This is a genomic window from Staphylococcus sp. HMSC059F04 (assembly GCF_001812565.1).
Taxonomy (GTDB): Bacteria; Bacillota; Bacilli; order Staphylococcales; family Staphylococcaceae; genus Staphylococcus; species Staphylococcus lugdunensis.
Window position 1 is genome coordinate 152,046 of the sequence record NZ_KV809464.1, and the last position, 55,861, is coordinate 207,906.

Consider the following 55,861-nt stretch of genomic DNA (forward strand, 5'->3'; position numbering starts at 1 on the left):
AACTACTGTCAATATTTAGTTCATAGCTTAAAACGTAATGATGTCCCAGACTTGTCCAAATCACTTTTTAGTTGCTACTTGTAGGCTTAGTGAATTGTTCAAGTTTAAATTTTTTATATTCATAATTGACTTTGAAACCAAGTTCATTAAAGCGTGATACAAGTTTTGTATTTTTACTTCGTATTTTAAAATGAACTTTTTTAATTTCATAGTGCTTAAAGGCATAATTCAGTCCATAACTTAATAAATCAAAACCAATGCCCATGAAACGATAATCTGAGTGAGAACTAAAGTATTTAATTTCAGCATGGGAACCAGTAGTATCAATTTGTAGATACAGATAACCTTTTAAGATGCCTTCACTAACAAAAAGGAATAAACGATGGTAATCATCTAATGTAGCGATAAGTTCTTCTGCTGTATGTGCGCCGTGTTTAAAAGTATCATGATGCAACTTAGCAAAATGACGGTAAAAAGCTGTATGATATTCAATAATATTAGGATTAATTGTCTCCGCATGTGTTTGCTTATAGGCTTCTAGATAGTAATCCGTGAAATTATAATGCGCATGAATAGCATCCATCAATGGATAATACGTTTGGAGTCCTTCTTCAAAAGAAAAATTAAAAATCGAATGTGCAGATACATTTGAATTTAATGCATTAAATAACGCTTGAAAATCCTCCACAGTTAAGTCATGCTCTCCTTTAGTAAATGGACCAATGACTTTATAACAATCTTTTGCGTAAGAGAAAGCAAACAAAATGGTCTTTATATCATTGTTATTATCTGCACATGCAAATACACCTGGAAAATGTATTGCCTTGGTTAATAAAGTATCTATATCATCATAATTTTGAGGCAATTTATATAAATATGAGGTCTGAATGTAACTCGAAGCTTCTATAAATGACTTAATCGTTGCTAATTCTGTGAGTTTATGAATTTCCATTGATTTACCTCCCGCACCTTATAGTTAAGTTAATTATAAGAATAATCGTCAACAATTAAAAGCTTTGCATGTGAAATCACATGTTACAATAAGACTATTAATGACAAAATAGTGTCGAATATGGTGACACTTGAAATGAAAGGACTTACTATGAAATCTTTAATTTTAGCTGAAAAACCTTCCGTTGCGAGAGATATAGCAGATGCTTTACACATAACGCATAAGAAAAACGGTTATATAGAAAACGAAAAATATATTGTGACCTGGGCACTTGGGCATTTAGTAACCAATGCTCAACCCGAGCATTACGACAAAAGATATCAGACATGGAATTTAAACGATTTGCCCATTATTCCCAAACATATGAAAACGATAGTAATTGGAAAAACAAGCAAGCAATTTAAAACAGTGAAATCATTATTGTTAAATAAGCAGGTAAATAACGTGATTATTGCTACTGATGCGGGTAGAGAAGGCGAACTTGTTGCGCGGCTTATCTTAGACAAAGTAGGCAATAAAAAGCCAATTCAACGTTTGTGGATTAGTTCAGTTACTAAAAAAGCAATTCAACAAGGTTTTAAGAACTTACAAGACGGGAGAAAATATAATCATCTGTATCAAGCAGCATTAGCGCGCAGTGAAGCAGATTGGATTGTAGGGATTAACGCAACACGTGCTTTAACGACTAAATATGATGCTCAATTATCATTAGGGCGTGTGCAAACGCCAACCATTCAATTAGTGTATGAGCGTCAGAAAGAAATCAAGCAATTCAAACCTGAAGATTACTACACATTGCATATTAAAGTTGCTGGCTATGAGTTTGATTTGGAATCACAGCAACGCTTTAAATAAAGAGAAGATTTAGAGCATATCGTTAAAGCCATCGCACAAAATAATATTCAAGTGACGACCGTTGAGACAAAGCGTAAAAAAAGCTATCCGCAAGCATTGTTTAACTTAACTGATTTACAACAAGAGGCGTACCGCCGATTTAAAATGGGACCTAAAGAAACTTTGAACACGTTACAAAATTTATATGAACGACATAAATTAGTGACTTATCCTAGAACCGATTCTAACTTTTTAACTAGTGATATGGTAGAAACGTTCTCTGAACGACTGCAAGCTTTACTTGCAACTGATTACAAAGTTGCAGTTAAAAATCTAATGAAAAAGTCGTTCAATACAAAACTAAATATCATTAATGATAAAAAAGTTTCAGATCATCATGCGATCATTCCAACTGAAATTAGACCAGATTTAAATCAACTTACTGCAAGAGAACAAAACATATATATGCTTGTGGCTGAGCGCTTTATTGCATCATTAATGGAACCATACCAATATGAAATGACAACGGTTAAGTTAGAAGTAGCACAGCACCAGTTTAAAATGAAAGAAAACATACCTTTGCAACTAGGATATAAAGCCTTATTTGACACAACGCAAACTGAAGTAAAGAAACAACCTTTCCGTCAAGGGCAACAATATCCAATTTCACAAACAAATATAAAGAAACATCAAACAACACCACCAGATTATTTTAATGAAGGAACGTTATTAAAAGCGATGGAATCACCACAACAAGTTATTCATATACAAGATAAGAAATATGCACAAATGCTTAAACAAACTGGAGGTATTGGCACCGTAGCGACTCGGGCAGACATTATTGAAAAACTTTTCAATATTAATGCAATTGAATCAACAGACGGAAAGATTAAGGTCACATCTAAAGGACAACAAATATTAGATTTAGCACCAGAAGCCTTAACTTCACCGCTATTAACTGCAGAATGGGAAGAAAAATTAACTCGAATTGAAAAAGGTAAGTATAATCAGCGGAAATTTATACAGGAAATGCAAGATTTTACGACAAAAATAGTGCATGACATTAAAAATAGTGTGCAGACATATAAACATGATAACTTAACTACAACAGAATGTCCTACATGTGGGAAATTTATGATTAAAGTAAAAACAAAGAATGGGCAGATGCTAGTATGCCAAGATCCTTCTTGTAAAACGAAAAAGAATGTGCAACGTAAAACGAATGCAAGATGTCCAAATTGTAAGAAGAAAATGACATTATTTGGTAAAGGGAAAGAAGCGACATATCGTTGTATTTGCGGCTATACGGAAACACAACGACATATGGATGAGCGAATGAAGCATAAAAATAATAATAAGATATCTAAAAAGGAAATGAAGAAATATATGTCATCTGATGAAAAGTTGGAAAATAATCCGTTTAAAGATGCGTTAAAAAATTTAAAACTATAAATAATTCGAACAAAACGAGACTTTATAATAATAAAGTTCGTATTTGCTATTGTTTTTTCTACTAATAGGTATTAAACTATTAAAGTATTTTATTAAAAGGAGCATTTTACGGTGAGAAAATATTTCCAATTTGACGAAAATAACACGAATTATAAGAAGGAAATTATTGGTGGGATAACGACATTTTTATCCATGGCTTATATATTGGCTGTCAATCCACATGTCTTAAGTCTTGCAGGAGTTAAGGGTGTAACTCCAGACATGAAGATGGATCAAGGAGCGATTTTTGTAGCAACTGCTTTAGCAGCTTTTGTTGGTTCTTTATTTATGGGATTGATAGCGAGATACCCTATTGCATTAGCACCAGGTATGGGATTAAATGCCTTCTTTGCATTTACAGTAGTATTAAATTTGGGTATTCCATGGCAAATCGGATTAACAGGTGTGCTTTTCTCAGGAATTGTGTTTGCCTGTTTGACAATTTCTGGTTGGCGCGAAGTCATTATTAATGCCATCCCATATCAAATGAAAATGGCAGTATCGGCTGGTATTGGTTTATTTATCACCTTTGTTGGTTTACAAAGCGCTGGAATCATTGTGAAAAACAAATCCACACTTGTAACGCTTGGAAAGTTAACAGAAGGGCCAGTATTATTAGCGATATTAGGTATTGTTGTAACGGTTATTTTATATGCTAAGAAAGTACCTGGTTCAATTTTTATAGGAATGGTGATTACTGCAATTGTTGGAATGGTAACGGGACTTATTCATGCACCTTCAGGTATAGTAGGACATGTTCCAAGTATTAAACCAACATTTGGGGCAGCTTTCGAAGCATTTAAAGATCCATCACAACTGTTTACGATTCAATTTTTAATTGTAATATTAACGTTTTTATTTATTGATTTCTTTGATACTGCAGGTACATTAGTTGCGGTTGCAACTCAAGCAGGTATTATGAAAGATAATAAACTCCCACGTGCAGGTAGAGCATTATTTTCAGACTCACTAGCAACGATCGTCGGTGCAATATTTGGTACGACAACGACAACATCATATATAGAATCTACTTCTGGTGTTGCTGTAGGAGCAAGAACAGGATTTGCGAGTATCGTGACAGGTTGTTGCTTCTTATTGGCATTATTCTTCAGCCCATTGATGCAAGTTGTAACAAGTGCTGTTACTACACCAGCCCTTGTTGTTGTTGGGGTATTGATGGCGGCAAACTTTGCTGAAATTGATTGGAAAAAGTTCGAAGTAGCTGTTCCAGCGTTTATTACAATTATCATGATGCCTTTATCGTATTCTATTGCTACTGGAATTGCGTGTGGTTTTATTTTCTACCCAATTACAATGCTTATTACTAAAAAACATAAAGAAGTGCATCCAATCATGTATGTATTAATGGTGCTCTTCATTTTATATTTCGTGTTTGTACACGGTTAAAATTAAAAAGATCCTAGGACATATGAATCATGTTTTAGGATCTTAATTACATATGGACAATAGTTGACTTGATTGAAAATGCGTTTATACCAAGTTTTTTCAATCTTAGCCAACCTTTTGTCGGGGCGGGACTACGAATTCAAAATGAATGTTGTCCCGCTCCGTTTTAATTAAATCAGCGATTCTCATGTTTATCATCTTTATACTGTGTATAAACAACACGCGCATTTTTATTAGGTAGATAAGTTGGAGCGCTTAAGACGATAAATAAGAAAAATACCATCAAGAAGAATAAAATCCAATGCGTAATCATCCCAATAATTGGAAGAATTGCAATAAGTGATCCAACAATTCCAATTAAAGGTATAACTAGCATAGGCTTAATGGCATTTTGTTTATCGAAAAGCAAGATTATAACCAATACTAAATATAAAAATGCATTAAATAATAACGGTTGCCAAAAATAACTAAAGATAATCATTCCACCTAAAAAGGGGATTCCATAAAAGAATTCACATACTAATATAAATACACTAATAAGTGAAAGTGTAACTTTAATACTATGTTTCATGTAACGACACCTCCATTTACCTATATTATATGTAAAAAAAGATATATAGAAATTAAAAAGGCTGTAAACTAATATTACCTAAATAATTAATGACTAAAAATGCGAAAAACAGTTGAACTGACTGTAATTATCAAGTACAATACAAAGGTATGTGTTAGACAAGGTTAGAAAAAATACAGAAACCCCTTGAATTAGATGGGTTTTTACTGTATCATATCTAATGTTGGACTTGTAAGAAGCGATGAAGCGAAAGGTTACTGACACACCCGGCCGCTTTGCCATGGCGTTGTGGCAGATAGTTTTCGTGGAGAAGTCTATCACTTAAATGTAGACGAATAAGGAGGGAAAATTATGGCAAAACAAAAAATCAGAATCAGATTAAAAGCTTATGATCACCGTGTGATTGATCAATCAGCAGAAAAAATTGTTGAAACTGCAAAACGTTCTGGTGCAGATGTTTCTGGACCAATTCCGTTACCAACTGAAAAATCAGTTTATACAATTATCCGTGCGGTGCATAAGTATAAAGATTCTCGTGAACAATTCGAACAACGTACACACAAACGTTTAATCGATATTGTGAACCCAACACCAAAAACAGTTGATGCTTTAATGGGCTTAAACTTACCATCTGGTGTAGACATCGAAATTAAATTATAATAGAAAATTTTAGGAGGTGGACTTTCGATGACCAAAGGAATCTTAGGAAGAAAAATTGGGATGACTCAAGTATTTGGAGAAAATGGTGAATTAATCCCAGTTACAGTAGTAGAAGCAAGTCAAAACGTAGTATTGCAAAAGAAAACTGAAGAAGTAGATGGATACAATGCTATTCAAGTAGGTTTTGAAGACAAACAAGCATATAAAAAAGATGCAAAATCAAACAAATATGCAACGAAACCAGCTGAAGGTCATGCTAAAAAAGCAGGCACAGCACCTAAGCGCTTCATTCGTGAATTCAGAAACGTCAATGTTGATGAATACGAAGTAGGTCAAGAAGTCTCAGTTGATACATTTGAAGCTGGCGACATCATTGATGTAACAGGCGTATCTAAAGGTAAAGGTTTCCAAGGTGCTATTAAACGACATGGTCAAGCACGTGGACCAATGGCTCACGGTTCTCATTTCCACAGAGCACCAGGTTCAGTAGGTATGGCTTCTGATGCTTCAAGAGTATTTAAAGGTCAAAAAGCACCTGGACGTATGGGTGGTAACACAGTGACTGTACAAAACTTAGAAGTAGTACAAGTTGATACTGAAAATGGCGTTATCCTTGTAAAAGGTAATGTTCCAGGAGCTAAAAAAGGCTTAGTAGAAATTAAATCTTCAATTAAAAAAGGTAATAAATAATTAAGTAGCGAAAGGAGGAAAATGCATAATGGCTAATTATGATGTATTAAAAGTAGACGGTTCTAAAGCAGGTTCAGTAGAACTTAGCGATGCAGTATTCGGCATTGAACCAAATAACAGCGTGCTTTTTGAAGCAATTACATTACAACGTGCTTCATTACGCCAAGGAACACATGCTGTTAAAAATCGTTCAGCAGTTCGTGGCGGTGGACGTAAACCATGGAGACAAAAAGGTACAGGACGTGCGCGTCAAGGTACGATTCGTGCGCCACAATGGCGTGGTGGTGGTATCGTATTTGGACCAACTCCAAGAAGCTATGCTTATAAAATGCCTAAGAAAATGCGTCGTTTAGCGTTACGTTCAGCATTGTCATTCAAAGTTAAAGAAAATGGATTCACAGTTGTAGATAGCTTTGGTTTCGAAGCACCTAAAACGAAAGAATTCAAAAACGTGTTAACTACATTAGAACAACCTAAAAAAGTTTTAGTAGTGACAGAAAATGAAGACGTAAACGTAGCATTATCTGCACGTAATATTCCTGGAGTACAAGTTACTACAGCGACTGGCTTAAACGTATTAGATATTTCAAGTGCTGACAGTGTAATTATCACTGAAGCAGCTGCTAAAAAAGTTGAGGAGGTGCTCGGATAATGGAAGCTAGAGACATTCTTAAGCGCCCCGTAATCACTGAAAAATCTTCAGAAGCTATGGCAGAAGAAAAATATACATTTGACGTTGATACTCGTGTAAACAAAACACAAGTTAAAGATGCTGTTGAAGAAATCTTTGACGTTAAAGTTGCAAATGTCAACATCATGAACTATAAACCTAAGAAAAAACGTATGGGCCGATACCAAGGTTATACGAATAAACGAAGAAAAGCGATTGTTACATTAAAAGAAGGATCAATCGACTTATTTAACTAAAATAAAATTACCAATAAGGAGGTAAGCGACAATGGCTCTTAAAAAATACAAGCCAATAACAAATGGTCGTCGTAATATGACTTCATTAGATTTCGCGGAGATTACTAAAACAACTCCAGAAAAGTCATTATTACAACCGCTACCGAAAAGAGCGGGACGTAACAACCAAGGTAAATTGACAGTACGCCATCATGGTGGCGGCCACAAACGTCAATACCGTGTTATCGATTTCAAACGTAATAAAGATGGAATCACAGCTAAAGTTGATTCTATTCAATATGATCCAAACAGATCAGCAAATATTGCATTATTAGTATATGCAGATGGTGAAAAACGCTATATTATCGCACCTAAAGGATTAGAAGTAGGACAAGTAGTTGAAAGTGGTGAAGACGCTGACATCAAAGTTGGTAACGCATTACCATTACAAAACATACCTGTTGGTACTATCATCCATAACATTGAATTAAAACCAGGAAAAGGCGGACAACTTGCGCGTTCAGCAGGTGCCAGCTCTCAAGTGCTTGGTAAAGAAGGTAAATACGTATTAATCAGATTGCGTTCTGGTGAAGTTCGTATGGTGTTATCAACATGCCGAGCAACAATTGGACAAGTTGGTAACTTACAACATGAACTTGTTAACGTAGGTAAAGCAGGACGTTCAAGATGGAAAGGTATCCGTCCTACAGTTCGTGGTTCTGTAATGAACCCTAACGATCACCCACACGGTGGTGGTGAAGGTCGTGCTCCAATCGGTAGACCATCTCCAATGTCTCCATGGGGTAAACCAACTCTTGGTAAGAAAACACGTCGTGGTAAAAAAGCATCAGATAAACTTATCGTACGTGGACGTAAGAGAAAATAATAAAATCAACTTATTTGGGTGTGCGGCGTAAAGCTGCACGCACACAATAAGAAGGGAGGCGCCCAAATGGCTCGTAGTATTAAAAAAGGACCTTTCGTCGATGATCATTTAATGAAAAAAGTTGAAGCTCAAGACGGAAGTGAAAGAAAACAAGTAATTAAAACATGGTCTCGTCGTTCTACAATTTTCCCTAATTTCATTGGACATACATTTGCAGTATACGATGGACGTAAGCATGTACCTGTTTATGTTACTGAAGATATGGTTGGTCACAAATTAGGTGAATTTGCTCCAACTCGTACATTCAAAGGACATGCAGCAGACGACAAGAAAACAAGAAGATAACATATATAAGTAGAGGAGGAAATCCTAATGGAAGCAAAAGCGGTTGCTAGAACTATAAGAATCGCACCTCGTAAAGTTAGATTAGTTCTTGACTTAATCAGAGGTAAAAATGCTGCTGAAGCAATTGCAATTTTAAAATTGACAAACAAAGCTTCATCACCAGTAATTGAAAAAGTATTAATGTCCGCTTTAGCAAATGCTGAACACAACTATGATATGAACACTGATGAATTAGTTGTTAAAGAAGCATATGCTAATGAAGGACCAACTTTAAAACGTTTCCGTCCACGTGCACAAGGCCGTGCAAGTGCAATTAACAAACGTACTAGCCACATCACTATCGTCGTAAGTGACGGAAAAGAAGAAGCTAAAGAAGCTTAATAATTATTTAAGGAGGGAACACTGTGGGTCAAAAAATTAATCCTATCGGACTTCGTGTCGGTATCATCCGTGATTGGGAAGCAAAATGGTATGCTGAAAAAGACTTTGCATCATTACTACACGAAGATTTAAAAATCCGTAAATTTATTGATAACGAATTAAAAGAAGCATCAGTTTCACACGTTGACATTGAACGTGCAGCTAACCGAATTAACATTGCGATTCATACTGGTAAACCTGGTATGGTAATCGGTAAAGGCGGTTCAGAAATTGAAAAACTTCGTAACAAATTAAACAATTTAACTGATAAGAAAGTACACATCAACGTTGTTGAAATCAAAAAAATTGATATCGATGCACGTTTAGTTGCTGAAAACATTGCACGTCAATTAGAAAATCGTGCATCATTCCGCCGTGTACAAAAACAAGCGATTTCAAGAGCTATGAAGTTAGGTGCTAAAGGTATCAAAACTCAAGTTTCTGGTCGTTTAGGTGGCGCAGACATCGCTCGTGCCGAACAATATTCTGAAGGAACTGTTCCACTTCATACATTGCGTGCTGACATTGATTACGCACATGCTGAAGCCGACACTACTTATGGTAAATTAGGCGTTAAAGTATGGATTTATCGTGGAGAAGTTCTTCCTACTAAGAACACTAGTGAAGGAGGAAAATAATAATGTTACTACCAAAACGTGTTAAATATCGTCGTCAACATCGTCCAAAAACAACTGGTCGTTCAAAAGGCGGTAATTATGTAACATTTGGTGAGTATGGATTACAAGCAACTACAACGTCTTGGATTACATCTCGTCAAATCGAATCTGCTCGTATTGCTATGACACGTTACATGAAACGTGGCGGGAAAGTTTGGATTAAAATCTTCCCACATACACCATATACTAAAAAACCTTTAGAAGTTCGTATGGGTGCCGGTAAAGGTGCTGTTGAAGGTTGGATCGCAGTTGTGAAACCAGGTCGTATCTTATTCGAGATTGCTGGTGTACAAGAAGAAGTTGCTCGTGAAGCATTGCGTTTAGCTAGTCACAAACTTCCAGTTAAAACTAAGTTTGTAAAACGTGAAGAATTGGGTGGTGAAACAAATGAAAGCTAAGGAAATTAGAGACTTAACCACTTCAGAAATCGAAGAACAAATCAAATCTTCAAAAGAAGAACTTTTTAACCTACGCTTTCAGTTAGCTACAGGTCAATTAGAGGAAACTGCACGTATTCGCACAGTAAGAAAAACGATTGCACGTCTAAAAACTGTCGCTCGTGAAAGAGAAATTGAACAAAGTAAGGCTAATCAATAAAAGAGGAGGTTGTAAAAGTGAGTGAAAGAAATGATCGCAAAGTTTACACTGGCAGAGTAGTTTCTGACAAAATGGACAAAACTATCACTGTATTAGTAGAAACTTACAAAACACACAAATTATACGGTAAACGTGTAAAATACTCTAAAAAATACAAAACTCATGATGAAAACAATTCAGCTAAATTAGGAGACATTGTTAAAATCCAAGAAACTCGTCCTTTATCAGCAACAAAACGTTTTCGTTTAGTAGAAATTGTTGAAGAGTCAGTAATTATTTAATACAAGATTAAAGATAAGGGAGGTTTAACGAATGATCCAACAAGAAACTCGATTAAAAGTGGCAGACAACTCTGGTGCTCGTGAAGTTCTTACAATCAAAGTGTTAGGTGGATCTGGTCGCAAAACTGCGAACATTGGTGATGTAATTGTTTGTACTGTTAAAAATGCAACACCAGGTGGCGTTGTTAAAAAAGGCGATGTAGTAAAAGCTGTTATAGTTAGAACTAAGTCAGGTGTTCGCCGTGATGATGGTTCATATATCAAATTTGATGAAAATGCATGTGTCATTATTCGTGATGACAAAGGCCCACGTGGTACTCGTATCTTTGGTCCTGTTGCTCGTGAATTACGTGAAGGTAACTTCATGAAAATCGTTTCATTAGCACCAGAAGTACTATAAACAAACAATAACCATAATATTTAAGGAGGTGCCCACATGCATATCAAAAAAGGTGACAACGTAAAAGTTATCGCAGGTAAAGACAAAGGTAAAGAAGGAAAAGTTATTGCTACTGAACCTAAAAAAGACCGTGTCGTTGTGGAAGGTGTAAATGTTATTAAAAAACACCAAAAACCAACTCAATTAAATCCTGAAGGTGGAATCTTAGAAACAGAGGCAGCTATCCATGTTTCTAACGTACAATTATTAGACCCTAAAACAAATGAACCTACACGTGTTGGTTATAAATTTGTTGATGGTAAAAAAGTTCGTATTGCTAAAAAGTCAGGCGAAGAAATCAAATCTAATAATTAATAAATAATCGAAAGGAGGATCCACTTTGAACCGTTTAAAAGAAAAATTCAACACAGAAGTTACTGAAAACTTGGTTAAAAAGTTTAACTACAGTTCAGTAATGGAAGTACCAAAAATCGAAAAAATCGTAGTTAACATGGGTGTCGGTGATGCTGTTCAAAACTCAAAAGTTTTAGATAGTGCAGTTGAAGAATTAGAATTAATCACTGGTCAAAAACCATTAGTAACTAAAGCTAAAAAATCAATCGCAACATTCCGTTTACGTGAAGGTATGCCAATCGGTGCAAAAGTAACACTTCGCGGTGAAAGAATGTATGAATTCTTAGATAAATTAATCGCAGTTTCATTACCACGTGTACGTGACTTCCATGGTGTTTCTAAAAAAGCATTTGATGGTCGCGGTAACTACACTTTAGGTATTAAAGAACAATTAATTTTCCCTGAAATCGATTATGATAAAGTAAGCAAAGTAAGAGGAATGGATATTGTTATCGTAACAACTGCTAACACTGACGAGGAAGCTCGTGAATTGTTATCAAACTTCGGTATGCCATTTCGTAAATAATCTCTAAAAAAGGAGGCTAATTAAGTGGCTAAAACTTCAATGGTTGCTAAGCAACAAAAAAAACAAAAATATGCAGTACGCGAATACACACGTTGTGAACGTTGTGGACGTCCACATTCTGTATACCGTAAATTTAAATTATGCCGTATTTGTTTCCGTGAATTAGCTTATAAAGGTCAAATTCCTGGCGTACGCAAAGCTAGTTGGTAATTATTAAGAGTCTGAAAGGAGGCAACAATCAATGACAATGACAGATCCAATTGCAGATATGCTAACTCGCGTGAGAAACGCTAACATGGTGCGTCACGATAAATTAGAGTTACCTGCATCAAACATTAAAAAACAAATTGCTGAAATCTTAAAAAATGAAGGTTTCATTAAAAACGTAGAATTCGTTGAAGATGATAAACAAGGTGTTCTTCGCTTATTCCTAAAATATGGTCAAAATAACGAACGTGTTATCACAGGTTTAAAACGTATTTCTAAACCAGGTTTACGTGTTTATGCTAAAGCTAACGAAGTGCCTAAAGTATTAAATGGTTTAGGTATCGCATTAGTTTCTACATCTGAAGGTGTTATCACTGATAAAGAAGCAAGAAAACGTAATGTTGGTGGAGAAATTATCGCATACGTTTGGTAATAATAAATAAGGAGGTGCCCTAACATGAGTCGTGTTGGTAAGAAAATTATTAATATTCCTACAGACGTAACAGTTACATTTGATGGTCATACTGCAACTGTTAAAGGTCCAAAAGGGGAATTATCAAGAACTTTTGATGAAAAAATGACTTTTAAACAAGAAGAAAACACTATCGAAGTAGTAAGACCATCAGATTCTAAAGATGATCGTACAGTTCATGGTACTACTCGTGCTTTATTAAACAACATGGTGCAAGGTGTATCACAAGGTTATGAAAAAACGCTTGAACTTGTTGGTGTTGGTTACCGTGCTCAAATGCAAGGAACTAATTTAGTATTAAATGTGGGATATTCTCACCCTGTAGAAATTCAAGCAGAAAATGGTATCACATTTGCTGTTGAAAAGAATACTACAATCAAAGTATCTGGCGTATCTAAAGAGCAAGTTGGAGCAATTGCTTCTAACATTCGCGCAGTAAGACCTCCAGAACCTTATAAAGGTAAAGGAATTCGTTACCAAGGTGAATACGTTCGCCGTAAAGAAGGTAAAACTGGTAAATAATAGATAACTCTCGAAAGAAAGGAGTATAACAATGATCAGTAAAATTGATAAAAATAAAGTGCGTTTAAAAAGACATGCACGTGTTCGTACTAGCTTATCTGGTACAGCTGAAAAACCTCGTTTGAATGTTTATCGTTCAAATAAACATATTTACGCACAAATTATTGATGATGTAAAAGGCGAAACAATCGTACAAGCATCATCTAAAGATAAAGATATTGCTAGTGACTCAACTTCTAAAGTAGATTTAGCTACAAAAGTTGGTGAAGCAATTGCTAAGAAAGCCAATGACAAAGGCATTAAAGCTATTGTATTTGACCGCGGAGGTTACCTATACCATGGTCGTGTAAAAGCATTAGCAGATGCTGCAAGAGAAAGCGGATTAGAATTTTAATTTAAAGGAGGGACAATTACATGGCTCGTAGAGAAGAAGAAGCGAAAGAATTTGAAGAACGCGTTGTAACAATCAACCGTGTTGCGAAAGTTGTTAAAGGTGGACGTCGTTTCCGTTTCACTGCATTAGTAGTAGTAGGAGACAAAAAAGGTCGTGTAGGTTTCGGTACTGGTAAAGCACAAGAAGTACCTGAAGCTATCAAAAAAGCTGTAGAAGCAGCTAAAAAAGATTTAGTAGTCGTTCCACGTGTAGAAGGAACAACTCCTCATACTATCACTGGTCGTTATGGCTCTGGTAGCGTATTCATGAAACCTGCTGCACCTGGTACTGGTGTTATCGCTGGTGGTCCAGTTCGTGCGGTATTAGAATTAGCAGGTATTACTGATATCTTAAGTAAATCATTAGGTTCAAACACACCAATCAATATGGTTCGTGCAACAATCAATGGTTTACAAAACCTTAAAAATGCTGAAGATGTTGCGAAATTACGTGGCAAAACAGTAGAAGAATTATACAATTAAGGAGGGAAAATAAATAATGGCTAAATTACAAATTACCCTCACGCGTAGTGTTATTGGTCGTCCTGAAACACAACGTAAAACTGTTGAAGCATTGGGTCTTAAAAAGACAAACAGTTCAGTAGTTGTTGAAGACAACCCTGCAATTCGTGGGCAAATCAACAAAGTAAAACATTTATTATCAGTAGAAGAAAAATAAATAAGGAGGTGCCGAGAGAATGAAATTACATGAGTTAAAAGCAGCTGAAGGATCACGTAAAGAACGCAATCGTGTTGGACGTGGTGCTGCAACTGGTAACGGTAAAACAAGTGGTCGCGGTCAAAAAGGTCAAAAAGCACGTTCAGGTGGTGGCGTAAGACCAGGTTTTGAAGGTGGACAATTGCCTTTATTCCGTCGTTTACCTAAACGTGGTTTTACTAACATTAACCGTAAGGAATATGCTATTGTTAACTTAGACCAACTTAATAAATTTGAAGATGGTACTGAAGTAACTCCAGCTTTATTAGTTGAAACTGGTGTTGTGAAGAATGAAAAATCTGGTATTAAAGTACTAGGTAATGGTTCACTTGAGAAAAAATTAACAGTGAAAGCTCATAAATTTTCAGCTTCAGCAGCAGATGCTATTGATGCAAAAGGTGGAGCACACGAGGTGATCTAATGTTTCAAACGCTTGTGAGCTTTTTTACAACTAAAGAAGTTCGTAACAAGATTTTCTTCACTCTAGCAATGTTAATTATTTTTAAGATTGGGACGTATATCCCAGCTCCAGGAGTAAATCCTGAACCCTTTGCACATCAAGGTTCGGATCAAGGTGTTGCTGCTTTGCTAAATACGTTTGGTGGCGGAGCCTTAAAGAACTTTTCAATTTTTGCAATGGGTATTATGCCATACATCACTGCATCTATCGTAATGCAACTATTACAGATGGATATCGTACCTAAGTTTTCTGAATGGGCGAAACAAGGTGAAGTAGGTAAAAGAAAATTAAGTAACGTCACACGTTACTTTGCAATTATATTGGCTTTTGTTCAGTCAATAGGTATGGCATTCCAATTTAACAATTATCTAGGCGGTAAATTGGTTATTAATCAATCCGTGATGAGTTATTTGTTAATTGCGATTGTCTTAACAACAGGAACAGCATTTTTAATTTGGCTTGGAGACCAAATCACACAGTTTGGTGTAGGTAATGGTATTTCAATCATTATCTTCGCGGGTATCTTATCCACTTTACCATCATCTATCATCCAATTTGCGCAACAAGCATTTGTTGGTAACGATGATACGACTTTAGCATGGTTAAAAGTGATAGGTTTAGTAGTAGGTTTAATCTTGCTAACAATCGGTGCAATTTATGTACTTGAAGCGAAGCGTAAGATACCTATTCAATATGCGAAAAAACAATCAGCTCAACGATTAGGTTCACAAGCAACTTATCTACCTTTGAAAGTTAACTCAGCAGGGGTTATACCAGTAATCTTTGCGATGGCGTTCTTCTTATTGCCAAGAACATTAACGTTGTTCTTCCCTAAAGCAGATTGGGCTCAAACTATATCTCAAACTGCGAACCCATCCAATACTTATGGTATGATTGTTTATGTTGTGTTAATTATTGCGTTTACTTACTTTTACGCATTTGTTCAAGTTAATCCTGAAAAAATGGCCGATAATTTGAAGAAACAAGGTAGTTATGTACCAGGTATTCGTCCTGGCGACCAAACGAAAAAGTATATTACTAAAGTGCTATATCGCTTAACTTTTGTAGGTTCTATTTTCTTAGCAGTTATTGCTATTTTACCGATTTTAGCGACTAAGTTTATGAGCTTACCACAATCCATTCAAATTGGTGGTACAAGCTTGCTTATCGTTATTGGTGTAGCAATTGAAACTATGAAATCTTTAGAAGCTCAAGTAAGCCAAAAAGAATATAAAGGCTTTGGTGGTAGATAACTTGTAGGAGGGCATTTATGAATATCATTTTAATGGGTCTACCTGGCGCAGGTAAAGGAACTCAAGCGAGTGAAATTGTTAAGAAATTCCCAATACCACATATATCTACTGGTGACATGTTCAGAAAAGCGATTAAAGATGAGACTGATTTAGGCAAAGAAGCTAAATCATACATGGATCGTGGGGAATTAGTCCCTGATGAAGTTACTGTAGGTATCGTTAAAGAAAGAATTTCTGAAGACGATGCAAAAAAAGGCTTTTTATTGGATGGCTTTCCTAGAACAATCGATCAAGCTGAGGCATTAAATGAAATTATGTCTGAGCTTGACAGAGATATTGATGCGGTTATCAATATAGAAGTTCCAGAAGAAGAACTAATGAATCGCTTAACAGGTCGACGTATATGTGAAACATGTGGTACGACTTATCATCTTGTTTTTAATCCTCCAAAGGTAGAAGGTATTTGCGATATCGATGGTGGAAAGTTGTATCAGCGAGAAGATGATAATCCAGAAACAGTATCCAACCGTTTGAGCGTTAATGTTAAACAATCAAAACCTATTTTAGAATACTATGATAAAAAAGGTGTCTTGAAAAACATTGATGGTTCAAAAGACATTGACGAAGTAACCAGCGATGTCATTGATATCTTAAATCATTTAAAATAGATCAACTTCATACGGTCTATTAAATGGTGATTTTATTTAGGTTTAATCTATGATTAATAAGTTGAGTGACATAAGACGATATAATTCCCGCACTTTTGTTGAAGTTATTCTAACTAGTCACTGAAATAGATTCGTATCGTTAAAGTTGTCTATTGACGATTACCTTACTATTGCAAAAAGGGGGAAGTAATCAATGGCGAAACAAGATGTAATTGAATTAGAAGGTACAGTACTTGATACTTTACCAAATGCTATGTTTAAAGTAGAATTAGAAAATGGTCATGAGATTTTAGCACATGTAAGTGGTAAAATCAGAATGAATTATATTCGAATTCTTCCTGGCGACAAAGTAACAGTAGAAATGTCTCCGTATGATTTGTCACGCGGTAGAATTACGTATCGTTATAAATAATCGTCACTCCATAATATAGGGAGGTATAAAAATGAAAGTAAGACCATCAGTAAAACCAATTTGCGAAAAATGTAAAGTCATTAAACGTAAAGGTAAAGTTATGGTAATTTGTGATAATCCTAAGCACAAACAAAGACAAGGTTAATTAAAAGAGAGGTGTAAATTTATATGGCACGTATTGCAGGAGTAGATATTCCACGTGAAAAACGCGTTGTAATTTCTTTAACTTATATATACGGTATCGGTACATCAACAGCTCAAAAAATTGTTGAACAAGCAAATGTTTCAGCTGATACACGTGTAAAAGATTTAACAGATGATGAATTAGGTCGTATCCGTGAGGTTGTTGATAGCTTTAAAGTTGAAGGTGACCTACGTCGTGAACAAAATTTAAACATTAAACGTTTAATGGAGATTTCATCATACCGTGGTATCCGTCACCGTCGTGGATTACCAGTTCGCGGTCAAAAAACTAAAAATAACGCTCGTACGCGTAAAGGCCCAGTGAAAACTGTAGCTAACAAGAAAAAATAATAGGTAAAGGAGGCAAAAATAAATGGCACGTAAACAAGTATCTCGTAAACGTAGAGTTAAAAAGAATATTGAAAACGGTGTTGCGCATATCCGTTCAACATTCAACAATACTATTGTAACTATCACAGATGAATTTGGTAATGCATTATCATGGTCATCAGCTGGTGCATTAGGTTTTAAAGGTTCTAAAAAATCTACACCTTTTGCAGCACAAATGGCTTCAGAAACTGCATCAAAATCTGCAATGGAACACGGTTTAAAAACTGTAGAAGTAACAGTTAAAGGTCCTGGCCCAGGCCGTGAATCAGCTATCCGTGCATTACAATCTGCTGGTTTAGAAGTAACAGCAATCAGAGACGTTACTCCAGTACCACATAATGGTTGTCGTCCACCAAAACGTCGTCGCGTCTAATTCTTGATTGTTATTGTTACAGGTCACTGATCACTTAGCAAAACAGTTTGAAATTAAAGTCGACGTATTTAAGGAGGATATTTGTAAATGATAGAAATCGAAAAACCTAGAATTGAGACAATTGAAATTAGTGATGATGCTAAATTCGGTAAGTTCGTTGTTGAACCACTAGAACGTGGCTACGGTACTACACTAGGAAACTCCTTACGTCGTATCCTACTATCTTCATTACCAGGTGCAGCCGTTAAATACATCGAGATTGAAGGCGTATTACACGAGTTTTCAGCAATAGATAATGTAGTGGAAGATGTATCTACAATTATCATGAACATCAAAAAACTAGCATTAAAAATCTATTCTGAAGAGGATAAAACGTTAGAAATTGATGTACGAGATGAAGGCGAAGTAACTGCAAGTGATATCACACATGATAGTGATGTTGAGATTTTAAACCCAGAGCTTAAAATCGCAACCGTGTCTAAAGGTGGACATCTTAAAATTCGTCTTGTTGCTAATAAGGGTAGAGGTTACGCATTAGCAGAACAAAACAACACTAGTGATTTACCAATTGGAGTAATTCCTGTTGATTCACTTTATTCACCTGTAGAACGTGTAAACTATACAGTTGAAAATACACGTGTAGGTCAAAGTAGTGATTTTGATAAATTAACATTGGATGTTTGGACAAATGGTTCAATCACGCCACAAGAATCAGTATCATTAGCTGCTAAAATAATGACTGAGCACTTAAATATCTTTGTAGGTCTTACTGATGAAGCTCAAAATGCTGAAATTATGATCGAAAAAGAAGAAGACCAAAAAGAAAAAGTATTAGAAATGTCTATTGAAGAATTAGACTTATCTGTACGTTCATATAACTGTTTAAAACGCGCAGGAATCAATTCTGTACAAGAGTTAGCTGATAAATCAGAAGCTGATATGATGAAAGTGCGTAATTTAGGTCGTAAATCTCTTGAAGAAGTTAAATACAAATTAGAAGATTTAGGTTTAGGTTTAAGAAAAGAAGATTGATAAAGGAGGTTAACTCATGGGTTACAGAAAATTAGGTCGTACTTCTGACCAACGTAAAGCAATGTTACGTGATTTAGCAACGTCACTTATTGTAAGTGAACGTATCGAAACAACAGAAGCACGTGCAAAAGAAGTTCGTAGTATTGTTGAGAAATTAATCACTTTAGGAAAAAAAGGCGATTTAGCTTCTCGTCGTAATGCAGCTAAAACATTACGTAATGTTGACATCTTAAATGAAGATGAGACAACACAAACTGCACTTCAAAAACTATTTGGTGAAATCGCAGACCGTTATACAGAACGTCAAGGTGGTTACACTCGTATCCTTAAAGTAGGCCCTCGTCGTGGAGACGGTGCTGAATCAGTAATTATTGAATTAGTATAATTGTGAAATGTCACAATATATCACTGAATAAATACACTTAGAACTTATATATAAAGCAAATGAGTGCAACGATAATGTTTGCCACATACAAATATTGTCTAGCTCAGAGTACCCCATCAACTTAATAATCATTTAAAGCGTGAACTCAATAAATATGATGGGGTGCGCGCTTTTTTCATTTAGCTGTAGTTTAATTGACTATGGCTTTTTAGTTTGTGTCCTATTTGAAGTGGATGTTGTGTAGTAACGTGCATAGAAAATAGACAGTATATTTGATAAAATGTGGACAATATACAGATGATATGATTTCATGTAAAATATGATAGAATACATAAATTTTGATAAGGATGACTGACAATGGCTATGGAAGAAAATATAATTAAATTTAAAGATGTGTCATTTCAATATCAAAGCGATACTGCATTTACTTTAGATCATGTTTCTTTTAATATACCAAAAGGTAAATGGACGACAATTGTCGGTCATAATGGTTCAGGGAAATCAACGCTTGCAAAATTGATGGTAGGTATCGAGCAAGCAAATGAAGGACAAATTTTTTATAATAATCACCTTATCAATGCACAAAATTTACAAGATATTCGTAAACATATTGGTATCGTATTGCAAAACCCAGAAAACCAATTTGTTGGGTCAATTGTCAAATACGATGTTGCTTTTGGCTTAGAAAATCATTCAGTACCTCATGATAATATGCATCGCATAGTTAAACAGGTGCTTTCTGATGTTAATATGTTAGATTATGCAGATAGTGAGCCACAATCATTATCTGGTGGTCAAAAACAACGCGTTGCTATCGCTGGTGTACTAGCATTAGGGCCTTCAGTGATTATTTTAGATGAGGCTGATTCTATGTTAGATCCTAAAGCACGAGAAGATTTATTTGAGTTAGTGAAACGTGTCCAACAAGAAAAAAATATTACAATTATTTCTATTACACATGATTTGACTGAAGCAATGGATAGTGACTATGTGATTGTGATGAATAAAGGAACGGTTTACCAGGCTGGAATACCTGAGACCATTTTTTCGTCACAACAAGGTTTATTAGATATTGGTTTAGACTTACCATTTGTAATGAAAATTGCACAACAATTAGAAGTTAGTAATCGTTATATTACTTATGAAGGGTTAGTGGACAAACTATGAGTATTACCTTTAATGATGTCACATATATTTATCAAAAGGGGACACCCTATGAAAAAGAAGCAGTGAGTCACATTCATTTGGCTTTAGAACAAGGTGTCTATTATGCACTCATAGGACAAACGGGTAGCGGTAAGTCAACACTTATTCAACATATAAATGGTCTTATCAAACCTACAACAGGAAGCCTTTCTGTTGGTGATATTACGATTCATCATAAAACCAAAGATAAACATATAAGAACTATTCGTAAAACAGTCGGTATGGTTTTCCAAATTCCAGAAACACAATTATTTGAAGATACAGTGGAACGTGAAATTATCTTTGGTCCGAAAAATTTTGGTATGGATATAGAACAAGTTAAAAGTGATGCATTTGATTTATTAATGCAATTAGGTTTTCCAAGAAACATTATGTCTTTATCCCCCTTCCAAATGTCAGGAGGACAAATGCGTAAGATTGCCATCGTATCTATTTTAGCAATGAATCCCGATGTAATTATTTTAGATGAACCTACTGCAGGATTGGATCCTCAAAGTAGATTTCAAATTATGACACTACTTAAAAAGTTTCAACTTGAAGATAATAAGACTATCATTTTGGTGACGCATGATATGAATGATGTTGCGTGCTATGCAGATCAAACTGTAATTATGAAAGAAGGACAAATCGTTGATGTGTGTACACCGCGTGATTTGTTTGCTAAAGATAAGTATATAACAAATTGGCATATTGCCTTACCCGATATTGTTAAACTACAAAAAGATATTGAGGATAAACATCAAATAAAGTTCCCTCATTTGGCACTTACAAATGAGGAATTCGTTCAAATGTATAAGGAGTGGCGGCAAAAATGAAAAATAAATTGATTATTGGTCGCTATCTACCTACAAAATCATTGATACACGAATTAGATCCACGAGCTAAATTAATCTTTGTCTTTTTATTTATTATTACGATATTCTTTGCTCACTCGTTTACTACGTTTGCATGGTTGTTACTTATTATTTTAGCTATTATGATATGTGCAAAAATAAAACTTTGGTTTTTATTAAAAGGACTGACACCCATATTTATCTTTCTGATTTTTACTTTTGTGATGCATATACTGTTTACAAAAGGTGGCTTTGTACTGATTCAAATAGGTGCGTTTACTATTGAAAGTGCGGGTGTTTTGGAAGGGATTTTTATTTCTCTAAGATTAATTCTTATTGTAATGATAGCAACAATTATGACCTTATCTACAAGTCCGATTGATTTAACAGATGCCTTTGAAAAATTGATGTATCCGCTGAAATGGATTAAGGTACCCGTACATCAACTCAGTATGATAATGTCTATTGCTTTACGTTTTATTCCAACACTAATGGATGAATTAGATAAAATTATATTAGCACAAAAATCAAGAGGATCTGAAATAAGCTCGGGAGGGATATTTGCACGTATAAAAGCCTTTGTCCCTTTGATGATTCCATTATTTGTTTCTGCATTTCAACGTGCAGAAGACTTTGCTATAGCTATGGAAGTGCGAGGATATGATGCAAATGTTCAACGTACTAGCTATCGTACGTTACAATGGCAGATAAAAGATACAATTGTGATTTTAGCAATGATTCCAATCGCAGGTTTAATGTTTGTATTAAAATTGATAGGAGTGTAATGCGTTGCGTATTTTAGTCAATATATGCTATCAAGGAAGCAATTTTTTAGGATTTCAAATTCAAAATCAAGGTCGTACGGTTCAGCAACAATTTGAAAAGATACTAAAACGAATGCATCAACATGATGTTCGTATACATCCATCAAGTCGTACCGATCGAGGTGTCCATGCGCTTGAACAATTTTTCCATTTTGATACCGAATTAAAGATTGCTGATAGTCAATGGCAATATGCAATGAACAGTGCTTTGCCTGATGATATTTATGTCAAAGAAGTTAAACAGGTAGATTCGGATTTTCATTGTAGATATGATTGTGTTGGCAAACGCTATCGATATAAAGTGTATCAAGCTGAACATAAGAATCCATTTGAAAGTGGATTGAAGACTTATGTACCACAACAATTAAATATTGAACGTATGAATGAAGCTGCTCAAAAATTTATTGGGACACATGATTTTACAGGATTTTGTTCGCAAAAAACAGAAGTAGAAAGTAAAGTTAGAACGTTATATCAAAGTGAAATTGAAATGACGACATATGGTTTTGATTATATTGTTACAGGATCAGGGTTTCTATATAATATGGTCCGCGTATTAATGGCTTTTCTCATTGAAGTAGGAAAGGGGAACCGTTCCCCGGAAGAAGTCACAGCATTATTGGAACAAAAAAATCGAGATAATGTTCCATTTACCGCACCAGCAGAAGGCCTTTATCTTGAAAAAATCTACTTAGCACCTGAAGATCTAATTAATGACTTTGGACAAAACATCAAAATTTATCGTAAAAAATCTTTACAAAACGACTAAATTAGATTGACAAAACACCTATAAAATTATAAGATTATTAACGGTATTGTTTTATATCCACCCCATGATAAGCCCCGGAAACTTATTGTGTTACAAGATATATAAGCAAAGCAGAAGAACAGTTAACAAAATAAATGAAACTAACGCTTTTAAATCGTAACAGTATTTAAGTATCGAAAGCAGATTGTGATTTATCTCATAGGTTCGAATGTGAAGACAGGATTACAATCTAGACACAGCATTTATTTTTAGGAGGACAATTATTATGCGTCAAACATTTATGGCAAATGAATCAAACATTGAGCGCAAATGGTATGTAATTGATGCTGAAGGCCAAACATTAGGTCGTTTATCATCAGAAGTTGCATCTATCTTACGCGGTAAAAATAAACCAACTTACACACCACACGTTGATACTGGTGATTTCGTGATCATCATCAACGCTTCAAAAATCGAATTAACTGGTAACAAAGAACAAGATAAAATTTATTACCGTCACTCAAATCATCCAGGCGGACTAAAAGCTGTTACTGCTGGAGAATTGAAACGTAATAATCCAGAACGCTTACTTGAAAATTCTATTAAAGGTATGTTACCAAGTTCACGTTTAGGCGAAAAACAAGGTAAAAAATTATTTGTATATGGTGGCGCTGAACATCCACACGCTGCACAACAACCAGAAAACTACGAGTTACGTGGTTAATTAGAAGGAGGAAATTACATTGGCACAAGTTGAATATAGAGGTACAGGCCGTCGTAAAAACTCAGTAGCACGTGTACGTTTAGTACCAGGCGAAGGTAACATTAAAGTTAACAATCGTGATGTGCGTGACTACTTACCATTCGAATCATTGATTTTAGACTTAAACCAACCATTTGATGTAACAGAAACTAAAGGTAACTACGATGTTTTAGTTAATGTACATGGTGGTGGCTTCACTGGACAAGCTCAAGCAATTCGTCACGGTATTGCACGTGCGTTATTAGAAGCAGATCCTGAATACAGAGGTTCTTTAAAACGTGCTGGATTATTAACACGTGACCCACGTATGAAAGAACGTAAAAAACCAGGTCTTAAAAAAGCACGTCGTTCTCCACAATTCTCAAAACGTTAATCAATACGATTATATCAATATCTATGGCACTCAAGAATATCATCTTGGGTGCTTTTTTTGTTGTGAAAAATAAAAGTTTATCTCATATTCGTATAACTTTCTAGTCTTTTAAAGACAATGTCACAAACAATCATTTCCACTTTGTCTAAACTAATTATCTATTATGGTATTTTGAAAGTAGCTCATAGAACTCTCATTCGTCTTTTGGTATCGTTACATAAATTTCACACAATTAAGAACGTTTTCACGGACAACGCGTGTTAATCATGCTGTCACCATTTACAAAAATTTGGTAAAACATTTTCGCTTATTGCTAGGATCTGCTCAAATCCTAAACATCTTTGTCGGATTTTGCTTTATACAATTGATACTTTTTAACTAGTAGTCTAAACTATTAGTAATTTAAATCATTTGAATACTATATTTATGATTAATGGAATCGAGAAGGAGTTTGAACCATGGAAAAACCAGTAGCACATCTATTTAAATTAGAAGTCAGTAATCATGATATAGAGGTATTTCATCAAGCAGGTGTGAATAACTTATCAACTTCTTATCAAAATGAGGATGGTACACTGGCAATGTACGCTAGTAAAATAACAGAAAATCCTAATCAATTTATTGTTTTTGAGGTATATAAAGATGAATATGCTTATCAACAACATTTAAATTCTTCCCAATATCAAGAGTTTACTAATCAAGTTGGAAAGAAGTTGACGCAACAAAAAGCATTTGAGGTAGAGCCAATCTTTTTAAAAGAGAAATTAGCATCATCGAAATGGATTGGTGCAGAACATTTCTGCTTAAAATTTGCACAAATTTTAGTAAAAGAAAATGAAGAATTAAATTTTAAAGAAAGTGTATTAAAAAATATGAAGGCTTCAATCATTGCAGAAGACGATGTACTTGCCATGTATGCACTTCAGGATCGTAATAATTCTCAACGATTCTATTTTTATGAAGTTTACAACGATGAAAAAGCATATAATATCCACTGTAATACGTCTCATTTTAAAACGTATATCAATGAAACAGAAGGAGCGTTAGTTAATAAAGTTTTGGTAGACTTACAAAATGATGTTATGGTCACAAAGGGAAGTTTAACATATCTTCAATAGATTGAAAGGTAAATCGTCAATACCCTGAAAAAACGTGAATTAGTCAAAATATAGCGTTAAATATAACATAAATGGTGCCCCAATAAAGATATACTACGAACAAGGAAAGTTGCAAATCGGGGCACCAACAAATAGAATTTAAACCGAGACTGGGACATCATTATGTTTTAAGTTATGAACTCTATATTGGCAGTAGTTGACTGGATTAAAAATACGCTTATACCAAGCTTTTTCAATCCTAGTCAACCTTGCCGGGACGGGACTAAGAATTCATTATGAATTCTGTCCCGCTCCCTTTTAGCTGATCTTTAGTACGTCTTCTACTACCTTTGTCATATCATCATGGATGACTAAATCAGCACGATGATCATACGGTGTAGCGTCTCTATTAATAATGACTAAGTTATCTCCTGTAAAATTTGATATAAATCCAGCAGCAGGTTGGACTACTAAAGAAGAACCTAATACGATTACTGTATCTGCTTCTTGGATTTTGTTTAATGCACTAAATACAGCAGATTGATCTAACATTTCACCGTATAGCACGATGTCAGGACGAATGGCTTTACCACAATCTTCACAGTATATTAAATCGTGTTCTATGACATATGATTTAGTATATTTTTTTCCACAATTCAAACAATAAAAACGATTGAGTGTGCCATGTATTTCGTCTATATTTTTACTGCCTGCTTCTTCGTGTAAGCCATCTATATTTTGAGTAATCACACCGAGGGATTTACCTTTATTTTCTAACTCTGCAATCCAATAATGAACTGGGTTGGGTGTTTTATCTGCAAAAAGTAATCGCTGATGAACGAAATTCATAAAACCTTTAGGATCGTCTTCAAAATAATTAATACTTAGCAAATACTCTGGAGCGTATCCATCTTTTGAAACATCGTCATATAATCCCCCTGAAGATCGAAAATCAGGTATGCCACTTGCTACTGATACGCCGGCTCCTGTAAAAAAGACAATACGTTTCGATGTATTAATAATCTCCTTCAATTGTTCTATTTGTTGTTTCAATATAAACACCTCTATAAATCATATTGATCATTTATCTTCAATATTTAATTATACTATAGATATACTAAAGTTTAAAAAGTGTTGTTATTATTAATTCCATACATCTGATATACTTAGATTGCTGGAGAGTTCGTTATTATCTTAAAATATGTATTCAAAATTTATAAAATTCACTAATATCAGGATGTGAAAGGATATCTATGAATAAATATGATCGCTTAGATGAAATTACTAAGATAGTTAATAAAAAAGGAACAGTTAGAACAAATGAAATCGTCGAAGATTTAAATGTATCTGATATGACCGTTCGACGAGATCTTGCTGAACTGGAAGAAAAAGGGGTATTGACTAAGATACATGGTGGTGCTCGCAGCAACTCAGTATTCCAGTTTAAAGAAAAATCACATCAAGAAAAGCATGCACAAAATATAGAACAAAAAAAAGAAGTTGCCCAAAAGGCTGTGTCACTAATTGAAGAAAGTGATACGATATTTTTAGGACCAGGAACAACAATAGAGTTATTGGCCAATATTATGGAAAAAGAATATCTAACTGTAATTACAAACTGTTTGCCAGTATTTAAAATTTTATTTGAAAAACGATCGCTTCACTTTAATGTATATTTATTAGGAGGCGAAATGAGAGAGCTCACAGAATCTTTTGTTGGTGAAATGGCAAATACGCTACTTAAGACAAAACGTTTTAGTAAAATGTTTTTTAGTTGTAATGCGATAAAAGGTTCAAACGTTTTAACATCAACTATTGATGAGGCTTATACACAGCAAATTGCACTAAATCATTCTGTAGAAAAGTACTTGCTTATAGATGATTCCAAGATAGATAAAGAGGATTTCACCCAAATGTGTGATTTAACTGAGCTAACAGCAGTAATTATCAATCAAAGTGATGATGAAAAAATAGAAAAACTAAAAAAATACACAGAAGTAATTCATTAACCAACTAATTAACTGAGACAAGGTTGTTCAATTTGACAATCTTGTCTTTATTTTTTGGATACGAAAAGGATGTTTGAAATACAGTCAAAATCGAAATTGTCAAACATAATTCAAACAATAAATGTTGATTTTATGTTTATTTATGTTTATAATTTAAACATAGAGAGTTTGAAAGCGCTTTTGTAAAAATAGATAATACTCGCGAAATTTATTAAAAAAGGAGAATCATTATGACTGTAATTATTGGTTCAGATGTAGACGGTAAACGTTTGAAAGATGTAGTCAAAGCATTTTTAATTGAACAAAATCACGATGTGGTAGATGTAACAGAAGGTAAAGATTTAGATTTTGTTGATGCAACATTGGCTGTTGTAAACGAAGTTCAAAAAAACGACGACAATCTAGGTATCGCTATAGACAAATTCGGAGCAGGTAGTTTTATGGTAGCTACTAAAGTTAAAGGTATGATTGCTGCGGAAGTATCTGATGAACGTTCTGCGTATATGACTAGAGGCCATAACAATGCGCGTATGATTACTATGGGAGCAGAAATCGTTGGTAATACGTTAGCTAAAAATGTTGCTAAAGAATTTGTTAATGGCCATTATGATGGTGGTCGTCATCAAATCCGTGTAGATATGTTAAATAAAATGTGCTAATAGGAGGAATTAATAATGAAAATTGCAATCGGATGTGACCATATCGTTACTGATGTAAAAATGGAACTTTCTAAACATTTAAAAGAAGAAGGTTATGAAGTATTAGATGTAGGAACTTATGATTTTACACGTACACATTATCCTATCTTTGGTAAAAAAGTAGGCGAAGCAGTTACGAGTGGCGAAGCAGACTTAGGCGTGTGTATTTGTGGTACGGGTGTTGGTATTAGCAATGCTGCGAATAAAGTTCCAGGCGTTAGAACTGCTTTAGTAAGAGATATGACATCTGCATTATATTCAAAAGAAGAATTAAATGCCAATGTAGTTAGCTTTGGTGGCGCAATTATTGGTAAATTATTATTGTTTGATATTGTAGATGCTTTTATCAAAGCGGAATATAAACCAACAGAAGAAAATAAAAAACTTATTGCAAAAATTGAACATTTAGAAGCTCATAATGATAACCAATCGGATCCTCATTTCTTCGATGAATTTTTAGAAAAATGGAAACAAGGTGTATATCACGATTAAGGGTGGTTAACAATGATACTAACATTAACTTTAAACCCTTCAGTAGATATTTCATATCACTTAGACCAGTTTAAATTAGACACAGTAAATCGTGTGAGTCAAATTGGTAAAACTGCTGGAGGAAAAGGACTTAACGTTACACGTGTTTTAAGTGAGCTTGGTGATGAGGTCTTAGCTAGTGGTTTGCTTGGTGGTGAATTAGGTACATTTATCGAAAGTCAACTTGATTCCAATCAAATTCAACGTAACTTTTATCACATTCAAGGTCAAACAAGAAATTGTATCGCCATATTACATGAGGGACAACAGACTGAAATTTTAGAACAAGGACCTACAGTAAGCACAGATGAAGCAGCAGAGTTTAAAACATATTTAGAAACACAGTTGTTAAATCGAGCACAAGTCGTTGCGATGTCAGGTAGTTTACCAAAAGGACTTGAAACGAGTTATTATGCTGACATAGTAGCATTGGCAGCGGCACGAGATATTCCTACAATTGTAGATAGTTCCGGTGCATCATTGAAAAGCGTGTTAAATGCTCAAGTTAAACCAACAGTAATTAAACCTAACATTGATGAACTCAATCAATTAATTAACTTAAATATTTCAGAAGATGTTCATGAATTAAAAGTTGCACTAGAACAACCTATTTTTGAAGGAATAGAGTGGATTATCGTGTCATTAGGTAGTAAAGGTGCTTTTGCAAAACATCATCATAAATATTATAGAGTGAATATTCCAACAATAGAGGTAGTAAATCCAGTAGGTTCTGGAGACTCTACAGTAGCAGGTATTGCTTCAGCTTTACTGCACCATGAATCTGATGAAGATTTGCTAAAAAAAGCGAACACGCTTGGCATGCTCAATGCACAAGAAAAGCAAACAGGACATATCAATATCGCGCATTACGATCAATTATATCAACAAATTAAAGTTGTAGAGGTGTAAAAAATGACTAAATCAACACAAAAAGTAGCTTCAATTGAAAAACTTAGCAATGAACAAGGTATTATTTCAGCGCTTGCTTTTGACCAACGTGGTGCATTAAAACGTATGATGGCAGAACATCAAACTGAAACGCCATCAGTAGAACAAATTGAACGTTTAAAATCACTTGTATCAGAAGAATTAACGCAATATGCATCATCAATACTTTTAGACCCAGAATACGGTCTTCCAGCTTCTGAAGTGCGCAACAAATCTTGTGGTTTATTGTTAGCTTATGAAAAAACAGGATATGACGTCAATGCAAAAGGACGTTTACCAGATTGCTTGGTTGAATGGTCAGCAAAACGCTTAAAAGAACAAGGTGCAGATGCTGTGAAATTCTTGCTTTATTATGATGTGGATGATGATGAAGCAATTAATGTTCAAAAACAAGCATATATCGAACGTATTGGTTCAGAGTGTGTTGCAGAAGATATTCCATTCTTCTTAGAAGTTTTATCTTATGATGATAAGATTGCTGATAATAAAAGTGCTGAATTCGCTAAAGTAAAACCACATAAAGTTAATGAAGCGATGAAATTATTCTCACAAGAACGTTTTAATGTAGATGTGTTGAAAGTTGAAGTTCCAGTCAACATGAACTATGTTGAGGGATTTGCTCAAGGAGAAGTTGTTTATAGCAAAGAAGAAGCAGCACAATACTTTAAAGAACAAGATGCAGCAACAAACTTACCATACATCTATTTAAGTGCAGGTGTTTCTGCAGAATTATTCCAAGAAACATTAAAATTCGCACATGATGCAGGCGCAAACTTTAATGGCGTTCTATGTGGTCGTGCAACTTGGGCTGGTTCAGTTAAAGTTTATATTGAACAAGGTGAAGAAGCGGCTCGTGAATGGTTACGTACAACAGGATTTAAAAATATAGATGATTTAAATAAAGTGTTAGCAACTACTGCAACATCTTGGAAACAGTAATTTGTGAGGTGGAAGATTAATGAATAGAGAAGAAGTTCAATTACTTGGCTTTGAAATCGTAGCTTATGCAGGAGATGCTAGATCAAAATTGTTAGAAGCACTTACTGCAGCACAAAATGGGAAATTTGACCAAGCTGAAAGCTTAGTTGAGGAAGCAAACACGTGTATTGCTAATGCACATAAAGCACAAACAAGCTTACTTGCAAAAGAAGCGCAAGGAGATGATATTGCCTATAGTGTCACAATGATGCATGGTCAAGACCATTTAATGACGACATTATTATTAAAAGATTTAATGAAACATCTAATTGAATTGTACAGAAGAGGGTGAAGACCTTGATGAATAAACTAATTGAGCAAATCGAGAAGGGCAAGCCTTTTTTTGAAAAGATATCACGTAATATTTATTTAAGAGCCATTCGTGATGGATTCATTGCGGCGATACCTGTAATTTTGTTTTCTAGTATTTTTATTTTAATTGCATACGTTCCTAACGTTTTTGGTTTCTTTTGGAGTAAGACTGTTGAAGGTATGCTTATGAAACCTTATAACTACACGATGGGGATTGTAGGTTTCTTAGTAGCCGGCACGACTGCGAAATCGTTGACGGATTCATTTAACCGTAAATTGGAGAAAACGAATCAAATTAACTTTATTTCAACAATGATGGCAGCGATGTGTGGATTCTTATTTTTAGCGGCTGATCCTGCCAAAGATGGTGGATTTTTAAGTGGTTTTATGGGAACAAAAGGGTTATTAACAGCCTTTATTTCTGCCTTTGTGACAGTTATTGTTTATAATTTCTTTATTAAACGTAACATCACAATTAAAATGCCGAAAGAAGTGCCACCAAATATTTCGCAAGTATTTAAAGACATTTTCCCTTTATCTGCAGTTATCTTAATTTTATATGGCTTAGATTTACTCTCAAGAGCAACAATTCATGCCAATGTTGCCAATTCAGTGTTAAAAGTGTTTGAGCCATTGTTCACTGCTGCAGACGGTTGGGTAGGTGTAACAATTATCTTTGGTGCATTTGCATTCTTCTGGTTTGTAGGTATTCACGGTCCTTCTATAGTTGAACCGGCAATTGCAGCGATTACGTATGCAAACCTTGAAGCCAACTTGCATTTATTACAAGCTGGTGAGCATGCAGACAAAGTGATTACACCAGGGACACAAATGTTCGTGGTAACTATGGGTGGTACAGGTGCCACATTAGTTGTACCATTTATGTTTATGTGGTTAACAAAATCAAAACGAAATAAAGCAATTGGTCGAGCATCAGTAGTGCCTACTTTCTTTGGTGTAAATGAACCTATTTTATTTGGTGCGCCATTAGTCTTGAATCCAGTATTCTTTATACCGTTTATATTTGCGCCAATTGTTAACGTATGGATTTTCAAATTCTTTGTTGATGTCATTGGCATGAATAGTTTTAGTATATTTTTACCTTGGACAACACCTGGTCCTTTAGGTATCGTGATGGGTACCGGTTTTGCTTTTTGGTCGTTCGTTTTAGCGATTGTATTAATCGTAGTCGACGTCATTATTTATTATCCGTTTGTAAAAGTATATGATGAGCAAATTTTAGAAGAAGAACTAGGCAATAAAGAAGCAAATACAGAATTACAAGAAAAAGTATCAGCTAACTTTGATACTAAAAAAGCAGACGCAATTTTAGCAACTGCTGGAGCAAGTGAAGCAACAGCAAGTGAGGAAACACATCAAGCTGATGTCGCACAAACGAATAACATTAATGAAGAAACCAATGTGTTAGTGTTATGTGCTGGTGGAGGTACAAGTGGTTTATTAGCTAATGCTTTAAATAAAGCAGCTGAAGAATACAATGTGCCAGTAAAAGCAGCAGCAGGTGGTTACGGTGCACATATGGATATTATGAAAGATTATCAGTTAATTATTTTAGCACCTCAAGTAGCTTCAAACTATGAAGATATTAAACAAGATACTGATAGATTAGGTATTAAACTTGCGAAAACGCAAGGGGTAGAATATATCAATTTAACACGAGATGGGCAAGCAGCTTTAGAATTCGTTCAGAAACAATTTGAAAAATAATTAGGAGATGAATGTATAATGAAGAAATTACCAGAAGATTTTATTTTCGGTGGCGCAACTGCTGCATATCAAGCTGAAGGTGCAACGCAAGCAGACGGTAAAGGTCGTGTTGCCTGGGATACGTATTTAGAAGAAAATTATTGGTATACGGCAGAACCTGCTAGTGACTTTTATCATCGCTATCCTGTAGATTTAGAATTAAGTGAAAAATTCGGAGTGAATGGGATAAGAATTTCAATAGCATGGTCACGTATCTTTCCAGATGGCTATGGCGAAGTAAACCAAAAGGGTGTAGCATTCTATCATAATTTATTTAAAGAATGTCATAAACGTCATGTTGAACCATTTGTGACATTACAACATTTTGATACTCCAGAAACATTGCATAAAGATGGTGATTTCTTAAATCGTAAGACGATTGATTATTTTGTTGACTATGCCAAATTCTGTTTTGAAGAATTTTCAGAAGTTAACTTTTGGACAACGTTCAATGAAATTGGACCTATCGGCGATGGTCAATATTTAGTTGGTAAGTTCCCTCCAGGTATTAAATATGATTTTGCAAAGGTCTTCCAATCACATCACAATATGATGGTAGCTCATGCAAAAGCAGTTAAATTATTCAAAGATAATGGCTATTCTGGAGAGATTGGTGTTGTACATGCATTACCAACAAAATACCCATATGATCCTACTAATCCTGAAGATGTAAAGGCTGCTGAATTAGAAGACATTATTCATAACAAGTTTATTTTAGATGCAACTTATTTAGGTCATTACTCACGTGAAACTAGAGAAGGTGTGCAACACATCCTCTCTGTAAACGGAGGAAAGCTTGATATATCTGATGAAGATTTACGTACATTAGATGCTGCCAAAGATTTAAATGACTTCTTAGGTATCAATTACTATATGAGTGATTGGATGAGAGGTTATGATGGAGAATCTGAAATTACACACAATGCTACAGGTGATAAAGGTGGCTCTAAATATCAACTTAAAGGCGTAGGACAACGTGAGTTTGATGTTGATGTACCAAGAACGGACTGGGATTGGATGATTTATCCTAAAGGTTTATATGATCAAATTATGCGTGTAGTTAAAGAATATCCGAATTACCATAAAATCTATATCACAGAAAATGGCTTAGGTTATAAAGATGAATTTATAGAATCTGAAAAAACTGTGCATGATGATGCGCGTATCGATTATGTTAAACAACACTTAGAAGTAATAGCCGACGCTATCCGTGATGGTGCTAATGTTAAAGGTTATTTCATTTGGTCATTGATGGATGTATTCTCTTGGTCAAATGGTTATGAAAAACGCTATGGTTTATTCTATGTCGATTTCGAAACGCAAGAACGTTATCCTAAAAAAAGTGCTTATTGGTATAAAGAATTAGCTGAATCAAAAGAAATAAAATAACTAATATGATTAAGAACACTCATCCAATTAATTTGTGATGGGTGTTTTTTATTCTGTAAAACATAAAATGCTATTATAGAAAAGGCAATATATTGAAGTAGTAGATATTTTAAAGTCAAAGGTAATTCATCTAGTCATAGACATCAGTATATGAGTTTTTTTCATGGCAATTTTTACTAACTTAGGTATACTGAATACAAAATAATTGGATGTGGTATAATCAATGAAATTTCAAAAAACAGGTTTACTCATAGCAATATTAACGTTGATGTTATTTTTAACTTATGGATGTCAATCATCCTCACAATCAAAACAAAATAGTTCAAGTTATAATCATTCGCATACAGCAACATTATTTTTGCATGGTTATGGTGGCAGTGCAAATTCAGAGAAATATATGGTGCAACAAGCTGTAAATCATGGTGTGACCAATCAAGTCATAACAGCAATTGTAGACAAGAATGGAGATATTACGTTTAAAGGAAAGTTAGCTAAAAATGCAATTAATCCAATTGTGAAAATAGAATTAAAAGATAATAAAAATGGTAATGTTAAGCAAAATGCAAGTCATATCAAAAATGTGTTAACTAAATTAAAAAACGACTTTCATATTAAGCAGTACAATTTTGTCGCGCATTCTATGGGAAACTTATCTTTTGCTTATTTTATGAAATTATATGGTCAAGATACGCAATTACCTCAACTTAATAAAGAAGTAAACATTGCGGGAACATTTAATGGTGTTTTAAATCTTAATGAAAAGGTAAACGAAATTAGTGTTGATAAAAATGGGAAGCCGAGTAAAATGACAGAGAATTATCAACAATTACTTGGTCTCAAAAATAACTATAAAGACAAACAGATTGATGTATTAAATATTTACGGTGATATCCAAGATGGTACGCACTCTGATGGTCGCGTATCTAACAGTTCTTCAAAGTCATTAAAATATTTATTGGCTGACAGTCCCAAATCTTATAAAGAGTCACAATACACTGGTGCTACGGCGCAACATAGTCAACTTCACGAAAATAACAAAGTTGCCAATGAAATAATCCAATTTTTATGGAAGAAATCATAGAATTACTGGATATACCTAACTTTAAAAGCAATGAAATTGAGCTATTGGCGTTTGACTACTATACTTGAAAGAAAGAGAGAAAGGGTGCTTTGTCATGAAAAATGAACAAATTGTATTAAATCAATATCCTGAAGGAATACCTAATGATCAAACATTCAAATATGAAAATATTGATGTTCAAACCCCTAAAAATGGTGAGCTTCAAATTGAATCATTATATATTTCTGTTGACCCGTATATGCGAGGCAGAATGACACCTTCAGATTCCTATGTACAACCTTTTAAATTAAATCAACCAATTATTGGTCATGTTTTGGCAAGAGTTGTCGTGTCCGAGAGTGATGACTTTACAAAAGGTGATATTGTTATTGGGATGTTACCTTGGAAAAGATTTCATACGCTACCAAGTAATCAAGTGAATAAAGTACCATCAACAGATGTGCCATTAGAATTATATTTAAGTACACTGGGTATGACTGGTCATACAGCTTATCATGGATTACTGGATATTGGTCGACCTAAAGCTGGAGAAACCGTTGTAGTATCTGCTGCATCTGGTGCTGTCGGAGCAGTTGTTGGTCAAATTGCTAAGATTAAAGGTGCTCGAGTGGTTGGTATAGCAGGAGGTACTAAAAAGGTTAATTATTTAACAGAAACACTTGGTTTTGATGCAGGTATTGATTATAAAAAAGACGATTTTGCTGAGGCATTAGCATCAGCGCTTCCAGATGGTGTTGACGTTTATTTTGAAAATGTAGGTGGTGCGATTAGTGATGAAGTATTTAAACATTTAAACCGTTTTGCTCGTATTCCGGTTTGTGGGGCTATATCATCTTATAATCATCCAGAAAGGGATATTGGTCCACGTATTCAAGGAACATTAATAAAAAAACAAGCTATGATGAGAGGCTTTTTAGTTGCAGAATTTTCGGATACATTTAAAGAAGCAAGTGAACAATTAGCACAATGGGTTAAAGAAGGTAAAATTAAAACTGAAGTTTCCATTGCGCATGGTTTCCATGAAATACCTACAGCATTTAAAAACTTATTTACCGGAGATAACTTTGGTAAACAAATCGTAAAAGTTTCTGAGTAACTTAGAAAAACTTTGAGGTGAATGAAATGAAGGCAATTATAGCAAATAGACCCTTTGAATTAAGTGAAGGTAATTTTTTCTATGAAACAGACATTAATATGCCGGTATTAAATGCACACGATGTCTTAGTAAAAGTAGAAGCAATAAGTGTTAATCCAGTAGATGGGAAAACACGTATCAGACCTATTAATGGTCAACAGCGTATTTTAGGATATGATGCCGTAGGTAAAGTTGAAGCTGTAGGACAGTCGGTTTCAATGTTTGATATTGGAGATGTCGTATTCTATGCAGGCACATCATCAAGACCCGGTGCAAATGCTGAATATCATGCTGTAGATGAGCGTCTAATAGCTAAAGCACCAAAAAATATTTCTGCTCAAGCGAGTGCAAGCTTGCCATTAACGGCAATTACAGCATCAGAAGTACTTTTTGATGTATTTAACATTGCTACTGATCCTGAGCTTAATCAACATAAGACAATATTAATTATTAACGGTGCAGGTGGTGTCGGTAGTATTGCAACACAAATTGCTAAAGCATATGGTTTAAAAGTTATAACTACGGCATCTCGACCAGAATCTATTCAATGGTCATTAAAGATGGGTGCGGATATCGTATTAAATCATCATGATGATTTAGTGCAACAATTGCACAGTGAACATGGTGAATTTGTAGATTTTATTTTTTGTACATACGATACTGATATGTATTACAATACGATGATTGAACTTGTAAAACCGCTTGGAAAGATAGCAACCATTGTGGCATTTAAAGAAACGCAAGATTTAAATGCATTAAAGCCCAAAAGTCTTACGTTAACACATGAATTTATGTTTGCGAGACCAGTATTTAATACAGATGATATGATTAAGCATCAAGAGTATCTGACAGATGTTGCAAAGAAAATAGAAGCGGGTATCTATCAACCTACAACAACAAAAGTTATTGAGGGCTTATCAGCTGAGCATTTATATGATGCGCATCAGATTATTGAAAGCAATCAAATGATAGGAAAACTTGTGATTAAGCTATAAGAGGCTTTGAATATATTAATCCATTGAAATGACAAAAGAGGGACGAGGACAGCATGCATTATGAATTTGTAGTCCCGCCTCGGCTAGATTGACTAGGATTGAAAAAAGCTTGGTATCAGCGTATTTTCCATCCTAGTCAACTACAATATTTAGTTCATAGCTTAAAAAATAAATTTGTTTTGGGCTGTTTGGAACCATGAAGTGTTAGACGCAAATCCTAATGCTTCATGGTATTTTTTTGAACAAAAAAAGGAATGTTTTTTAATAACCATTATCAAGCATTTAATCTCTAAATATAAATGATTTGTGTGTTCTAAAACGGCAGACAATATAAGCCTAATCAAAATATTTATCATATTGTCATTAATATTTAGTAATAAAAGGTTTTCAAATCAAAAAATTGGGAATAATCATAAGGTGGAAATAAATTACTCTTAATAATAAATTTAGAAAAATGTTTTTATAGAATGTATTAATGTTTTTTAAATTTAATTAAGGGTAAACCATAATAAATAATTCATACAACAATAGCTAAGGAGGTGCTTTGAGGTGAAAAGATTGAAAAATTTCATCCTCGGCCTATTAATAGTTGTTATTGTTGGCTTCCTCTTGTTTATGTATATACAAGATAGTCGTATTTCAGAATATCAAGACTATTTCTTACAATTCAATTGGTTCCAACCACTATTAATTGGATTAGCTGCGTTTTTAATATTGATTGGTTTAATTTTAGTATTTAGCATTTTTAAACCAACCTATAGAAAACCTGGCTTATATAAAGATTTTGATGACGGTCATGTATACATCTCAAGAAAAGCAATTGAACGCACAGCTTATGACACTCTAAAAAATTATGACCAAGTTCGACAACCTAATGTGATTACAAAGCTATATAACAAAAAAGACAAATCTTATATCGATGTTAAAACGGATTTCTTAGTACCGAATGATGTTCAGGCAACTTCTTTAGTTGAAGGTATTCGTTCAGACATTAAGCAAAACATTGAATATTTTGCCGAAATTCCAGTAAGAAAATTAGAAGTAAATGTGAGAGACCAAAAAACATCTGGTCCTCGCGTATTGTAAGGGAGGGATAATATGGCTGACAATAATAATCATAATGGACAAGATTCTAGCCAACACATTATTAATATGATTAAAGCATATAAATGGCGTATCATTGGATTCTTTGCCTTTTTACTCATAGCAATTTTATTCCTAACTTTAGGATTCTGGAAGACAATTTTAATCATTGTCTTATGTTTAATAGGTATTGGCATTGGGTATATTAAAGACCGTACTCAAGATTTTATGAATTTTTTAAATAGATGGAGTTAACAAAATAAACGAAGTAAAAAAATTCATCAATTATTAAATCAAATAAAATTAAAAGGAGAATGACTATGACTGTAGATAATAACAAAGCTAAACAAGCATATGATAATCAAACGGGTGTTAACGAAAAAGAAAGACAAGAGCAACAAAAACAAGCACAACAAAATCAAGAACCACAATTTGAAAATAAATTAACATTTTCCGATGAAGTTGTTGAAAAAATTGCCGGAATTGCAGCTCGTGAAGTTAAAGGTATTCTAGATATGAAAGGTGGCATTGCTGATAGTTTCTCTAATGCGTTCTCAAGTGGAAACAATGTCACTACTGGTGTATCAGTTGAAGTTGGAGAAAAACAAGCAGCTGTAGATTTAAAAGTTATTCTAGAATATGGTGAATCTGCGCCTAAAATTTTCCGTAAAGTCACTGATTTAGTTAAAGAACAAGTAAAATATATTACTGGTTTAGACGTTGTTGAAGTGAATATGCAAGTTGATGACGTTATGACTAAAAAAGAATGGCAACAAAAAAATGAAAAAAACAATGATAACAATAATAAAGAGAGACAAGGCTTACAATAAGTTATCATTAAATAAATAATATTACGCGCTTCGATAGACAAAGTCGAAGCGCGTTTTTGTGTACAAAAAATTTGGTGTGATTACTTCAATATTTGATATGAAAAAATTTTACAAATAAGCATTTTATTTGTATAATCCATGTTAGTGATAATGATAATTATTATCAATTGAGCAATTGATATACATAGATAAAACTATAATGAAGTAAATGGATGGAGGCAGGGCATGATAAAACATCACATTAAGATGCGTGCTGATAAAAATATCCAATTTCGACTTATGAATACTTTAATCAAAGAACGTCTTTTTGCACAAGGTACTAAGATTACAGAAAGCCCTCAGCAACTAGAAATTCAATATCATTGTCATGTACTTTATATGACTGTCATTAGAAAAAGTTCATTTCAACGGTTTGAGTTCACACAAGATATTATTTATCAATGTGGTAATCATAAGAATTCAATCATGTCAGTTGAACAACTTATTGATATATTAAGAGATTCTTTTAGTATAAAAATATCTACAAAACTTTCTAAAGAACTTATCCATAACAGAGATTGTTTAATTGAAAGTTATAAACATTTTGAACATCGACACGATGTAATTACTCAAAGTATGACATTTGCTAGATTACCAGAGGCATTAAATTTTTTTACTTGGTTACAGCATTTAGCTGATAATGGTGTCACGCAAGATTTGATGTATTCTGAAAGTTTAGTGACTGAAGGGCTAGCGCTTCAGCCGCTTGAGAAAATGAAATTACCTATGTCCATAGAGGCAGTAAAAAAATATACGGCAGAATTTGAAAAAACAATTTATTTACCGATAATGCTCGTGCATCAAGATAAAATCAAGACAGCTACAATAAATAACGATAGTCAGTTTATTCTAAATCAAGTTATTCCTCAATATCGAAGTAAACTTAAGCGCTATATTGAACCGCTGGGTCTTAAATTGGATCGCTATCGAGTTATGATTGTCCATCCATGGCAATATAAGCATGTCATTGCAAAATATTTTGAATCATGGGTTAGTGAAAGCTGGTTGTTGCCAACGCCTTTAACAATTGAAGCTAAAGCTACTGAATCATTTAAGACATTAGATTTAATACATCAACCGTATCAAGTTGAAGTATCAGTTGATGTTCAAGATATTCATTCAATTCGTAGAGATTGTTTTATAACTATGGAAGATGCACCAAAAATAACTCAAATTTTGCAACATATCTTTAAGGATGATTCTGACTTAGAAGTTACATGTAAGCCTTTTGTATCACATGTAAAGTCAGATGTTGAACATTCAAGCCAATTAGCTTGTAGTGTCAATCAGAAGCCAGCTATCTTTGAACCAGGATCTACTATTGCTTCTTCAAGTTTAGTTAATACTAATCCGGTTGATCAACATACAGTTATTGATAGCTATTTAGAATGGCTTGGTAACGGCGTCACACAAGAAAGTGTGATACATTTTATTTCTTCATATAGTGATACTTTATTGACGCCATTAATTAATGCTATCCAAGATTATGGGGTAGCATTAGATGCTAGCATGCAAAATATCATTGTACATTTAGGCAATGATTATCAAATGAAATTTATTTTTAGAGATATAAATGGAATAAGTATTCATATGCCAACACTATGTCAACAATTCTCAGATTTAAGACTGACGCATCATGATATATACAGTGCTTCAATCGAAGAAGTTGTCGCTAACTTACAACGAACGGTTATACAGTATCATCTTGCAGAATTAGTTCATCATTTTACACAATATGAAGGTATTACAGAGCATGGTTTATACGGCATTGTTCAGCAAGTGATTTATACGGCAATAGATGACACTAGACCACATGCAGATATTTTAAAAAAGGTGTTTTTTGGAGCGAAAGTTAAAGATCATTCCTCATTTCAACATTACCTATATCCTGAACTTGCACGTGAAAAATGTATAGAATTTGATAATCCATTAGAAAGTGAGGTGTAGCTCATGCCTAAATTGAATATTAATTTAGCTAAAATTAAATATAATGCTCAAGTATTGCAGTCTTTTTTAGCTTCAAAAGATATTAACTTTACACCAGTTGTCACAGCGATTGCAGGTGATCGTGAAATTTTGAAGGTTTTGAAGCAAGTAGGATTAACTGAAATAGCAGATTCGAGGTTAGCTAATATTCAGCGATTTGGTGATCCAGATGTAAATTTTATCCTGTTGAAATCCCATGCAGAAGACTGTGATAAAGAGATTATTCAGCATGTTAAGATAAGTGTTCAAACAGAACTAACGTCAATATATCGTTTAAATGAGGTTGCACAGACCTTAGGGACTACGCATCAAATTGTGTTGATGGTGGACTGGAAAGATGGACGTGAAGGTGTTTTAACCTATGATGTGTTGCAATATTTACATGAAATTATGTCTTTAAAACATATCAAAGTTATTGGGTTGGCATTTAATTTTATGAGTTTTAAATCTGAGGCACCTAGTGATGATGATATTTTTACGATGAATCAATTTATTTGTGCGGTAGAGAAAGAACTTGGATATCGTTTAAAACTTATCTCTGGGGGCAATTCCAGTATGTTGCCACAATTAATGTATAATGACTTAGGAAAAATTAATGACCTACGCATTGGTGATACATTATTTAGAGGTGAAAATACTACGTCAGGTCAGCCTATGCCTAATTTATATCAACATGCGATTACGTTAGAAGCGCAAATTATCGAAATTAAGCCAAGAGTAAATATGGAGACAAAGCAGTCATATTTACAAGCTATCGTCAATATTGGTTATATAGATACAGTGACTAACAACATTCAACCGATGGATAAAGAATTGAAAATTATAGGTGCATCAAGCGACTATTTAATGATTGACTTAAATAATCAAGATGGCTATCAATTAGGCGATACCATAACCTTTACTTTAGGTCATGAAGCACTAACCCAGTCAATGTATATGCGCCATTTAGAAAAGAATTATGTAAATGATGACCTTATAAATGCGTTAATTGCAAATTTTGATAAAAATACGATGCGACAATGTCATCAACACCATCAACATCTAAAAAATTAAGAAGCAGACCAATAAAGGATATGATTGGTATAAATTGTGATAATTAGTTTGATTGTCATATGTTTAAGAACATAAAAAGTAACAGAATCTATTATATTAAGACTTATATAAAAATAGTCTGTGTAAAAAATGTAACGTAATAATGTTGAAGTTTCCATTGTTAGTTGTTGACTGGATTGAAAATAAGCTTATACCAAATTTTTTCAATCCTAGTCAACCTTGTCGGGGCGGGACTACGAATTCATTATGAATTCTGTCCCGCTCAGTATTTTTCTAGGAATTCTGTCCCAGACTGTTTTACCAGAATCTATGCTTGACTTATCCTTGTTTCAGTCTTTAATCAATAGGAAATATTTTAGATAAAATAAATAACATTTGTATTTACACAACATATTTTCTCTATATAAATTTTAATAAAATTAGGTTGACATTGATAATCGTTATCAATACACTATATAATGTAAATACTATAATTAAGGAGTGACATGGAATGAAGGCTTGGAAATACATAAGTATCATTGGGCTACTGTTTTTATTAGTAACTGCTGCTGCTTGTGGCAATGTCAGTGATAATGGATCAAGTAGTTCTAATAAAAAATCGTCTTCAAAAGATACGATTGAAGTTAAAACAGAACAAGGGAATGTCAAGGTCCCTAAAGATGCAAAACGTGTAGTAGTCCTAGAATACTCATTCATTGACGCACTTGCTGCTTTAGATGTTAAACCGGTGGGTGTGGCAGATGATAACAAACCAAATCGCATAATCAAACCATTACGTGATAAAATCAAAGGCTATACATCAGTAGGGACACGTAAACAGCCTAATTTAGAAGAAATTAGTAAAACAAAACCCGATGTGATTATTGCTGATAGTCAGCGTCATAAAGGTATTTATAAAGAATTAAATAAAATTGCACCAACAGTGATGTTGAAAAGCTTTGATGGGGACTATAAAGAAAACATAAACGCTTATAAAACGATTGCCAAAGCATTGAATAAAGAAAAACAAGGTCAAAAACGCTTAGACAAACATAATAAATTAATGGCAGAATATAAAAAGCAAATCAAATTTGACAAAAATGAAAAAGTATTACCTGCTGTTGCATCTAAATCAGGTTTACTAGCACACCCTAGTAGCTCATATGTTGGACAACTTTTAGGTGAGTTAGGTTTCAAAGAAGCACTAAATGATGATGTAACGAAAGGTTTAAGTAAATATTTACAAGGACCATATTTGAAATTAAATTCAGAAACACTTGCAGATGTTAATCCACAAAGAATGTTTATCATGACAGATAAAGCAAGTCCAGAAGAACCATCATATAAAGAATTCCAAAAAGATCCAGTCTGGAAAAAATTAGATGCAGTTAAACATAATCGTGTTGATGTTGTAGATAGAGACTTATGGGCACGTGCACGTGGTTTAATTTCTTCAGAACAAATGGCGAAAGAAATTGTAGATTTATCAACGAAAGAGCAAAAGTAAGGTGGTAAGGAAAGACTATGACAAAACTATCTAGTCAATCCGCTATCGAAAAACAAAACAAGAAACGCACTATGCTCACCTATGTGGTGAGCTTGTGCTTTCTTTTTATTTGTATCTACTTTAATTTAGCGGTTGGATCATCCAAAATACATTTTCACGATGTGATAGATTATTTTTTTACGACACATGAATCAAGAGCTACATTTTTAATTCATAATGTAAGAATGCCTCGAATGATTGGGGGCTTAATTATAGGTGGTGCATTGGCACTCGCAGGTTTGCTAATGCAGGCAATGACTAGAAATCCGCTAGCTTCACCTCAAATTTTCGGCGTGAACGCAGGCGCTTCATTTGTTGTTGTATTAGTAACAGTATTAGTGCCTTCATTAGGAAATTTTGCGACACCATTAGCATTTTTAGGCGCATTTTTAGGTGGTTTAACGGTATATGTTTTATCCGGATCGACACGTCAAATCACACCCGTTAAACTAGCGCTTGCTGGAATGGCAATTCATCTCTTTTTTAGCAGCTTAACGCAAGGTATCATTTTATTAAATGAAGATTCAAACGATACAGTAATGTTTTGGCTTGTAGGTTCATTAAATGGTTTAAAATGGACGCAATTATTGGCAGTTGTTCCATGGATTATTGTTGCGGTGGTTGTTACATTGATGATTAGTAGACAGCTTAGTATTATGGAGCTAGGAGATGACATCGCCATAGGATTGGGTCAAAAAACACAGTTAGTTCGCATTATAGCTGGTTTATTAATCGTTGTACTTGCAGGTACGTCTGTGTCTATTGTTGGGCCAATCGGATTTATCGGATTAATTGTACCTCATATTGTTAAACACTATGTAGGACAAAATTATTCAGTATTAATTCCTTTAACGTTTATCATTGGTGCCGATTTATTACTGCTTTCCGATGTACTAAGTAGACTTATTACATTTCCATTTGAGTCTCCAGTAGGTATTGTGACGTCGTTTGTCGGCGCTATATACTTCCTATTATTTACGTTAAAAGGGGTGAAAAGAATTGACTAAAAAAGTACTAATTCGACGTTATACTATTGTGCTGATTGTGCTATTGATTGCATTTGTCAGTAGCTTATGTGTCGGTTCTACTATGTTTTCACCCATTTATGCGTTAAAACATATGTTCACTTTTGATGACTTTATTTTAAATGAATATCGAATTCCAAGAACATTATTAGGTTTACTCGTTGGCTGCAGTCTAGCGATTTCAGGTGCGATAATTCAAGGTGTAGTTAGAAATCCGTTAGCATCTCCAGATGTTATCGGTATCTCTAAAGGTGCAAGTTTAGCTGCGGTTATACTTATAATGGTTTTTCCATCAGCACCCTTGTTTTTATTACCAGTGGGTTCATTTATCGGTGCGCTATGTATTAGTTTGATTTTGTCTATTCTCATATCTAGATTTAATGTAAAAGGGTCTAGTTTAGCACTTATTGGATTAGCAATTGGTGCGATTTGTACAGCAATTGTACAGTTTCTACTAATACGAAATCCTATGGATGCAAATAATGCTTTATTATGGCTAACTGGTAGCTTATATGGGCATACGATTGAAAATGTATTGGCGATTTTGCCATGGTTTATCATTGCAATTCCACTGATTTTAATTTTAAGTTATCAACTTGATATTTTAAATTTGGGAGATCAGTTGGCAATCGCATTAGGTGCCAAAGTAAAAGGTTTAAAAATGACATTACTGATATTATCTGTAGTTCTTGCAGGTGCATCGATTTCAGTAGTGGGTGGTATTAGTTTTCTAGGATTAATTGCACCGCATATTGCGCGTTCAATTGTCGGACAACGCTATTTGCATATTGTTTTGATGTCTGGTCTTATAGGTGCAGCACTTATTTTATTCAGTGATGCTTTAGCCAGAGGCATACATCCACCTTTAGATATCCCAGTAGGTGTCATAATAGCAATTATTGGCGTGCCATATTTCCTATTTTTATTGAAAAAATTATAATCACTTAAGAGATTGAAATAGTATTTAGCAATTTGTAATATCTAATGTTTAACATTTATGGATGTAACAATTTGTGACATATTATTTCAATCTTTTTTAGGTATTGAAGATTTAGGTAAAATAAGATATAGTTTATTAATACGAAAAATTTCATAAAAATGCATTTACAAAAATTATTAATTGTTTTAAGGTGATTGTTTAGACTCTAAATGCAAAATGAATGTATATAGTAGACACAATATATAAATAGAAAAGGTGTTTAAATGGAAGGTTATTCGAAGAAAGAAATTATTAGAGGTCGCGCAAAGTTTATTGTGATGTCCATCATAGGTATCATTTTATTTTTAATTCCAGTACCAGTTGTACAAGATGGTCAAAAAACCACAACGTTACCGGTTGCTTATTTAGCAGGCGCACTTAAATCTCTATTAGGAGAGGCCATGCCGCTAATCATCTTGTTTATTGTTACGCTTTCTGGGATATTATCTATTTTATGTTCTACATTCTATAAGAAAAAATTGAATCCAGAAGGGTTAATGTACAGTGCTTTTAATGTTAAATGGGGCTGGCTTATATTAAGAGTATTAGCAGTATGTTTTGTTTGGATGACTTATTTTAAATTTGGCTCTCATGTGATTTATTCAAATGAAACAGGTGGATTAATATTTTCCGATTTATTACCTACATTGGTTGCAGTTTTTTTCTTTGCAGCATTATTTTTACCATTTTTAATGGACTATGGCTTGTTAGAATTTTTAGGGCCTGTGTTTAGACCCGTCATGAGACCATTGTTTACTTTACCTGGTCGTTCAACAGTAGATAACTTGGCCTCATTTATTGGAGATGGTACTGTGGGAGTGCTCATTACCAGTAAACAATATGAAAAAGGTATTTACTCAAAAAGAGAGGCAACTGTAATTTCAACAACGTTTAGTGTTGTTTCTATTACATTTGCAATTGTTATAGCTGGAACGGTTGGCATGGAATCTAGGTTCTTATTATTTTATTCATCTGTCATACTTTCATGTTTAATTGCAGCTGTTATTATGCCAAGAATTTGGCCGTTAAACACAATTCCAGATGAATATGCTAAAGATACGAACGGTTCAATTCATGATGAAGATTTGCCAGAGGGTAAAAGTGCTTTAGGCTATGGCTTAGAAGAAGCGACGAAAGTAGGTTTAAACGCGCCTGGTTTTATTAATTTTTTCAAATCTGGCTTTAAAACGGTTATTGATATGTGGTTTGTTGTACTTCCGGTGGTTATGGCAATCGGAACAATAGCGACTATAATTGCTAATTACACACCGGTATTTGAATTTATTGGAAAACCATTTATTCCATTATTAAATATTTTACAAATTCCGGAAGCTGCTGCAGCATCACAAACCTTGATAATTGGTTTCGCGGATATGTTTTTACCTTCAATATTAATTCAAGGTGCTCATAGTGAAATAACTCGATTTGTCGTAGGTGCTTTAAGTATTTCTCAACTTATCTATTTATCTGAGGTTGGCGGTGTTATTTTAGGTTCTAAAATACCAGTAAGTGTAGGGAAGTTATTTATGATTTTCTTAATAAGAACATTGATTACGTTACCAATTATTTCTTTAATGGCACATTTATTTTTGTAATAAAATGAGTTATAAAAATTGTAAAAGCATACGTAAAAAAGCTGATAAGGCTTTAACTACGTATGCTTTTTTATGAATGGATGTTATTTATTAAATTAACGTAAAATGAGGGGAGCGGAACAGAATTCATTATGAATTCGTAGCCCCGCCCCGCTAACTGCTGCCATATAGTTCATAGTCTAAAACATAATGATGTCTCAGACTGCTCTAAATGCTTCTATGCTAATTTATAAAATGTTATTTTGTAAGTTCGTTATAAACTTTTTGATCGTTATGTGTATAAATAATATATTCGTGATCGTTAGTATCTATAATAACGCGATTTGTTTTACCGAATGTAGATCCAATGCGAGAAATATTTTTCTCATCTAATTCAGGAACAGCATGTATATCTTGGTCTTGTGAAATGTTTTTAATATCTTGTGTTGGAATTTTAATATCTGCAACACGCCATTGAATTCTAACTTCATTATTATCTTTTTTTACTGTCATTGCCATTATAGAACACTTCCTTTTAACAATTTGTAATTTAATAATAATGCAAATTGCAATCGTTTTCAAGTATTTATGTGATACTTTTTTAAATTTGTGACATACTAATTATTTGAGCGAAAGTATGTTCGCTTTTAGGGTCAAATTATGCTATTATATTTGAAAGAAAAGGGAGTGTGAACTATGACGGGAAAGACACATGCATCGTGTGGTCTTTTAGTAGGAGCATGGACAACACAGTATTATCAAACAGATATATTTACTACTGTTACTGTCATGTGTTTAGCTACAATGGCAAGTTTATTGCCAGATATATGCCATATGAGAAGTAAAATTGGAAGAAGATTAAAATTAATAAGTTTTATAATAAGATTACTTTTTGGTCATCGCACTTTCACACACTCGCTTATATTCGTTTTTTTAATTGCATCTGCGCTTGTCTTAATTCATAGTCCATTGTATTATTTAGTTTCAATTATCGGGGGATTGCTATCTCATGTTATACTAGATATGTTAACACCTAGAGGAGTTCAATTATTTTATCCACTTCCTCAGAATATTCACTTTCCAATTACCGTGAAAACAGGGGGATGGATGGATTTATCACTGGCTACTGCGTTAACAGTCGGTGCAGCATATACTTTATTTCAACCCGCATTTGAGGATTTTTTCTTTTATATAGGAAAATACTTTGCATGAGCTAGGGACATCATTATGTTTTAAGTTATGAACTAAATCTTGGTAGTAGTTGACTAAGATTGAAAATACGCTAATACTAAGCTTTTTTCAATGCAAGTCAACCTTGCCAGGGCAGCACAACAAATTCATAATGGATTCTGTTCCGCTTCCAAAGCGTTTTATATTATGATGTGATTTGAAATGAATATAAATTATTATTGACAATGTTGTAATCAATAGCAGCATTTGATATGTAATTTACATAAGGAGCGTATTAGCATTTTGGATAAAAATAAACTTGAAAAATATAATCAAGCACATTTATGTGAATATGAAAAATTAATGAGTAATAATGAAAAAGAGCAATTAGAGAAGAAGGTTGATTCATTAGATTTGGCTGAAATACAAGCATTATATCAAGATCTATATGTTAATCGACGACAAATAGATGATATTAATGATATTTCAGAGATTAATTATGTAAATCAAGCAGCTATGAATGATAAAGATAAACATGCATATGAGCAAAAAGGTATAGAAGCAATAAGAAATGGTGAGTTTGCGGTATTATTAATGGCTGGGGGACAAGGCACAAGGTTAGGTTATCAAGGTCCTAAAGGTTCTTTTGAAATTAAAGGAATAAGTCTATTTGAATTGCAAGCACGTCAATTATTGAAATTACAACATCAAACTGGACATTTAATTCACTGGTATATCATGACAAGTGATATTAATCATGAGGCTACAGTTACATATTTTGAAGATCATCAATTCTTTGGTTTTAATGCTGAAAATGTCCATTTCTTCAAACAAGACAACATGGTAGCGTTGAGTGAGCAAGGTCAGCTGGTTCTTAATAAACAAGGCTATATTATGGAAACACCAAATGGTAATGGTGGGGTGTTTAAATCACTGAAAAAAGCCGGGTATTTAGATCAGATGATGGATAATGGCGTTAAATATATTTTCTTAAATAATATAGATAATGTATTAGTGAAAGTACTTGATCCGCTATTTGCTGGTTTCACTGTTGTGCACGATTTAGACATAACAACTAAATCTATTCAGCCTAAGCAAGGTGAAAGTGTTGGACGTTTAGTTAATAAGGATTGTAAAGATACCGTGCTAGAATATTCAGAGTTAGATGAGCAATTGGCAAATAAGCTTAATAATGCCAATATTGGTATACATGCATTTAAACTTGCTTTTATTAATCAAGCTGTTAACTATGATTTACCTTATCATTTAGCTATTAAAGATTTAAAACAGTTAGATGAAGATTTTGGTATAGTTGAAAAGCCAACGCTTAAATTCGAATTATTTTATTTTGATATATTCCGTTATGCAACAAGCTTTATCACGTTACAAGTTGAACGCGATGAAGAGTTTTCACCGTTGAAGAATAAAGAAGGTAAAGATAGTGTAGCTACAGCGACAGCTGATTTAGAACGAATGAATATTATTTCATAGGACGGTGATATAGAGATGCCTCACATATCAATTAAGAAGTCAAAGGATTCAGTAGTAGAAAGTTTTAAAGACATTATCCCACTAACATTTGGAGAAGAAATAGGTAATGCTGTTTCGCACGGAGTTGCAGCATTTTTGACGTTGCTTATCTTACCTTATGCAGCAGTGCATAGTTATAATGATGGTGGCGCACTACAGTCTTTAAGTGTTTCAATTTTTGTTATTAGCATTTTCTTAATGTTTATATCATCAACCATTTATCACACAATGAAAAATAATAGTATTCATAAATATGTGTTGAGGATTATCGACCACAGTATGATTTATGTTGCAATATCAGGGACGTATACGCCAGTTCTTTTACATGTTGTAGGAGGATGGATTGGTTGGGCCGTATTTACTTTATTATGGGGAACAACCATCTGGGGTATTCTATACAAATCAATTGCGACCCGTGTTAATCCTAAATTAAGCTTAATCGTATATCTTGTAATGGGATGGGTAGGCGTCATTTTTCTTCCTATCATTTTAATGAGAACATCGCTTTGGTTTATTTTATTTATATTTCTAGGTGGAGTTGCGTATTCTATTGGCGCCTGGTTTTATGCTCAAAAGAATAGAAATTATTTTCATATGATATGGCATCTATTTATTGTACTTGCGTCACTTTTCCATTTGATTGCTATCCTCTATTTTATGTAATAAATAATATAAATTAACAGATTGGTGGTCTTAGCATATAGGCCATCAGTCTTATTTTTTATATTTTTAAGAAGATAATTAAGCAGTGATATATACTTTAATTATAAACATTGATAATATATATAGGCAATATTTTGAAAGAAAGGGAGGTATCTAATATGAGATTAAAATCAATTGGTGTGGTTGTTGCCCTGATTTTAACAATGTTTATGGCTGCAATTGAAACTTTGATTATTTCTTTAGCCATGCCTACTATAAGAGAAGACCTCCATGCAGGAAACAATATATCATTAGTTTTTACAATATATTTTGTTGCTCTTGTAATAGCCAATCCTATTGTTGGAGAATTGCTGACTAGATACAAAATTATATACATAGCTGCAACAGGTTTATTTTTATTTGGTCTTGGAAGTTTAATGTCTGGCCTTAGTCCAACATTTGCATTTTTAATTACGTCAAGAGCTATTCAAGGACTTGGTGCAGGGGTAATGATGTCGTTAACTCAAATTGTGCCAAAATTAGCATTTGAAATTCCTCTAAGATATAAAATTATGGGTATAGTTGGTAGTGTTTGGGGTGTCTCTAGTATTATTGGCCCTGTACTTGGGGGAGGCATTTTAGAATTTGCAACATGGCATTGGCTATTTTTTATTAATATACCTATTGCTATCATTGCTATTATACTTGTCTTTATAACTTACCACTTTCCTAATGAACAGGAAGTTAAAGCATCTAACTTTGATGTTAAAGGCATTACATTATTTTATATATTTATTTTGTTATTAATGATAGGACTACTTTATCAACATATGATAGTAATAAATATTATAAGTATTCTATTAGCTGTCGTTGTATTGTTCGGTTTGTTTAAATTTGAAGCGCAAATAAAGCAACCTTTTTTACCTATTGTTGAATTTAATCGATCAATAACGTTAGTATTTATTACAGACTTTGTTATTGCACTTTCGCTCATGGGCTATAATTTATATATTCCAATCTATTTGCAAGATCATTTGGGATTATCTCCATTGCAAAGTGGTTTCATCATATTTCCTTTATCTGTGGCTTGGATTATTTTGAATTTTAATTTGGCTAAAATTGAAAATTTATGTAGTAGAAAAATGCTGTATATTGGAGCGTTTACAGTGCTACTTGTTGCGAGTATAATTATCTATTTAAATTTAGATTTACCATTGCTCATTGCGACTGCGGTGATTTTTGCTGGTTTAAGCTTTGGATTTGTTTATACAAAGGATAGTGTAATCGTGCAAGAAGAAACAAGTCCTATATATATGAAAAAAATGATGTCATTTTATGCTTTGACTAAAAACTTAGGCTCCTCAGTAGGTTCTTCTTTGATGGGGTACTTATATGCAACGACACATGGACTGTTTGGAGCAAATTTACAGAACATTTTAGGAAGTATTGTTATATTAATGATTATTTTAATGATTTTATGGTCATGGACGTATAAAGAACAGCATGATTAATTTTCATCTGACCGTTTATCTATTATGATAAGCGGTCTTTCCATATCAATAGCTACTAAATAGTGTTAAAATACTATTGTATAATTTTAGGAGGAGGCAGAAAGAATGAAACGTTTTAATAACAACATATTAGTAACATTATTAGTTTTTGCTGTCTTTGTTGTCTCCGGAGCAGTATTTTTAACTTTCTTAGGGTTTGGGCTGTTTGGTTTAAGTCGTTTGCTCATATACTTTCACCTAGGAAGTTTTGATTATGATAAAAGTTTCATAGACAATTTAATATATTATGGTAGCTACATTGTTTTTGGTTATTTTATCTTTTTTGCTATAGAACATTTAATGGACTATTTTAGAAAAAAATTACCAGAAAATGATTATTTTAATGGTGGTACCTTTCATCTCATATCATATGTAGTAACAACCATTCTTTTTTACTTTGTCATTCATATTAACTACGCATATATTAAAATAGATTTTTGGGTAATTATGCTCATTATTGGCTTTTTATATATGTGTAAAATTGTCTTTTATCCTGATAGTGAAAATTTAAATAGAAATCAACGTAACTCATAATGTGAGCAAAACCCTTGTTTAATAAGACAGAAATTGGAAAAATAATTAAATAGTTTACTTTGATGAAAGGAAGTAATATGGTGGCTGAATCGATATCTAAACATAAACGAAATATCATTGTAGCAGTAATGTTACTTAGTGCATTCATCGCGATTCTTAACCAAACACTGTTAAATACTGCACTTCCTCACATTATGCGAGAGTTAAATATCAGTGAAAATATAGCACAATGGCTTGTAACGGGGTTTATGCTAGTTAATGGGACAATGATTCCACTGACTGCATACTTGATGGATAGAGTTAAAAGTAAGACTTTATTCATTGCCTCTATGGGAACATTTTTATTAGGTTCTATTATTGCAGCAATTGCACCTAATTTTGCAGTGCTTATGATCGCCCGAGTAGTTCAAGCTATGGGAGCCGGCGTTATCATGCCTTTGATGCAATTCACCTTATTTTCTTTATTTTCAAAAGAAAAAAGAGGTTTTGCCATGGGTTTAGCTGGCTTAGTCATTCAAATGGCACCTGCGATAGGGCCTGCATTTTCGGGATTAATCATCGATAATACGAGTTGGCGTGTGCCATTCATAATAGTTGTGGCTATTTCAGCTGTTATTTTTATTTTCGGATGTAGCGCTTTAACGAGTTATAATGACATTAAATATACGATGTTGGATAAGCGTTCTGTGATATATTCAACACTTGGTTTTGGATTGATATTATATGCATTTAGTAGTGCGGGCAACTTAGGATTTACTAATTTATTAGTCGTAGTTTCATTTGTAATTGGTCTCACGATTGTAGGTATCTTTATTTATAGACAGCTACACATCGATAATCCTATTTTAAACTTGCGCGTATTTAAAAGTAGAGTTTTTACATTTAGTACGATTACTTCTATGATTTTAATGATGACGAATGTCGGTCCTGCATTACTTATTCCATTATATGTGCAAAATAGTTTAGGATTGTCTGCGTTTTTATCAGGTATGGTCATTATGCCTGGCGCAATATTAAATGGTATATTATCTATATTTACTGGAAAGTTTTATGATAAATATGGTCTTAAACCACTCGTTTATACTGGATTTATTCTACTCATACTAGCTACGTTACCATTATGTTTCTTGCAGTATGATTCATCTTATATGTTTCTAGTTATAATCTATGCGTTGAGATTAGTAGCAATCTCTTTACTAATGATGCCAATTAATACCACAGGGATTAACGTGCTCGACAATAAAGATATTTCGCACGGAACAGCTATTATGAATTTTGCACGCGTCATGGCTGGATCCCTGGGGACTGGACTAATGGTAACATTGATGAGTATTGGTGCTAAATGGATACAACCTTCTATTTCTCAAGAAACGAGTAAGGTAGTAGCTCAAAGACAAGCTGTGGCGGCAGGAGTAGATTTAGCATTTATGGTCGTAACTGCTTTCATTATCATTGCATTTATATGCTCATTTTTTATTCAAGAAAAGAAGACTACCAATAGCCGTAAATTATAAAATTTAGCAGTTTGCTCAGTGTAAAGGCTTGAGCTAACTGCTTTTTTTATAATTATAAAACGTTTATACTGAATTCGAATGTTAAAATAATACATAATGAATAGTATTAAAACAACTAAAAGGGGGATTAAAGTTGTTATCAGAAAAAAAAGTAAGCGCGCTCGTTGGTGCAATTAAAGATCCAATACTTAATGTGCCCTTGAGTGAAATCAACGGCATTAAAGAAATAAAAATAAAAGAAGAAATCGAACATGTCAGCGTGAAGGTTGCTATGGCTCAACTTGGTGGAAAAACACAATTAGATCTTCAGATGAAAATTGTCAACACATTGAAAGAAAATGGGGCAAATACAGTAGGAATAAGATTTGAACAATTACCGGACGAAATTGTAGAACAATATCGTGGAACTACTAAAGAGCAGCCTAATACAATTGAAGGCTTATTGTCAAAAGATAATCCAGTAGAATTTATTGCCATTGCTTCTGGTAAAGGTGGCGTAGGAAAATCAACCGTAGCTGTAAATCTCGCAGTTGCTTTAGCAAGAGAAGGGAAAAAAGTAGGTCTTGTTGATGCTGATATATATGGTTTTAGTGTCCCCGATATGATGGGAATTGATGAGAAACCGGGCATTGAAGGAAAGACAGTAATTCCAGTCGAAAGATATGGTGTGAAAGTTATCTCAATGGCATTTTTCGTTGAAGAAAATGCACCCGTTATTTGGCGCGGTCCGATGCTTGGAAAGATGCTAACGAATTTCTTTACTGAAGTAAAATGGGGAGAATTAGATTACTTGATTCTAGATTTACCTCCTGGCACCGGAGATGTTGCACTAGATGTCCATACGATGTTACCTTCAAGTAAGGAAATTATAGTAACGACACCACATCCAACTGCTGCATTTGTCGCTGCACGAGCTGGGGCAATGGCAAAGCATACGGAACATTCAATAATCGGTGTTATTGAAAATATGAGTTACTTTGAAAGTAAAGAAACAGGAAATAAAGAGTATGTCTTTGGTAAAGGCGGCGGCATGAAGTTAGCTGATGAACTTAATACACAATTATTAGGCGAATTGCCACTTGAACAGCCATCATGGAATCCTAAAGATTTTTCACCATCCATATATCAACCAGATGATAGACTAGGAAAAATTTATACGTCTATCGCACAAAAGGTGATTGCAAGTACTATAAAATAACGGTGATTATGTATCAATTAAGGTGCACTTTAATTTATTTTTATAAGTGCACCTTTTTCTATTGCATTATTTATAAAAGATGATAGAATATTCATTTGTGAGCTATAATACATCTAACTTTATGCACACATAATTATTTTAATTTATATCGATTTAATGATTGACTTATACAAACAGTCTTGATAAGATATAAAAGTCGTCGAAAAACAATTGTAAAGCAATTTTAAAGAAGATTGAAATGGTGTAAAACTTACCATTGAAAACCTTATAAAATTGAAATATAATAATTTAAGTAAACGACATAAAGCAATTGACTTTTGAAGTTATTGTAAGTATAATAAAAGAGATTGCTTTTAAAATGAACATTGAACATTGAAAACTGAATGACAATATGTCAAC

General features: G+C 33.8%; 68 protein-coding genes and 1 pseudogene. 65 read left to right on the forward strand and 4 right to left on the reverse strand.

The window, feature by feature from the left end:
* Nucleotides 1–67: 67 nt before the first annotated feature.
* Nucleotides 68–952, reverse strand: coding sequence for a GNAT family N-acetyltransferase (locus HMPREF2864_RS03405; protein WP_070545014.1), 885 nt, complete (start codon nucleotides 950–952; stop codon nucleotides 68–70).
* A 150-nt stretch (nucleotides 953–1,102) separates the two neighbouring features.
* On the opposite strand from HMPREF2864_RS03405, the pseudogene HMPREF2864_RS03410 reads away from it, so the two are divergent.
* Nucleotides 1,103–3,238, forward strand: a pseudogene (locus tag HMPREF2864_RS03410) (DNA topoisomerase III).
* A gap of 111 nt (nucleotides 3,239–3,349) precedes the next feature.
* The gene (locus tag HMPREF2864_RS03415; RefSeq protein ID WP_002460073.1) at nucleotides 3,350–4,684 is read left to right on the forward strand and encodes an NCS2 family permease; all 1,335 of its coding nucleotides are present in this window, start codon (nucleotides 3,350–3,352) and stop codon (nucleotides 4,682–4,684) included.
* Between the two features lie 175 nt (nucleotides 4,685–4,859).
* Here HMPREF2864_RS03415 and HMPREF2864_RS03420 read toward each other — a convergent pair whose 3' ends face one another.
* The gene (locus HMPREF2864_RS03420) at nucleotides 4,860–5,255 is read right to left on the reverse strand and encodes a hypothetical protein (protein WP_002460071.1); all 396 of its coding nucleotides are present in this window, start codon (nucleotides 5,253–5,255) and stop codon (nucleotides 4,860–4,862) included.
* Nucleotides 5,256–5,606: 351 nt separating this feature from the next.
* On the opposite strand from HMPREF2864_RS03420, the gene rpsJ reads away from it, so the two are divergent.
* The 36 genes from rpsJ (at nucleotide 5,607) to HMPREF2864_RS03600 (ending at nucleotide 25,408) form a co-directional block, all read left to right on the forward strand.
* Nucleotides 5,607–5,915 carry a 30S ribosomal protein S10 gene (gene rpsJ, locus HMPREF2864_RS03425; protein WP_001118667.1) on the forward strand — a complete coding sequence of 103 codons (309 nt, stop codon included), beginning with the start codon at nucleotides 5,607–5,609 and terminating at the stop codon, nucleotides 5,913–5,915.
* 27 nt (nucleotides 5,916–5,942) lie between these two features.
* Nucleotides 5,943–6,605, forward strand: a complete 663-nt coding sequence (gene rplC, locus HMPREF2864_RS03430) for a 50S ribosomal protein L3 (protein ID WP_002478829.1) — start codon at nucleotides 5,943–5,945, stop codon at nucleotides 6,603–6,605.
* A gap of 28 nt (nucleotides 6,606–6,633) precedes the next feature.
* Nucleotides 6,634–7,257: a 50S ribosomal protein L4 gene (gene rplD, locus HMPREF2864_RS03435; protein WP_002460069.1), complete on the forward strand. Its 624-nt coding sequence runs from the start codon at nucleotides 6,634–6,636 to the stop codon at nucleotides 7,255–7,257.
* A complete protein-coding gene (gene rplW / locus HMPREF2864_RS03440) occupies nucleotides 7,257–7,532 on the forward strand; it encodes a 50S ribosomal protein L23 (RefSeq protein ID WP_002460068.1) in 276 nt (91 codons plus the stop codon). Before rplD ends, rplW begins: the two co-directional genes overlap by 1 nt.
* A 31-nt stretch (nucleotides 7,533–7,563) precedes the next feature.
* Nucleotides 7,564–8,397: a 50S ribosomal protein L2 gene (gene rplB / locus HMPREF2864_RS03445; protein ID WP_002460067.1), complete on the forward strand. Its 834-nt coding sequence runs from the start codon at nucleotides 7,564–7,566 to the stop codon at nucleotides 8,395–8,397.
* Between the two features lie 66 nt (nucleotides 8,398–8,463).
* A complete protein-coding gene (gene rpsS / locus HMPREF2864_RS03450) occupies nucleotides 8,464–8,742 on the forward strand; it encodes a 30S ribosomal protein S19 (RefSeq protein ID WP_002478831.1) in 279 nt (92 codons plus the stop codon).
* 27 nt (nucleotides 8,743–8,769) lie between these two features.
* Nucleotides 8,770–9,123 (forward strand): 50S ribosomal protein L22, encoded by a 354-nt coding sequence (gene rplV / locus HMPREF2864_RS03455; RefSeq protein WP_000387527.1) that lies wholly within the window; start codon nucleotides 8,770–8,772, stop codon nucleotides 9,121–9,123.
* Nucleotides 9,124–9,146: 23 nt separating this feature from the next.
* A complete protein-coding gene (gene rpsC / locus HMPREF2864_RS03460; RefSeq protein WP_002460064.1) occupies nucleotides 9,147–9,800 on the forward strand; it encodes a 30S ribosomal protein S3 in 654 nt (217 codons plus the stop codon).
* A gap of 2 nt (nucleotides 9,801–9,802) precedes the next feature.
* Nucleotides 9,803–10,237, forward strand: a complete 435-nt coding sequence (rplP, locus tag HMPREF2864_RS03465) for a 50S ribosomal protein L16 (RefSeq protein WP_002460063.1) — start codon at nucleotides 9,803–9,805, stop codon at nucleotides 10,235–10,237.
* Nucleotides 10,227–10,436, forward strand: a complete 210-nt coding sequence (gene rpmC, locus HMPREF2864_RS03470; RefSeq protein ID WP_000644737.1) for a 50S ribosomal protein L29 — start codon at nucleotides 10,227–10,229, stop codon at nucleotides 10,434–10,436. The genes rplP and rpmC overlap by 11 nt, the downstream gene beginning before the upstream one ends.
* A 17-nt stretch (nucleotides 10,437–10,453) precedes the next feature.
* Nucleotides 10,454–10,717, forward strand: coding sequence for a 30S ribosomal protein S17 (rpsQ, locus tag HMPREF2864_RS03475; protein ID WP_002460062.1), 264 nt, complete (start codon nucleotides 10,454–10,456; stop codon nucleotides 10,715–10,717).
* A 31-nt stretch (nucleotides 10,718–10,748) separates the two neighbouring features.
* The gene (gene rplN, locus HMPREF2864_RS03480) at nucleotides 10,749–11,117 is read left to right on the forward strand and encodes a 50S ribosomal protein L14 (RefSeq protein WP_002460061.1); all 369 of its coding nucleotides are present in this window, start codon (nucleotides 10,749–10,751) and stop codon (nucleotides 11,115–11,117) included.
* Nucleotides 11,118–11,153: 36 nt separating this feature from the next.
* The gene (gene rplX, locus HMPREF2864_RS03485) at nucleotides 11,154–11,471 is read left to right on the forward strand and encodes a 50S ribosomal protein L24 (RefSeq protein ID WP_002448459.1); all 318 of its coding nucleotides are present in this window, start codon (nucleotides 11,154–11,156) and stop codon (nucleotides 11,469–11,471) included.
* 25 nt (nucleotides 11,472–11,496) lie between these two features.
* On the forward strand, nucleotides 11,497–12,036 hold the full coding sequence (gene rplE, locus HMPREF2864_RS03490) for a 50S ribosomal protein L5 (protein WP_002460060.1): 540 nt from the start codon (nucleotides 11,497–11,499) through the stop codon (nucleotides 12,034–12,036).
* Between the two features lie 24 nt (nucleotides 12,037–12,060).
* A complete protein-coding gene (locus HMPREF2864_RS03495) occupies nucleotides 12,061–12,246 on the forward strand; it encodes a type Z 30S ribosomal protein S14 (protein ID WP_001140799.1) in 186 nt (61 codons plus the stop codon).
* A gap of 31 nt (nucleotides 12,247–12,277) precedes the next feature.
* On the forward strand, nucleotides 12,278–12,676 hold the full coding sequence (rpsH, locus tag HMPREF2864_RS03500; protein ID WP_002460058.1) for a 30S ribosomal protein S8: 399 nt from the start codon (nucleotides 12,278–12,280) through the stop codon (nucleotides 12,674–12,676).
* A 24-nt stretch (nucleotides 12,677–12,700) separates the two neighbouring features.
* Complete coding sequence (gene rplF / locus HMPREF2864_RS03505) at nucleotides 12,701–13,237, forward strand: 50S ribosomal protein L6 (protein WP_070545017.1); 537 nt, start codon at nucleotides 12,701–12,703, stop codon at nucleotides 13,235–13,237.
* A gap of 31 nt (nucleotides 13,238–13,268) precedes the next feature.
* Nucleotides 13,269–13,631 carry a 50S ribosomal protein L18 gene (gene rplR, locus HMPREF2864_RS03510; RefSeq protein ID WP_002460056.1) on the forward strand — a complete coding sequence of 121 codons (363 nt, stop codon included), beginning with the start codon at nucleotides 13,269–13,271 and terminating at the stop codon, nucleotides 13,629–13,631.
* Between the two features lie 20 nt (nucleotides 13,632–13,651).
* On the forward strand, nucleotides 13,652–14,152 hold the full coding sequence (gene rpsE, locus HMPREF2864_RS03515) for a 30S ribosomal protein S5 (protein ID WP_002460054.1): 501 nt from the start codon (nucleotides 13,652–13,654) through the stop codon (nucleotides 14,150–14,152).
* 16 nt (nucleotides 14,153–14,168) lie between these two features.
* Complete coding sequence (rpmD, locus tag HMPREF2864_RS03520) at nucleotides 14,169–14,348, forward strand: 50S ribosomal protein L30 (protein WP_002460053.1); 180 nt, start codon at nucleotides 14,169–14,171, stop codon at nucleotides 14,346–14,348.
* 19 nt (nucleotides 14,349–14,367) lie between these two features.
* A complete protein-coding gene (gene rplO / locus HMPREF2864_RS03525) occupies nucleotides 14,368–14,808 on the forward strand; it encodes a 50S ribosomal protein L15 (RefSeq protein WP_002460052.1) in 441 nt (146 codons plus the stop codon).
* Nucleotides 14,808–16,100 (forward strand): preprotein translocase subunit SecY, encoded by a 1,293-nt coding sequence (secY, locus tag HMPREF2864_RS03530; RefSeq protein WP_002460051.1) that lies wholly within the window; start codon nucleotides 14,808–14,810, stop codon nucleotides 16,098–16,100. Before rplO ends, secY begins: the two co-directional genes overlap by 1 nt.
* 17 nt (nucleotides 16,101–16,117) lie before the next feature.
* Nucleotides 16,118–16,768, forward strand: a complete 651-nt coding sequence (locus tag HMPREF2864_RS03535; protein ID WP_002460050.1) for an adenylate kinase — start codon at nucleotides 16,118–16,120, stop codon at nucleotides 16,766–16,768.
* A 193-nt stretch (nucleotides 16,769–16,961) separates the two neighbouring features.
* Nucleotides 16,962–17,180, forward strand: coding sequence for a translation initiation factor IF-1 (gene infA, locus HMPREF2864_RS03540; protein WP_001829792.1), 219 nt, complete (start codon nucleotides 16,962–16,964; stop codon nucleotides 17,178–17,180).
* Nucleotides 17,181–17,211: 31 nt separating this feature from the next.
* Nucleotides 17,212–17,325, forward strand: a complete 114-nt coding sequence (gene rpmJ / locus HMPREF2864_RS03545) for a 50S ribosomal protein L36 (protein WP_001829709.1) — start codon at nucleotides 17,212–17,214, stop codon at nucleotides 17,323–17,325.
* A gap of 23 nt (nucleotides 17,326–17,348) precedes the next feature.
* The gene (gene rpsM / locus HMPREF2864_RS03550; protein ID WP_002460049.1) at nucleotides 17,349–17,714 is read left to right on the forward strand and encodes a 30S ribosomal protein S13; all 366 of its coding nucleotides are present in this window, start codon (nucleotides 17,349–17,351) and stop codon (nucleotides 17,712–17,714) included.
* Nucleotides 17,715–17,736: 22 nt separating this feature from the next.
* Complete coding sequence (gene rpsK, locus HMPREF2864_RS03555) at nucleotides 17,737–18,126, forward strand: 30S ribosomal protein S11 (RefSeq protein WP_000101625.1); 390 nt, start codon at nucleotides 17,737–17,739, stop codon at nucleotides 18,124–18,126.
* 87 nt (nucleotides 18,127–18,213) lie between these two features.
* Nucleotides 18,214–19,158: a DNA-directed RNA polymerase subunit alpha gene (locus tag HMPREF2864_RS03560; protein WP_002460048.1), complete on the forward strand. Its 945-nt coding sequence runs from the start codon at nucleotides 18,214–18,216 to the stop codon at nucleotides 19,156–19,158.
* 16 nt (nucleotides 19,159–19,174) lie between these two features.
* Nucleotides 19,175–19,543, forward strand: a complete 369-nt coding sequence (rplQ, locus tag HMPREF2864_RS03565; RefSeq protein ID WP_002460046.1) for a 50S ribosomal protein L17 — start codon at nucleotides 19,175–19,177, stop codon at nucleotides 19,541–19,543.
* 357 nt (nucleotides 19,544–19,900) lie between these two features.
* Entirely contained in the window at nucleotides 19,901–20,710 is an 810-nt protein-coding gene (locus HMPREF2864_RS03570) for an energy-coupling factor transporter ATPase (protein ID WP_070545018.1), read from the forward strand.
* On the forward strand, nucleotides 20,707–21,564 hold the full coding sequence (locus tag HMPREF2864_RS03575) for an energy-coupling factor transporter ATPase (protein WP_002478834.1): 858 nt from the start codon (nucleotides 20,707–20,709) through the stop codon (nucleotides 21,562–21,564). The genes HMPREF2864_RS03570 and HMPREF2864_RS03575 overlap by 4 nt, the downstream gene beginning before the upstream one ends.
* Entirely contained in the window at nucleotides 21,561–22,367 is an 807-nt protein-coding gene (locus HMPREF2864_RS03580) for an energy-coupling factor transporter transmembrane component T family protein (protein WP_070545019.1), read from the forward strand. Before HMPREF2864_RS03575 ends, HMPREF2864_RS03580 begins: the two co-directional genes overlap by 4 nt.
* Nucleotides 22,368–22,371: 4 nt before the next feature.
* On the forward strand, nucleotides 22,372–23,175 hold the full coding sequence (truA, locus tag HMPREF2864_RS03585; RefSeq protein WP_070545020.1) for a tRNA pseudouridine(38-40) synthase TruA: 804 nt from the start codon (nucleotides 22,372–22,374) through the stop codon (nucleotides 23,173–23,175).
* A gap of 265 nt (nucleotides 23,176–23,440) precedes the next feature.
* Nucleotides 23,441–23,878: a 50S ribosomal protein L13 gene (rplM, locus tag HMPREF2864_RS03590; protein WP_002460041.1), complete on the forward strand. Its 438-nt coding sequence runs from the start codon at nucleotides 23,441–23,443 to the stop codon at nucleotides 23,876–23,878.
* Between the two features lie 19 nt (nucleotides 23,879–23,897).
* Entirely contained in the window at nucleotides 23,898–24,290 is a 393-nt protein-coding gene (rpsI, locus tag HMPREF2864_RS03595; protein ID WP_070572110.1) for a 30S ribosomal protein S9, read from the forward strand.
* A 458-nt stretch (nucleotides 24,291–24,748) separates the two neighbouring features.
* Nucleotides 24,749–25,408, forward strand: coding sequence for a putative quinol monooxygenase (locus tag HMPREF2864_RS03600; protein WP_070545022.1), 660 nt, complete (start codon nucleotides 24,749–24,751; stop codon nucleotides 25,406–25,408).
* Between the two features lie 297 nt (nucleotides 25,409–25,705).
* Here the strand turns inward: HMPREF2864_RS03600 and HMPREF2864_RS03605 are convergent, their stop codons facing one another.
* Nucleotides 25,706–26,440: an NAD-dependent protein deacylase gene (locus HMPREF2864_RS03605; RefSeq protein ID WP_070545023.1), complete on the reverse strand. Its 735-nt coding sequence runs from the start codon at nucleotides 26,438–26,440 to the stop codon at nucleotides 25,706–25,708.
* A 200-nt stretch (nucleotides 26,441–26,640) separates the two neighbouring features.
* Between HMPREF2864_RS03605 and HMPREF2864_RS03610 the strand changes: the two genes are divergently transcribed.
* The 20 genes from HMPREF2864_RS03610 to HMPREF2864_RS03705 all read left to right on the forward strand — a co-directional run bounded on the left by HMPREF2864_RS03610 (nucleotide 26,641) and on the right by HMPREF2864_RS03705 (nucleotide 47,345).
* Nucleotides 26,641–27,396 carry a DeoR/GlpR family DNA-binding transcription regulator gene (locus tag HMPREF2864_RS03610; protein WP_002460013.1) on the forward strand — a complete coding sequence of 252 codons (756 nt, stop codon included), beginning with the start codon at nucleotides 26,641–26,643 and terminating at the stop codon, nucleotides 27,394–27,396.
* A gap of 230 nt (nucleotides 27,397–27,626) precedes the next feature.
* The gene (gene lacA, locus HMPREF2864_RS03615) at nucleotides 27,627–28,055 is read left to right on the forward strand and encodes a galactose-6-phosphate isomerase subunit LacA (protein WP_070545024.1); all 429 of its coding nucleotides are present in this window, start codon (nucleotides 27,627–27,629) and stop codon (nucleotides 28,053–28,055) included.
* Between the two features lie 15 nt (nucleotides 28,056–28,070).
* Nucleotides 28,071–28,586 carry a galactose-6-phosphate isomerase subunit LacB gene (gene lacB, locus HMPREF2864_RS03620; protein ID WP_002460010.1) on the forward strand — a complete coding sequence of 172 codons (516 nt, stop codon included), beginning with the start codon at nucleotides 28,071–28,073 and terminating at the stop codon, nucleotides 28,584–28,586.
* A 12-nt stretch (nucleotides 28,587–28,598) separates the two neighbouring features.
* The gene (locus HMPREF2864_RS03625; protein ID WP_002460009.1) at nucleotides 28,599–29,534 is read left to right on the forward strand and encodes a tagatose-6-phosphate kinase; all 936 of its coding nucleotides are present in this window, start codon (nucleotides 28,599–28,601) and stop codon (nucleotides 29,532–29,534) included.
* Between the two features lie 3 nt (nucleotides 29,535–29,537).
* Nucleotides 29,538–30,512, forward strand: coding sequence for a tagatose-bisphosphate aldolase (lacD, locus tag HMPREF2864_RS03630; protein ID WP_002460008.1), 975 nt, complete (start codon nucleotides 29,538–29,540; stop codon nucleotides 30,510–30,512).
* Between the two features lie 19 nt (nucleotides 30,513–30,531).
* Nucleotides 30,532–30,843, forward strand: coding sequence for a PTS lactose transporter subunit IIA (gene lacF, locus HMPREF2864_RS03635; RefSeq protein WP_002460006.1), 312 nt, complete (start codon nucleotides 30,532–30,534; stop codon nucleotides 30,841–30,843).
* Between the two features lie 5 nt (nucleotides 30,844–30,848).
* Complete coding sequence (locus HMPREF2864_RS03640; protein ID WP_172452317.1) at nucleotides 30,849–32,591, forward strand: lactose-specific PTS transporter subunit EIIC; 1,743 nt, start codon at nucleotides 30,849–30,851, stop codon at nucleotides 32,589–32,591.
* 15 nt (nucleotides 32,592–32,606) lie between these two features.
* The gene (gene lacG / locus HMPREF2864_RS03645) at nucleotides 32,607–34,019 is read left to right on the forward strand and encodes a 6-phospho-beta-galactosidase (RefSeq protein WP_141743506.1); all 1,413 of its coding nucleotides are present in this window, start codon (nucleotides 32,607–32,609) and stop codon (nucleotides 34,017–34,019) included.
* A 223-nt stretch (nucleotides 34,020–34,242) separates the two neighbouring features.
* Complete coding sequence (locus HMPREF2864_RS03650; RefSeq protein WP_002460003.1) at nucleotides 34,243–35,100, forward strand: alpha/beta hydrolase; 858 nt, start codon at nucleotides 34,243–34,245, stop codon at nucleotides 35,098–35,100.
* A 94-nt stretch (nucleotides 35,101–35,194) separates the two neighbouring features.
* Nucleotides 35,195–36,196: an NADP-dependent oxidoreductase gene (locus HMPREF2864_RS03655; protein ID WP_070545026.1), complete on the forward strand. Its 1,002-nt coding sequence runs from the start codon at nucleotides 35,195–35,197 to the stop codon at nucleotides 36,194–36,196.
* Between the two features lie 26 nt (nucleotides 36,197–36,222).
* Nucleotides 36,223–37,230, forward strand: coding sequence for a zinc-binding alcohol dehydrogenase family protein (locus tag HMPREF2864_RS03660; RefSeq protein WP_070545027.1), 1,008 nt, complete (start codon nucleotides 36,223–36,225; stop codon nucleotides 37,228–37,230).
* Nucleotides 37,231–37,779: 549 nt separating this feature from the next.
* The gene (amaP, locus tag HMPREF2864_RS03665) at nucleotides 37,780–38,316 is read left to right on the forward strand and encodes an alkaline shock response membrane anchor protein AmaP (RefSeq protein WP_002459998.1); all 537 of its coding nucleotides are present in this window, start codon (nucleotides 37,780–37,782) and stop codon (nucleotides 38,314–38,316) included.
* A gap of 12 nt (nucleotides 38,317–38,328) precedes the next feature.
* Nucleotides 38,329–38,568, forward strand: a complete 240-nt coding sequence (locus tag HMPREF2864_RS03670) for a DUF2273 domain-containing protein (protein ID WP_002459996.1) — start codon at nucleotides 38,329–38,331, stop codon at nucleotides 38,566–38,568.
* A gap of 65 nt (nucleotides 38,569–38,633) precedes the next feature.
* Nucleotides 38,634–39,143, forward strand: coding sequence for an Asp23/Gls24 family envelope stress response protein (locus HMPREF2864_RS03675; RefSeq protein WP_002478917.1), 510 nt, complete (start codon nucleotides 38,634–38,636; stop codon nucleotides 39,141–39,143).
* A 225-nt stretch (nucleotides 39,144–39,368) separates the two neighbouring features.
* Nucleotides 39,369–41,129, forward strand: a complete 1,761-nt coding sequence (locus tag HMPREF2864_RS03680; protein ID WP_070545028.1) for an IucA/IucC family protein — start codon at nucleotides 39,369–39,371, stop codon at nucleotides 41,127–41,129.
* Nucleotides 41,130–41,132: 3 nt separating this feature from the next.
* Nucleotides 41,133–42,221 carry an alanine racemase gene (locus HMPREF2864_RS03685; RefSeq protein WP_002478919.1) on the forward strand — a complete coding sequence of 363 codons (1,089 nt, stop codon included), beginning with the start codon at nucleotides 41,133–41,135 and terminating at the stop codon, nucleotides 42,219–42,221.
* A gap of 490 nt (nucleotides 42,222–42,711) precedes the next feature.
* The gene (locus tag HMPREF2864_RS03690; RefSeq protein ID WP_012990779.1) at nucleotides 42,712–43,707 is read left to right on the forward strand and encodes an ABC transporter substrate-binding protein; all 996 of its coding nucleotides are present in this window, start codon (nucleotides 42,712–42,714) and stop codon (nucleotides 43,705–43,707) included.
* 17 nt (nucleotides 43,708–43,724) lie between these two features.
* The gene (locus HMPREF2864_RS03695) at nucleotides 43,725–44,753 is read left to right on the forward strand and encodes a FecCD family ABC transporter permease (protein WP_070572112.1); all 1,029 of its coding nucleotides are present in this window, start codon (nucleotides 43,725–43,727) and stop codon (nucleotides 44,751–44,753) included.
* A complete protein-coding gene (locus HMPREF2864_RS03700) occupies nucleotides 44,746–45,711 on the forward strand; it encodes a FecCD family ABC transporter permease (protein WP_002459989.1) in 966 nt (321 codons plus the stop codon). The genes HMPREF2864_RS03695 and HMPREF2864_RS03700 overlap by 8 nt, the downstream gene beginning before the upstream one ends.
* Nucleotides 45,712–45,974: 263 nt before the next feature.
* Nucleotides 45,975–47,345 carry a YjiH family protein gene (locus HMPREF2864_RS03705; protein WP_070545029.1) on the forward strand — a complete coding sequence of 457 codons (1,371 nt, stop codon included), beginning with the start codon at nucleotides 45,975–45,977 and terminating at the stop codon, nucleotides 47,343–47,345.
* 237 nt (nucleotides 47,346–47,582) lie between these two features.
* Here the strand turns inward: HMPREF2864_RS03705 and HMPREF2864_RS03710 are convergent, their stop codons facing one another.
* Complete coding sequence (locus HMPREF2864_RS03710) at nucleotides 47,583–47,843, reverse strand: SunI/YnzG family protein (RefSeq protein ID WP_002459987.1); 261 nt, start codon at nucleotides 47,841–47,843, stop codon at nucleotides 47,583–47,585.
* 177 nt (nucleotides 47,844–48,020) lie between these two features.
* Here HMPREF2864_RS03710 and HMPREF2864_RS03715 point away from each other — a divergent pair, with 177 nt between their 5' ends.
* The 7 genes from HMPREF2864_RS03715 (at nucleotide 48,021) to HMPREF2864_RS03745 (ending at nucleotide 55,462) form a co-directional block, all read left to right on the forward strand.
* Entirely contained in the window at nucleotides 48,021–48,536 is a 516-nt protein-coding gene (locus HMPREF2864_RS03715) for a metal-dependent hydrolase (protein ID WP_002478924.1), read from the forward strand.
* Between the two features lie 258 nt (nucleotides 48,537–48,794).
* A complete protein-coding gene (locus HMPREF2864_RS03720) occupies nucleotides 48,795–49,985 on the forward strand; it encodes a UTP--glucose-1-phosphate uridylyltransferase (protein WP_037543460.1) in 1,191 nt (396 codons plus the stop codon).
* A gap of 15 nt (nucleotides 49,986–50,000) precedes the next feature.
* Complete coding sequence (locus HMPREF2864_RS03725; RefSeq protein WP_002459981.1) at nucleotides 50,001–50,687, forward strand: PAQR family membrane homeostasis protein TrhA; 687 nt, start codon at nucleotides 50,001–50,003, stop codon at nucleotides 50,685–50,687.
* A gap of 158 nt (nucleotides 50,688–50,845) precedes the next feature.
* Complete coding sequence (sdrM, locus tag HMPREF2864_RS03730; protein WP_070545030.1) at nucleotides 50,846–52,177, forward strand: multidrug efflux MFS transporter SdrM; 1,332 nt, start codon at nucleotides 50,846–50,848, stop codon at nucleotides 52,175–52,177.
* A gap of 105 nt (nucleotides 52,178–52,282) precedes the next feature.
* Nucleotides 52,283–52,750: a SepA family multidrug efflux transporter gene (locus HMPREF2864_RS03735; protein WP_002478927.1), complete on the forward strand. Its 468-nt coding sequence runs from the start codon at nucleotides 52,283–52,285 to the stop codon at nucleotides 52,748–52,750.
* Nucleotides 52,751–52,827: 77 nt separating this feature from the next.
* Complete coding sequence (locus HMPREF2864_RS03740; RefSeq protein WP_060795185.1) at nucleotides 52,828–54,264, forward strand: MDR family MFS transporter; 1,437 nt, start codon at nucleotides 52,828–52,830, stop codon at nucleotides 54,262–54,264.
* A gap of 133 nt (nucleotides 54,265–54,397) precedes the next feature.
* A complete protein-coding gene (locus tag HMPREF2864_RS03745) occupies nucleotides 54,398–55,462 on the forward strand; it encodes an Mrp/NBP35 family ATP-binding protein (RefSeq protein ID WP_070545031.1) in 1,065 nt (354 codons plus the stop codon).
* Nucleotides 55,463–55,861 lie beyond the last annotated feature (399 nt).

Excerpts from the sequence above, each read along its gene's own strand:
- HMPREF2864_RS03405 (WP_070545014.1), bottom strand. The coding sequence starts at position 952 with ATGGAAATTCATAAACTCACAGAATTAGCAACGATTAAGTCATTTATA.
- HMPREF2864_RS03420 (WP_002460071.1), bottom strand. The coding sequence starts at position 5,255 with ATGAAACATAGTATTAAAGTTACACTTTCACTTATTAGTGTATTTATA.
- rpsJ (WP_001118667.1), top strand. The coding sequence starts at position 5,607 with ATGGCAAAACAAAAAATCAGAATCAGATTAAAAGCTTATGATCACCGT.
- rplC (WP_002478829.1), top strand. The coding sequence starts at position 5,943 with ATGACCAAAGGAATCTTAGGAAGAAAAATTGGGATGACTCAAGTATTT.
- rplD (WP_002460069.1), top strand. The coding sequence starts at position 6,634 with ATGGCTAATTATGATGTATTAAAAGTAGACGGTTCTAAAGCAGGTTCA.
- rplW (WP_002460068.1), top strand. The coding sequence starts at position 7,257 with ATGGAAGCTAGAGACATTCTTAAGCGCCCCGTAATCACTGAAAAATCT.
- rplB (WP_002460067.1), top strand. The coding sequence starts at position 7,564 with ATGGCTCTTAAAAAATACAAGCCAATAACAAATGGTCGTCGTAATATG.
- rpsS (WP_002478831.1), top strand. The coding sequence starts at position 8,464 with ATGGCTCGTAGTATTAAAAAAGGACCTTTCGTCGATGATCATTTAATG.
- rplV (WP_000387527.1), top strand. The coding sequence starts at position 8,770 with ATGGAAGCAAAAGCGGTTGCTAGAACTATAAGAATCGCACCTCGTAAA.
- rplP (WP_002460063.1), top strand. The coding sequence starts at position 9,803 with ATGTTACTACCAAAACGTGTTAAATATCGTCGTCAACATCGTCCAAAA.
- rpmC (WP_000644737.1), top strand. The coding sequence starts at position 10,227 with ATGAAAGCTAAGGAAATTAGAGACTTAACCACTTCAGAAATCGAAGAA.
- rplN (WP_002460061.1), top strand. The coding sequence starts at position 10,749 with ATGATCCAACAAGAAACTCGATTAAAAGTGGCAGACAACTCTGGTGCT.
- rplX (WP_002448459.1), top strand. The coding sequence starts at position 11,154 with ATGCATATCAAAAAAGGTGACAACGTAAAAGTTATCGCAGGTAAAGAC.
- rpsH (WP_002460058.1), top strand. The coding sequence starts at position 12,278 with ATGACAATGACAGATCCAATTGCAGATATGCTAACTCGCGTGAGAAAC.
- rplF (WP_070545017.1), top strand. The coding sequence starts at position 12,701 with ATGAGTCGTGTTGGTAAGAAAATTATTAATATTCCTACAGACGTAACA.
- rplR (WP_002460056.1), top strand. The coding sequence starts at position 13,269 with ATGATCAGTAAAATTGATAAAAATAAAGTGCGTTTAAAAAGACATGCA.
- rpsE (WP_002460054.1), top strand. The coding sequence starts at position 13,652 with ATGGCTCGTAGAGAAGAAGAAGCGAAAGAATTTGAAGAACGCGTTGTA.
- rpmD (WP_002460053.1), top strand. The coding sequence starts at position 14,169 with ATGGCTAAATTACAAATTACCCTCACGCGTAGTGTTATTGGTCGTCCT.
- rplO (WP_002460052.1), top strand. The coding sequence starts at position 14,368 with ATGAAATTACATGAGTTAAAAGCAGCTGAAGGATCACGTAAAGAACGC.
- secY (WP_002460051.1), top strand. The coding sequence starts at position 14,808 with ATGTTTCAAACGCTTGTGAGCTTTTTTACAACTAAAGAAGTTCGTAAC.
- HMPREF2864_RS03535 (WP_002460050.1), top strand. The coding sequence starts at position 16,118 with ATGAATATCATTTTAATGGGTCTACCTGGCGCAGGTAAAGGAACTCAA.
- infA (WP_001829792.1), top strand. The coding sequence starts at position 16,962 with ATGGCGAAACAAGATGTAATTGAATTAGAAGGTACAGTACTTGATACT.
- rpmJ (WP_001829709.1), top strand. The coding sequence starts at position 17,212 with ATGAAAGTAAGACCATCAGTAAAACCAATTTGCGAAAAATGTAAAGTC.
- rpsM (WP_002460049.1), top strand. The coding sequence starts at position 17,349 with ATGGCACGTATTGCAGGAGTAGATATTCCACGTGAAAAACGCGTTGTA.
- rpsK (WP_000101625.1), top strand. The coding sequence starts at position 17,737 with ATGGCACGTAAACAAGTATCTCGTAAACGTAGAGTTAAAAAGAATATT.
- HMPREF2864_RS03560 (WP_002460048.1), top strand. The coding sequence starts at position 18,214 with ATGATAGAAATCGAAAAACCTAGAATTGAGACAATTGAAATTAGTGAT.
- rplQ (WP_002460046.1), top strand. The coding sequence starts at position 19,175 with ATGGGTTACAGAAAATTAGGTCGTACTTCTGACCAACGTAAAGCAATG.
- HMPREF2864_RS03570 (WP_070545018.1), top strand. The coding sequence starts at position 19,901 with ATGGCTATGGAAGAAAATATAATTAAATTTAAAGATGTGTCATTTCAA.
- HMPREF2864_RS03575 (WP_002478834.1), top strand. The coding sequence starts at position 20,707 with ATGAGTATTACCTTTAATGATGTCACATATATTTATCAAAAGGGGACA.
- HMPREF2864_RS03580 (WP_070545019.1), top strand. The coding sequence starts at position 21,561 with ATGAAAAATAAATTGATTATTGGTCGCTATCTACCTACAAAATCATTG.
- rplM (WP_002460041.1), top strand. The coding sequence starts at position 23,441 with ATGCGTCAAACATTTATGGCAAATGAATCAAACATTGAGCGCAAATGG.
- HMPREF2864_RS03600 (WP_070545022.1), top strand. The coding sequence starts at position 24,749 with ATGGAAAAACCAGTAGCACATCTATTTAAATTAGAAGTCAGTAATCAT.
- HMPREF2864_RS03610 (WP_002460013.1), top strand. The coding sequence starts at position 26,641 with ATGAATAAATATGATCGCTTAGATGAAATTACTAAGATAGTTAATAAA.
- lacA (WP_070545024.1), top strand. The coding sequence starts at position 27,627 with ATGACTGTAATTATTGGTTCAGATGTAGACGGTAAACGTTTGAAAGAT.
- lacB (WP_002460010.1), top strand. The coding sequence starts at position 28,071 with ATGAAAATTGCAATCGGATGTGACCATATCGTTACTGATGTAAAAATG.
- HMPREF2864_RS03625 (WP_002460009.1), top strand. The coding sequence starts at position 28,599 with ATGATACTAACATTAACTTTAAACCCTTCAGTAGATATTTCATATCAC.
- lacD (WP_002460008.1), top strand. The coding sequence starts at position 29,538 with ATGACTAAATCAACACAAAAAGTAGCTTCAATTGAAAAACTTAGCAAT.
- lacF (WP_002460006.1), top strand. The coding sequence starts at position 30,532 with ATGAATAGAGAAGAAGTTCAATTACTTGGCTTTGAAATCGTAGCTTAT.
- HMPREF2864_RS03650 (WP_002460003.1), top strand. The coding sequence starts at position 34,243 with ATGAAATTTCAAAAAACAGGTTTACTCATAGCAATATTAACGTTGATG.
- HMPREF2864_RS03655 (WP_070545026.1), top strand. The coding sequence starts at position 35,195 with ATGAAAAATGAACAAATTGTATTAAATCAATATCCTGAAGGAATACCT.
- HMPREF2864_RS03660 (WP_070545027.1), top strand. The coding sequence starts at position 36,223 with ATGAAGGCAATTATAGCAAATAGACCCTTTGAATTAAGTGAAGGTAAT.
- HMPREF2864_RS03670 (WP_002459996.1), top strand. The coding sequence starts at position 38,329 with ATGGCTGACAATAATAATCATAATGGACAAGATTCTAGCCAACACATT.
- HMPREF2864_RS03675 (WP_002478917.1), top strand. The coding sequence starts at position 38,634 with ATGACTGTAGATAATAACAAAGCTAAACAAGCATATGATAATCAAACG.
- HMPREF2864_RS03680 (WP_070545028.1), top strand. The coding sequence starts at position 39,369 with ATGATAAAACATCACATTAAGATGCGTGCTGATAAAAATATCCAATTT.
- HMPREF2864_RS03685 (WP_002478919.1), top strand. The coding sequence starts at position 41,133 with ATGCCTAAATTGAATATTAATTTAGCTAAAATTAAATATAATGCTCAA.
- HMPREF2864_RS03690 (WP_012990779.1), top strand. The coding sequence starts at position 42,712 with ATGAAGGCTTGGAAATACATAAGTATCATTGGGCTACTGTTTTTATTA.
- HMPREF2864_RS03695 (WP_070572112.1), top strand. The coding sequence starts at position 43,725 with ATGACAAAACTATCTAGTCAATCCGCTATCGAAAAACAAAACAAGAAA.
- HMPREF2864_RS03705 (WP_070545029.1), top strand. The coding sequence starts at position 45,975 with ATGGAAGGTTATTCGAAGAAAGAAATTATTAGAGGTCGCGCAAAGTTT.
- HMPREF2864_RS03710 (WP_002459987.1), bottom strand. The coding sequence starts at position 47,843 with ATGGCAATGACAGTAAAAAAAGATAATAATGAAGTTAGAATTCAATGG.
- HMPREF2864_RS03715 (WP_002478924.1), top strand. The coding sequence starts at position 48,021 with ATGACGGGAAAGACACATGCATCGTGTGGTCTTTTAGTAGGAGCATGG.
- HMPREF2864_RS03725 (WP_002459981.1), top strand. The coding sequence starts at position 50,001 with ATGCCTCACATATCAATTAAGAAGTCAAAGGATTCAGTAGTAGAAAGT.
- sdrM (WP_070545030.1), top strand. The coding sequence starts at position 50,846 with ATGAGATTAAAATCAATTGGTGTGGTTGTTGCCCTGATTTTAACAATG.
- HMPREF2864_RS03735 (WP_002478927.1), top strand. The coding sequence starts at position 52,283 with ATGAAACGTTTTAATAACAACATATTAGTAACATTATTAGTTTTTGCT.
- HMPREF2864_RS03740 (WP_060795185.1), top strand. The coding sequence starts at position 52,828 with ATGGTGGCTGAATCGATATCTAAACATAAACGAAATATCATTGTAGCA.